Origin of the sequence: Streptomyces sp. NPDC002773 (genome assembly GCF_040295605.1) — a bacterium.
GTDB lineage: Bacteria > Actinomycetota > Actinomycetes > Streptomycetales > Streptomycetaceae > Streptomyces.
Window position 1 is genome coordinate 1 of record NZ_JBEOVO010000008.1, and the last position, 55,063, is coordinate 55,063.

General features: G+C 73.0%; 55 protein-coding genes (1 of these 55 cut by a window edge). 29 read left to right on the top strand and 26 right to left on the bottom strand.

Annotated elements, in window-relative coordinates; translation table 11 throughout:
- Positions 1–97: 97 nt before the first annotated feature.
- Entirely contained in the window at positions 98–1,012 is a 915-nt protein-coding gene (locus ABT034_RS12815) for a phosphatase domain-containing protein (protein ID WP_351214273.1), read from the bottom strand.
- A 2-nt stretch (positions 1,013–1,014) separates the two neighbouring features.
- Positions 1,015–2,223, bottom strand: a complete 1,209-nt coding sequence (locus ABT034_RS12820) for an RNA ligase (protein ID WP_351214275.1) — start codon at positions 2,221–2,223, stop codon at positions 1,015–1,017.
- Between the two features lie 189 nt (positions 2,224–2,412).
- On the opposite strand from ABT034_RS12820, the gene ABT034_RS12825 reads away from it, so the two are divergent.
- From ABT034_RS12825 to ABT034_RS12840, 4 genes are all read left to right on the top strand, one after another.
- Complete coding sequence (locus tag ABT034_RS12825; protein ID WP_351214277.1) at positions 2,413–2,814, top strand: hypothetical protein; 402 nt, start codon at positions 2,413–2,415, stop codon at positions 2,812–2,814.
- Positions 2,815–2,952: 138 nt separating this feature from the next.
- Positions 2,953–3,534: a dienelactone hydrolase family protein gene (locus ABT034_RS12830; RefSeq protein ID WP_351214279.1), complete on the top strand. Its 582-nt coding sequence runs from the start codon at positions 2,953–2,955 to the stop codon at positions 3,532–3,534.
- A 182-nt stretch (positions 3,535–3,716) separates the two neighbouring features.
- The gene (locus tag ABT034_RS12835) at positions 3,717–4,895 is read left to right on the top strand and encodes a YncE family protein (RefSeq protein WP_351214281.1); all 1,179 of its coding nucleotides are present in this window, start codon (positions 3,717–3,719) and stop codon (positions 4,893–4,895) included.
- A 204-nt stretch (positions 4,896–5,099) separates the two neighbouring features.
- Entirely contained in the window at positions 5,100–6,479 is a 1,380-nt protein-coding gene (locus ABT034_RS12840) for an NAD(P)/FAD-dependent oxidoreductase (RefSeq protein ID WP_351214283.1), read from the top strand.
- Positions 6,480–6,711: 232 nt separating this feature from the next.
- Here the strand turns inward: ABT034_RS12840 and ABT034_RS12845 are convergent, their stop codons facing one another.
- Positions 6,712–7,521, bottom strand: coding sequence for a L,D-transpeptidase family protein (locus ABT034_RS12845; RefSeq protein WP_351214285.1), 810 nt, complete (start codon positions 7,519–7,521; stop codon positions 6,712–6,714).
- Positions 7,522–7,749: 228 nt separating this feature from the next.
- Here ABT034_RS12845 and ABT034_RS12850 point away from each other — a divergent pair, with 228 nt between their 5' ends.
- Entirely contained in the window at positions 7,750–8,829 is a 1,080-nt protein-coding gene (locus tag ABT034_RS12850) for an NAD(P)H-dependent amine dehydrogenase family protein (protein WP_351214287.1), read from the top strand.
- Positions 8,826–9,314, top strand: a complete 489-nt coding sequence (locus ABT034_RS12855) for a carboxymuconolactone decarboxylase family protein (protein ID WP_351214289.1) — start codon at positions 8,826–8,828, stop codon at positions 9,312–9,314. The genes ABT034_RS12850 and ABT034_RS12855 overlap by 4 nt, the downstream gene beginning before the upstream one ends.
- Before the next feature lie 79 nt (positions 9,315–9,393).
- Here the strand turns inward: ABT034_RS12855 and ABT034_RS12860 are convergent, their stop codons facing one another.
- A complete protein-coding gene (locus ABT034_RS12860) occupies positions 9,394–11,046 on the bottom strand; it encodes a GMC oxidoreductase (RefSeq protein WP_351214291.1) in 1,653 nt (550 codons plus the stop codon).
- A 267-nt stretch (positions 11,047–11,313) separates the two neighbouring features.
- Entirely contained in the window at positions 11,314–12,423 is a 1,110-nt protein-coding gene (locus ABT034_RS12865) for an asparaginase (protein WP_351214292.1), read from the bottom strand.
- 117 nt (positions 12,424–12,540) lie between these two features.
- Between ABT034_RS12865 and ABT034_RS12870 the strand changes: the two genes are divergently transcribed.
- The 6 genes from ABT034_RS12870 (at position 12,541) to thpD (ending at position 17,688) form a co-directional block, all read left to right on the top strand.
- On the top strand, positions 12,541–13,005 hold the full coding sequence (locus tag ABT034_RS12870; protein ID WP_351214294.1) for an Lrp/AsnC family transcriptional regulator: 465 nt from the start codon (positions 12,541–12,543) through the stop codon (positions 13,003–13,005).
- Positions 13,006–13,216: 211 nt separating this feature from the next.
- The gene (locus tag ABT034_RS12875) at positions 13,217–14,020 is read left to right on the top strand and encodes an endonuclease I family protein (protein WP_351214296.1); all 804 of its coding nucleotides are present in this window, start codon (positions 13,217–13,219) and stop codon (positions 14,018–14,020) included.
- A gap of 358 nt (positions 14,021–14,378) precedes the next feature.
- Positions 14,379–14,909 carry a diaminobutyrate acetyltransferase gene (ectA, locus tag ABT034_RS12880; RefSeq protein ID WP_351214298.1) on the top strand — a complete coding sequence of 177 codons (531 nt, stop codon included), beginning with the start codon at positions 14,379–14,381 and terminating at the stop codon, positions 14,907–14,909.
- 79 nt (positions 14,910–14,988) lie between these two features.
- On the top strand, positions 14,989–16,254 hold the full coding sequence (gene ectB / locus ABT034_RS12885; protein WP_351214654.1) for a diaminobutyrate--2-oxoglutarate transaminase: 1,266 nt from the start codon (positions 14,989–14,991) through the stop codon (positions 16,252–16,254).
- Positions 16,255–16,323: 69 nt separating this feature from the next.
- Positions 16,324–16,743 carry an ectoine synthase gene (locus tag ABT034_RS12890; RefSeq protein ID WP_351214300.1) on the top strand — a complete coding sequence of 140 codons (420 nt, stop codon included), beginning with the start codon at positions 16,324–16,326 and terminating at the stop codon, positions 16,741–16,743.
- A 60-nt stretch (positions 16,744–16,803) separates the two neighbouring features.
- Entirely contained in the window at positions 16,804–17,688 is an 885-nt protein-coding gene (thpD, locus tag ABT034_RS12895; RefSeq protein WP_351214302.1) for an ectoine hydroxylase, read from the top strand.
- A gap of 65 nt (positions 17,689–17,753) precedes the next feature.
- Here thpD and ABT034_RS12900 read toward each other — a convergent pair whose 3' ends face one another.
- Entirely contained in the window at positions 17,754–18,626 is an 873-nt protein-coding gene (locus ABT034_RS12900; protein ID WP_502972899.1) for an RNA polymerase sigma factor SigF, read from the bottom strand.
- 181 nt (positions 18,627–18,807) lie between these two features.
- Here ABT034_RS12900 and ABT034_RS12905 point away from each other — a divergent pair, with 181 nt between their 5' ends.
- On the top strand, positions 18,808–19,227 hold the full coding sequence (locus ABT034_RS12905) for an ATP-binding protein (RefSeq protein WP_351214304.1): 420 nt from the start codon (positions 18,808–18,810) through the stop codon (positions 19,225–19,227).
- Between the two features lie 129 nt (positions 19,228–19,356).
- On the opposite strand, the gene ABT034_RS12910 is transcribed toward ABT034_RS12905, so the two are convergent.
- A complete protein-coding gene (locus ABT034_RS12910; RefSeq protein ID WP_351214306.1) occupies positions 19,357–19,578 on the bottom strand; it encodes a DUF6458 family protein in 222 nt (73 codons plus the stop codon).
- Positions 19,579–19,683: 105 nt separating this feature from the next.
- Here ABT034_RS12910 and ABT034_RS12915 point away from each other — a divergent pair, with 105 nt between their 5' ends.
- Both ABT034_RS12915 and ABT034_RS12920 read left to right on the top strand, forming a co-directional pair.
- Positions 19,684–20,958, top strand: a complete 1,275-nt coding sequence (locus tag ABT034_RS12915) for a VWA domain-containing protein (protein WP_351214307.1) — start codon at positions 19,684–19,686, stop codon at positions 20,956–20,958.
- The gene (locus ABT034_RS12920) at positions 20,958–21,797 is read left to right on the top strand and encodes a hypothetical protein (RefSeq protein ID WP_351214309.1); all 840 of its coding nucleotides are present in this window, start codon (positions 20,958–20,960) and stop codon (positions 21,795–21,797) included. The genes ABT034_RS12915 and ABT034_RS12920 overlap by 1 nt, the downstream gene beginning before the upstream one ends.
- A 58-nt stretch (positions 21,798–21,855) precedes the next feature.
- Here the strand turns inward: ABT034_RS12920 and ABT034_RS12925 are convergent, their stop codons facing one another.
- On the bottom strand, positions 21,856–23,097 hold the full coding sequence (locus ABT034_RS12925; protein WP_351214311.1) for an MFS transporter: 1,242 nt from the start codon (positions 23,095–23,097) through the stop codon (positions 21,856–21,858).
- Positions 23,098–23,159: 62 nt separating this feature from the next.
- Between ABT034_RS12925 and ABT034_RS12930 the strand changes: the two genes are divergently transcribed.
- Positions 23,160–23,537: a MerR family transcriptional regulator gene (locus tag ABT034_RS12930; protein ID WP_351214313.1), complete on the top strand. Its 378-nt coding sequence runs from the start codon at positions 23,160–23,162 to the stop codon at positions 23,535–23,537.
- Between the two features lie 43 nt (positions 23,538–23,580).
- Here ABT034_RS12930 and ABT034_RS12935 read toward each other — a convergent pair whose 3' ends face one another.
- The 3 genes from ABT034_RS12935 to ABT034_RS12945 form a co-directional block, all read right to left on the bottom strand.
- Positions 23,581–24,060 (bottom strand): (2Fe-2S)-binding protein, encoded by a 480-nt coding sequence (locus ABT034_RS12935; RefSeq protein ID WP_351214315.1) that lies wholly within the window; start codon positions 24,058–24,060, stop codon positions 23,581–23,583.
- A 15-nt stretch (positions 24,061–24,075) separates the two neighbouring features.
- Positions 24,076–26,457, bottom strand: coding sequence for a molybdopterin cofactor-binding domain-containing protein (locus ABT034_RS12940; protein WP_351214317.1), 2,382 nt, complete (start codon positions 26,455–26,457; stop codon positions 24,076–24,078).
- Positions 26,458–26,521: 64 nt separating this feature from the next.
- Positions 26,522–26,809, bottom strand: a complete 288-nt coding sequence (locus ABT034_RS12945; protein ID WP_351214319.1) for a hypothetical protein — start codon at positions 26,807–26,809, stop codon at positions 26,522–26,524.
- A 182-nt stretch (positions 26,810–26,991) separates the two neighbouring features.
- Between ABT034_RS12945 and ABT034_RS12950 the strand changes: the two genes are divergently transcribed.
- Positions 26,992–27,429 (top strand): OsmC family protein, encoded by a 438-nt coding sequence (locus tag ABT034_RS12950; protein ID WP_351214321.1) that lies wholly within the window; start codon positions 26,992–26,994, stop codon positions 27,427–27,429.
- A gap of 50 nt (positions 27,430–27,479) precedes the next feature.
- Here the strand turns inward: ABT034_RS12950 and ABT034_RS12955 are convergent, their stop codons facing one another.
- Positions 27,480–28,172 (bottom strand): RraA family protein, encoded by a 693-nt coding sequence (locus tag ABT034_RS12955; protein WP_351214323.1) that lies wholly within the window; start codon positions 28,170–28,172, stop codon positions 27,480–27,482.
- Between the two features lie 167 nt (positions 28,173–28,339).
- Here ABT034_RS12955 and ABT034_RS12960 point away from each other — a divergent pair, with 167 nt between their 5' ends.
- Entirely contained in the window at positions 28,340–29,839 is a 1,500-nt protein-coding gene (locus ABT034_RS12960) for an APC family permease (RefSeq protein ID WP_351214325.1), read from the top strand.
- Position 29,840: 1 nt separating this feature from the next.
- Entirely contained in the window at positions 29,841–30,257 is a 417-nt protein-coding gene (locus tag ABT034_RS12965; protein WP_351214327.1) for a universal stress protein, read from the top strand.
- Between the two features lie 12 nt (positions 30,258–30,269).
- On the opposite strand, the gene ABT034_RS12970 is transcribed toward ABT034_RS12965, so the two are convergent.
- Positions 30,270–31,730, bottom strand: a complete 1,461-nt coding sequence (locus ABT034_RS12970; RefSeq protein WP_351214329.1) for a carboxylesterase/lipase family protein — start codon at positions 31,728–31,730, stop codon at positions 30,270–30,272.
- Between the two features lie 179 nt (positions 31,731–31,909).
- Here ABT034_RS12970 and ABT034_RS12975 point away from each other — a divergent pair, with 179 nt between their 5' ends.
- Positions 31,910–32,275 carry a hypothetical protein gene (locus ABT034_RS12975; RefSeq protein WP_351214331.1) on the top strand — a complete coding sequence of 122 codons (366 nt, stop codon included), beginning with the start codon at positions 31,910–31,912 and terminating at the stop codon, positions 32,273–32,275.
- Positions 32,276–32,441: 166 nt separating this feature from the next.
- On the opposite strand, the gene ABT034_RS12980 is transcribed toward ABT034_RS12975, so the two are convergent.
- Entirely contained in the window at positions 32,442–32,951 is a 510-nt protein-coding gene (locus tag ABT034_RS12980; protein WP_351214333.1) for a DinB family protein, read from the bottom strand.
- Between the two features lie 127 nt (positions 32,952–33,078).
- Positions 33,079–33,450 (bottom strand): cupin domain-containing protein, encoded by a 372-nt coding sequence (locus ABT034_RS12985; RefSeq protein WP_351214334.1) that lies wholly within the window; start codon positions 33,448–33,450, stop codon positions 33,079–33,081.
- Between the two features lie 335 nt (positions 33,451–33,785).
- Here ABT034_RS12985 and ABT034_RS12990 point away from each other — a divergent pair, with 335 nt between their 5' ends.
- Together ABT034_RS12990 and ABT034_RS12995 are read left to right on the top strand one after the other, a co-directional pair.
- Complete coding sequence (locus ABT034_RS12990) at positions 33,786–34,145, top strand: SPW repeat protein (RefSeq protein ID WP_351214336.1); 360 nt, start codon at positions 33,786–33,788, stop codon at positions 34,143–34,145.
- 208 nt (positions 34,146–34,353) lie between these two features.
- Positions 34,354–35,643, top strand: a complete 1,290-nt coding sequence (locus ABT034_RS12995; protein WP_351214338.1) for an ATP-binding protein — start codon at positions 34,354–34,356, stop codon at positions 35,641–35,643.
- On the opposite strand, the gene ABT034_RS13000 is transcribed toward ABT034_RS12995, so the two are convergent.
- Positions 35,621–36,559: a carbohydrate kinase family protein gene (locus ABT034_RS13000; RefSeq protein WP_351214339.1), complete on the bottom strand. Its 939-nt coding sequence runs from the start codon at positions 36,557–36,559 to the stop codon at positions 35,621–35,623. The two genes, ABT034_RS12995 and ABT034_RS13000, sit on opposite strands and share 23 nt — an antisense overlap.
- Before the next feature lie 240 nt (positions 36,560–36,799).
- Between ABT034_RS13000 and ABT034_RS13005 the strand changes: the two genes are divergently transcribed.
- Entirely contained in the window at positions 36,800–37,351 is a 552-nt protein-coding gene (locus ABT034_RS13005) for a YdeI/OmpD-associated family protein (protein ID WP_351214658.1), read from the top strand.
- Positions 37,352–37,384: 33 nt separating this feature from the next.
- Here ABT034_RS13005 and ABT034_RS13010 read toward each other — a convergent pair whose 3' ends face one another.
- The 3 genes from ABT034_RS13010 to ABT034_RS13020 all read right to left on the bottom strand — a co-directional run bounded on the left by ABT034_RS13010 (position 37,385) and on the right by ABT034_RS13020 (position 39,365).
- Complete coding sequence (locus ABT034_RS13010; RefSeq protein ID WP_351214341.1) at positions 37,385–38,041, bottom strand: GNAT family N-acetyltransferase; 657 nt, start codon at positions 38,039–38,041, stop codon at positions 37,385–37,387.
- 53 nt (positions 38,042–38,094) lie between these two features.
- Positions 38,095–38,625 (bottom strand): hypothetical protein, encoded by a 531-nt coding sequence (locus tag ABT034_RS13015; protein ID WP_351214343.1) that lies wholly within the window; start codon positions 38,623–38,625, stop codon positions 38,095–38,097.
- A gap of 158 nt (positions 38,626–38,783) precedes the next feature.
- On the bottom strand, positions 38,784–39,365 hold the full coding sequence (locus tag ABT034_RS13020) for a TetR/AcrR family transcriptional regulator (RefSeq protein WP_351214345.1): 582 nt from the start codon (positions 39,363–39,365) through the stop codon (positions 38,784–38,786).
- A 98-nt stretch (positions 39,366–39,463) separates the two neighbouring features.
- Between ABT034_RS13020 and ABT034_RS13025 the strand changes: the two genes are divergently transcribed.
- Together ABT034_RS13025 and ABT034_RS13030 are read left to right on the top strand one after the other, a co-directional pair.
- Positions 39,464–39,901, top strand: coding sequence for a VOC family protein (locus ABT034_RS13025; RefSeq protein ID WP_351214347.1), 438 nt, complete (start codon positions 39,464–39,466; stop codon positions 39,899–39,901).
- An 80-nt stretch (positions 39,902–39,981) separates the two neighbouring features.
- Positions 39,982–40,650, top strand: a complete 669-nt coding sequence (locus ABT034_RS13030; RefSeq protein WP_502972900.1) for an NADPH-dependent F420 reductase — start codon at positions 39,982–39,984, stop codon at positions 40,648–40,650.
- A gap of 84 nt (positions 40,651–40,734) precedes the next feature.
- Here ABT034_RS13030 and ABT034_RS13035 read toward each other — a convergent pair whose 3' ends face one another.
- A complete protein-coding gene (locus tag ABT034_RS13035; RefSeq protein WP_351214351.1) occupies positions 40,735–41,937 on the bottom strand; it encodes a threonine synthase in 1,203 nt (400 codons plus the stop codon).
- Between the two features lie 133 nt (positions 41,938–42,070).
- Positions 42,071–43,165: a hypothetical protein gene (locus tag ABT034_RS13040; RefSeq protein ID WP_351214660.1), complete on the bottom strand. Its 1,095-nt coding sequence runs from the start codon at positions 43,163–43,165 to the stop codon at positions 42,071–42,073.
- A 231-nt stretch (positions 43,166–43,396) separates the two neighbouring features.
- On the opposite strand from ABT034_RS13040, the gene ABT034_RS13045 reads away from it, so the two are divergent.
- Positions 43,397–44,902: a PP2C family protein-serine/threonine phosphatase gene (locus tag ABT034_RS13045; protein WP_351214353.1), complete on the top strand. Its 1,506-nt coding sequence runs from the start codon at positions 43,397–43,399 to the stop codon at positions 44,900–44,902.
- A 107-nt stretch (positions 44,903–45,009) separates the two neighbouring features.
- Here the strand turns inward: ABT034_RS13045 and ABT034_RS13050 are convergent, their stop codons facing one another.
- Positions 45,010–46,503, bottom strand: coding sequence for a DNA-binding protein NsdB (locus ABT034_RS13050; protein ID WP_351214355.1), 1,494 nt, complete (start codon positions 46,501–46,503; stop codon positions 45,010–45,012).
- Positions 46,504–46,737: 234 nt separating this feature from the next.
- Here ABT034_RS13050 and ABT034_RS13055 point away from each other — a divergent pair, with 234 nt between their 5' ends.
- From ABT034_RS13055 to ABT034_RS13065, 3 genes are all read left to right on the top strand, one after another.
- Positions 46,738–47,865: an aminoglycoside phosphotransferase family protein gene (locus ABT034_RS13055; RefSeq protein ID WP_351214357.1), complete on the top strand. Its 1,128-nt coding sequence runs from the start codon at positions 46,738–46,740 to the stop codon at positions 47,863–47,865.
- Positions 47,866–48,200: 335 nt separating this feature from the next.
- A complete protein-coding gene (locus ABT034_RS13060) occupies positions 48,201–50,147 on the top strand; it encodes an N-acetylmuramoyl-L-alanine amidase (RefSeq protein ID WP_351214359.1) in 1,947 nt (648 codons plus the stop codon).
- A 159-nt stretch (positions 50,148–50,306) separates the two neighbouring features.
- A complete protein-coding gene (locus tag ABT034_RS13065) occupies positions 50,307–52,505 on the top strand; it encodes a terpene synthase family protein (protein ID WP_351214361.1) in 2,199 nt (732 codons plus the stop codon).
- Between the two features lie 61 nt (positions 52,506–52,566).
- On the opposite strand, the gene ABT034_RS13070 is transcribed toward ABT034_RS13065, so the two are convergent.
- The 4 genes from ABT034_RS13070 to ABT034_RS13085 form a co-directional block, all read right to left on the bottom strand.
- A complete protein-coding gene (locus ABT034_RS13070) occupies positions 52,567–52,932 on the bottom strand; it encodes an RNA-binding S4 domain-containing protein (RefSeq protein WP_351214363.1) in 366 nt (121 codons plus the stop codon).
- A 17-nt stretch (positions 52,933–52,949) separates the two neighbouring features.
- Positions 52,950–53,450: a hypothetical protein gene (locus ABT034_RS13075; RefSeq protein ID WP_351214365.1), complete on the bottom strand. Its 501-nt coding sequence runs from the start codon at positions 53,448–53,450 to the stop codon at positions 52,950–52,952.
- Positions 53,451–53,603: 153 nt separating this feature from the next.
- Positions 53,604–54,770, bottom strand: a complete 1,167-nt coding sequence (locus tag ABT034_RS13080) for a thiolase family protein (protein ID WP_351214366.1) — start codon at positions 54,768–54,770, stop codon at positions 53,604–53,606.
- Positions 54,763–55,063, bottom strand: the 3' portion of a protein-coding gene (locus ABT034_RS13085) for a thiolase family protein (RefSeq protein ID WP_351214368.1). 767 nt of this gene lie beyond the right edge of the window; only the last 301 of its 1,068 coding nucleotides appear in the window; its start codon lies beyond the right edge, outside the window; it ends in the stop codon at positions 54,763–54,765. Before ABT034_RS13085 ends, ABT034_RS13080 begins: the two co-directional genes overlap by 8 nt.

Below are 55,063 nucleotides of genomic sequence, written 5' to 3' on the forward strand. Positions count from 1 at the left end.
CGGCGGTTTGCGTACCCCGGGGCCCCCCCCCCCCCCCGGGGGGGGGGGGGGGGGGGGGGCGGCCCCCCCCCCCCCCCCCCCGGCCGGAGGGGGCCGGTCAGAAGGCGCCGTAGTTGACCTGCCAGGTGGGCAGGCCCATGCGGCGCCAGAGGGCGACGACGCGGTCGCGGTCGTCGAGGGAGACGCGGACGGCGTAGCGGTGGCGTACGTGGGCGTCGAAGAGCTCCGCCTTCACGAGGTCGTCGCCGCGGCCGTCGCCGGAGGCCCGCATCCACAGTTCGTCGTAGGGCACCTCGTGACGGGCGAGCCAGCTCTCGGTGAGCGCGCGGTGGTCCTCGCTCCGGCCGGACAGGAGGACGATCCGGTCGCTCTCGCTGTGCCGGAAGGCGCGCAGGGCGTCCCGTACGGAGACGTTGAGCAGGTCGCGGTCGCAGCGCGTGAAGTCGTACGGGCCGCGGTCGACGCGCAGGGCGAGGGTGCCGTCGATGTCGCACATGACGGCGGTGGGGAGGCTCGGGTCGGCGACGTAGGGCTCGACGGCCGCCTGGTCGTTGAGCCAGTCCGCGGTGAGCCGCCAGCCGCCCCGGGTGGCCTTGGCGTGCTTGTCGGCGAGGATGCGGATGACCTCCTCGCCGACGGGCCGCTCGCGGCCCGCGTCGCGGCGGACGCACTCGTCGACGGGCACGGAGGTGAAGTCGTGCACGGCGAAGGTGGCCAGGCCCGCGACGGCGGCCTTCAGCCGCTTCGGGACGTGCGGGGTCAGATGGGTGTTGTCGACGACGACGTCGAAGCCGTCGTCGACGGCCGCGCGGACGGCGGCGTCCTGGATGCCGAGGACGGTCTGCTCATGGGTGCGGGAGCGGCCGCGGTCCGTGGCCGGGAGGTCGAGCATGGCGCGGAGGTCGTCGAGGTTCACCCGGCGTACGCGTCCCTCTGCGGCGGCCTGGAGGGCGCGGGCGGCCGTCGTCTTCCCGGAGGCCGGGAGGCCGGTCATGACGTGAACGACAGGCACGGTCAGTTCTCCTGGTCGGTGGCGAAGGGGTCGGTGGCCTCGGGGCGGAGCTGTCGCCACACGAGGAGGTCGGTGGGGCGTCCGTCGAGGCGCAGGAACAGCGCGGCGCGCAGGCCCCGGTCGGACACGCCCGCGGCGGCGCGGGCGAAGGCGCCGCGGTCGCCGGCGAGGTGGGCCAGGCGGGCGTACGCCTCGTCGACGGCCCGCTCGCGGTCGGTGGCGGCCTCTTCGAGACGGGCGATCACCTGGCGCACCCAGGCGTCGAACTCGTCCGGCACCTGCTCGAGAAGGGCGTCGAGGGGCTTGCCGCCGGAGGCCTCGACGTCGGTGACGGCGCAGCCGAGGCCCTTGGCGAGCTCGCCTGCCGGCAGGGCGGCGAACCGCTGGATGCCGTGGCCGCGCCAGATGTCGCGTTCGGTGACTCCGGTGAGCACCTTGTGGAGGCGTACGTACTCGGCGAGCTTCGCCTTGGCGCGCACACCGGACGCGAAGCGCAGGACGAAGCCCTCGGCGTCGGTGCCGGTGGCCCGCCCGCCGCCCGGGAGGGTGTTGGACTCGGTGAGGGCGACGAGCTCGTCGACGCTCATGGCGGGCCAGGTACGGACGATCGACCCGACGGCGTCCCATCCGACGGCGGCCTCGGCGAGCGGGATCTCGGTGCCGTCACGGCCGAAGGCGGCGAGCAGGACGAGGTCGCGGCGCTCGCCGTAGTTCACGACGATGCGGTTGCCCGGGTAGAGGATCTCCGCGAGGTACGTGACACCCGGCGTCAGGCCGGTGGAGTCGGCGGCGTCGAGCCGGCGCTGCGCCCAGGTCGCCTGGGCGCTGGTGAAGGAGCCCTTGGAGGCGACGCGCCAGCGGCCGTCGTAGTGGAAGACGACGGCGAGGCTGCCGTCGACCTTGTCGTACACCTCGAACGGCTCGTCGGGGAGCGGCGGCGCGTAGGGGCGGCCGGTGGTGTGCTCGGACACGTTGAAGAACTTGGGGAGGGGGAGCGCGACGATCCGCCCGGTGGCGTCGTCGGCGACGAGTCCGCGGCAGCGCGTGGTCGCCCGGTTCCAGTGCTGGCCGTACTGGCACGCGCGCGTGTACGTGTAGATCGACAGCGGCAGCTCGGGGTGCCGCTTGCGCGTGACGTGCCCGTCCGCGAGTGCGGAGGCGAGCTCGTCGGACGGCATCAGGTCGTGCAGAGTCAGGGTCGCCTGGCTCATGGGGTCCCTCCCGGGTGTTCGGTGATCCATTCTCGGCCGGTGGGGCCCCGAGGGACAGCGAATATCCGGCCGGGGGGCCCGGAGGGGGCGGTGCGCGGGCTCCCGAACCCGGGCGTGTCGGTGGTGCCCCGTAGACTCGCCGTCTCCCCGTCGGTGACGTAACCGGCGCAGACGAAGGAAGCGAGCCCCATGAACCACGCGGACGGCACGGCACCGATCTACGCCGAGCTCATACGGGAGCGGGGGGATGTTCCGGGTGACGTCCGCCAGGTCGCGGAGGAGGTTCTGCGGGACCTGAGCCGGGTCATCCAGGTGCCGCCGCAGGGCGTCGCCGGGCCGCAGGGCCCGGGCCAGCACCCCGGTGCCGGTGGTCAGATGGGCGCTGGTGGGCAGATGGGGGCCGGGGGGCAGATGGGTGCTGGTGGGCACATGGGTGCCGGGGGGCAGATGGGTTCCGGCGGGCCGATGGGGAACGGCGGACCGATGGGTTCCGGCGGTCCGATGGGTTCCGGTGGCCAGATGGGGGTCACCGGTCCGATGGGCGTCGTGGGCCAGGCGGGCGCCGTCCTGCCGCACCGGCCGCTGCGCTAGCCGTCGCATCCGCTCGCTCTCCGCTCCGGGCCCGTTTCCGCGGGATCCGGGCGTTGTCAGTGCCTCCGGCCATGCTGGGTACCGGACGGCCTGTGCCGCGGTGGGGCGGGCTGCAAACGGTGATCAGGGGATGACGACATGGCCGAGGTTCTGCTGTTCCACCACGCGCTCGGGCTGACGGAGGGCGTCGGCGCGTTCGCCGGCGAGCTGCGGCGGGCCGGCCACACGGTGCACGTACCCGACCTGTACGAGGGGCGTACGTTCACCGACCTGGAGGCCGGCGCCGCGCACGCCCAGGAGATCGGTTTCGAGGCGCTCGTGGCGCGCGGCGAGCGGGCCGCCGAGGGGCTGCCGGCCGGGATCGTGCTCGCCGGGTTCTCGCTCGGTGTGCTGCCCGCGCAGAAGCTGGCGCAGACGAGGGCGGGGGCGCTCGGCGCCCTGCTGTTCAGCGCCTGTGTGCCGGTGACGGAGTTCGGCGGGGCCTGGCCGGAGGGCGTACCCGTGCAGGTGCACGGGATGGACTCCGATCCGTTCTTCGTCGACGAGGGGGATCTGGCGGCGGCCCGCGCGCTGGTCGCGGACGCGGCGGACCGGAGGCTGTTCCTCTACCCGGGGAGCGCGCACCTGTTCGCGGAGCGCGGCGCGCCGTCCCATGTGCCGGAGGCGGCGGCGCTCTGTCTGGAGCGGGTGCTGTGTTTCCTGGGCGGCCTGAAGCGCTGAGGGCCGGTGTCCGAGGGCCGGGCGGGTCAACCGTTCGGTCGACCCCGGTGTCGTCCGTCCCGCTGCCGGTGGGGGGCCGGCTGTCGGACCGTACGGGGTCGGATGCGGGCGGAGTATCGGAGCAGGGTGCGGGGCTGTCTCCCGACGGCGCCGCCCGTGTCCGCCGCACCGAGGAGTCCGCCATGCCGAAGATCCGCCGCGCGTCCCGTGCCACCCGCGTGCTCGTGCCCGCCGTGCTGAGCGTCGCCGTGCTCGCCGGGTGTGCCCAGGGATCCGGAGGGGCGGCCTCCGCGTCGGGGACGAAGCCGTCGGCCGGGGTGTCACCCGGCTCGGCGTCGCCCACGGCCGGTTCCTCCGCCACCGTGACGCCCGCCCCGGCCGGCGGGCCGGCACCGGGCACGCTCCTGGTCTCCGACTTCGGCTCCGACACGGTCACGTTCGTCGACCCCGAGCGGGGTGCCACGGGTTCCGTGAAGGTCGGCACCGCGCCGTACGGTCTGGCCGTCGGGGAGGACGGGCGGGCCTGGGTGGCGACCGCGGAGGGCGTGGCGGTGGTGGACACGGCGACCCGGCAGCGGCTCGCCCTGATCCCGTACGAGACGGACGCCGGGCCCGTGACCACGGGCGAGTACCGGGGCGGCGGCATGGGCATCGCGCTCGCCCCTGACGGACGCCGGGCCTACGTGGGGGTCCACGTGCCCGACGGGAACGGCGCCCTGGAGGTGATCGACACGGCGGCGCTGCGCGTCACGGACACCGTGCCGGTGGGCCGGCGCCCGTTCGACGTGGACGTGTCGCGGGACGGCGCGGAGGTGTACGCGACGAACCACGACTCCTTCGACGTCACGGTCGTCACGGCGGGGACGCTGGAGCCGCGCCGGGTGGAGGTCGCCCCGTACGGCACGGAGGGCGGGCTCGGTTCCTGGCTCAAGCCGCACTACACGGCCGTGCGGCCCTCGGACGGAAAGCTGCTGCTGCCCTTCGAGGGCGAGCGGCTCGCGGTCGTCGACCCCCGGACGGGGCGGACGACGATCGAGCCGATGACGGCGGACACCCATCAGCACGGCGCCACGGTGACCGCCGACGGGACGCTCCTGACGGTGGGCACGGGGCCGATCGACCCGGACGTGGACCGCGGGCCCTCCCTGACGGTCCGGTCGCCCGGCGGGGCCGAGCGGGTCTACCCCCTGGAGGGGCCGCACGAGAGCGTGGCCGTGTCGGAGGACGGGCGGACCGCGTATGTGACCGGCGGGTTCACCCGGGACGGGTACTGGGACGGCCTCAGCGTCGTCGACCTGGACTCGGGCGAGACGCGTCGCCTCGCCGCGGGCTCGCGGCCGCTGGGGATCGTTGTCCTCTGACCGCCCCGTCCCGGGCCGGGGCGGTGGAACGGCCGCGAGGGGGTAGCCGAACGGCGTGCCGGTGCCCGCGCGGCCGCCGCCGAGCCGGGGCGGACCACGCCGAAGGGCGATCCGGACGTAATAAGGATAAAAAGGGTGAACCACGGATAGTCAGCCGCAGATTGCCCCCTGGGGCTGGCACGCTCCAACGGAAGGGCGGACAGCGTGACGCGACCGAGGATTCTCGTGGTGGGCGCCGGATTCGCCGGCGTGGCCTGCGTACGGCGGCTCGAACGGCGGCTCGCGGAGCGGGAGGCGCAGATCGCGCTGCTCTCGCCGTTCTCGTACCAGCTGTACCTGCCACTGCTCCCCCAGGTGGCGGCGGGGGTGCTGACCCCGCAGTCGGTCGCGCTGTCGTTGCGGCGCAGCGAGCGGCACCGGACCCGGATCGTGCCCGGTGGTGTGGTCGGGGTGGACACGGCGGCGAAGGTCTGCGTGGTGCGGACGATCTCCGGTGAGTACGTGACCGAGCCGTACGACCATCTTGTGCTCGCGCCCGGGAGTGTGACCCGCAGCTTCGACATCCCGGGGCTCGCCGAGCACGCGCGCGGGATGAAGACGCTCGCGGAGGCCGTGTACATCCGCGACCACGTCATCGCCCAGCTGGACCTGGCGGACGCGAGCACCGACGAGGAGGAACGGGCCGCGCGGCTGCAGTTCGTGGTGGTCGGCGGCGGTTACGCGGGCACCGAGACGGCGGCCTGCCTCCAGCAGCTCACCTGCAACGCGGTCAAGCGGTACCCCCGGATCGACCCGAAGCTGATCAAGTGGCATCTGGTGGACATCGCGCCGAAGCTGATGCCCGAGCTGGGCGACAAGCTGGGCGCCGCCGCGATGGACATCCTGACCAAGCGCGGCATCGAGGTGTCGCTCGGGGTGTCGGTGGGCTCGGTGGACGAGAAGACGGTGACGCTCACGGACGGGCGGGTGCTGCCGAGCCGGACGCTGATCTGGACGGCCGGGGTGGCGGCGAGTCCGCTGATCGGCACGCTCGGCACGGAGACCTTGCGGGGCCGGGCCGTCGTCTCGGCGGAGATGGCGGTGCCGGGGCTCGACGGGGTGTGGGCGCTGGGTGACGCGGCGGCCGTGCCGGACCTCGCCAAGGGCGAGGAGGGCGCGATCTGTCCGCCGACCGCGCAGCACGCGATGCGGCAGGGGAAGGCCGTCGCGGACAATCTGGTCGCGACGCTGCGCGGGGAGGCGACGCACCCGTACCGGCACAAGGATCTGGGGCTCGTGGTGGACCTCGGCGGGATGGACGGGGTCTCGAAGCCGCTGGGTGTGGAGCTGCACGGGATGCCGGCGCAGGCCGTGGCCCGGGCCTACCACTGGGGGGCACTGCGGACCAATGTGGCCAAGACCCGGGTGATGACGAACTGGCTGCTGAACGCGGTGGCCGGGGACGACTTCGTACGGACGGGGTTCCTGGCGTCGAAGTCGGGCACCCTGCGGGACTTCGAGTACACCGACGCGTATCTGACCCCGGAACAGGTCCGCGAACACACGGCCTCGTTCCGCGGGGCGGTCGGAACGGGCGGACGCTGAGGCCCGGCGCGGGGCGCGACGCCGCCGGGTCCGGGCGCGGAGGCGCACGTCAGGCCCGACGGCCGCGGGCCCGGGGGGGCGAGTCGGCGTCAGACCCGACGCCCCCGGGCCGGGGGGGGCGAGCCGGCGTCAGGCCCTGACGCCCCCGCACCGGTGCGTCGGCCCCGCACTGGGGCCCGACGCACCGGAGCCCGAGGCCCCGGATCGGGGCCCCGCCCCCGCCCCCGGGCGCTCAGCGCCCGAGCGTGGGGGCCGGGCCCATGACGACGACGGGGTCCCTGGACGGGTCGAGGGCGCGCAGCAGTTCGCGAAGGTCCTCGCGTTCCAGGGCCACGCAGGCCTGGGTGGGTCCGCCGTGGTCGACGTGGATCCAGACCCCGCCGCCCTTCCCCGGGCCGAGCGGGCGTTCCTTGTCGAGCGGGGTCCGGCCGGGTACGCGGTTGTAGTCGATGGCGATGACATGGTCGAAGGAGCCTTCGAGGGATTCGCCGGAGAAGCCGGTGCCGCTGATGGCGAACTCCCTGTCCTGGTCGTACGGGATACGGGCGCCGGGATCGGGCAGTCGGCCGCCGGCGTCGCCGAGCCGGAAGACCCCGATCGGGGTGCGCAGGTCGCCGGCGACGTGGTCCTCGGTCCAGCCCCGGAGCGCGTTGTGGGCGGGCCACGGTCCGGCGGCCGCGGTCCAGCGGCCGCCGGGGGCCCGTTCGTACAGCGTCGCGGTGGCCGTGTTGTCGCCTGTGGTGGCGCCGGTGACGACGAGGGCCTGGGTGGTGCCGTCGGGGACGAGGGCGTGGGTGGCGGGGCCGATACCGGGGATCCGGGGTGCGGGGGCCGGGGCGGAGGGGCTGCTCGCCGACTGCCCTGGACCGCCCACCACGCCGGCCGCGCCCGCGGGGCGGGAGTCACCGGCGGGCGGGGCCGAGGTGGGCGGCCCGGCGGGCGCGGGAGCGGATGGCGCGGTACTCGCGCAGCCGGTGAGCAACAGGGCCGCGCACAGTGTGCCGGCGCTCAGCAGGGCGGGTGCGCCCTTGCGGACGGACATGGACGGATCCTCCTGGCCGGGGGCAGTGCTGCGATCCGTACCCGTTCGGCGGGCGCCACTACGGCCCCACCGACGCCCTCACCCGTACGGCCGCGTCCGCTTGTCCGACCGGGCGACACGGTGCCGTTCGTGACGTTGCGGCTCGCCTGACCCGCAGAACCTGACGAACCGTCAGATGGGTGCGTCGCGGGTCTGGGAACCTTCGGGGTCCGGCGCTACCCTCCGCGCATGATTCGGACGGTGGTGTGGGGTACCGGGAATGTCGGGCGCGCGGCGATCCGTGCCGTGGACGCTCATCCAGGGCTTGAGCTCGTGGCCGTGCTGGTCTCCGATCCGGCGAAGGTCGGGCGGGACGCGGGGTGGCTCGCGGGGCTCGGGCGCGAGCTCGGGGTGGTGGCCGTCGACGACGTCGGCGCGGTGCTCGGCGGGCGGCCCGGGGCGGTGGTGTACGCGGCGTCCGGCGACACCCGGCCCGACGGGGCGCTCGACGACGTGGCGCGTGCGGTACGGGCCGGCGCGGTGGTCGTGACGCCCGCGCTCTATCCGCTGTACGACCAGCGCAACGCACCGCCCGAGTTCCGGGATCCGGTGCTCGCGGCCGTCGCCGAGGGGGGCGGTTCGCTGTTCGTGTCGGGCGTCGATCCCGGCTGGGGCAACGACGTGCTGCCGCTGCTCGTGAGCGGGCTCGGCAGCACCGTGGACGTGATCCGCTGTCAGGAGATCTTCGACTACTCGACGTACGAGCAGGAGGAGTCGGTCCGGGACCTGATCGGGATGGGCCGGCCGATGGCGTACGAGCCGCCGATGCTGCTGCCGTCGGTGCCGACGATGGTGTGGGGCGGGCAGATACGCCTGATGGCCCGCGCGCTCGGCGCCGAGCTCGACGACATCCGCGAGACGGTGGACCGGCGTCCGCTGGAGTCGACCGTGAAGACCCGGACGATGGGCGTCTTCGAGGCGGGCACGCAGGGCGCGATCCGCTTCGAGGTGCAGGGGATCGTCGACGGGGAGCCCCGGATCGTGATCGAGCACGTGACCCGTATCCACCCCTCCTGCGCTCCGGACTGGCCGGTCCCGCCGGACGGGGCGGGGGCGCACCGCGTGATCGTCGAGGGCAGCCCCCGGATCGAGGTGACGGTGGCCGCGACCGCCGAGGGCGACAACCGGTCGGCGGGCGGGAACGCCACGGCGGTGGGCCGACTCGTCGGGGCGATCGACTGGCTGGTGGCGGCGGAGCCGGGACTGTACGACGCGCTGGACGTGCCGTTGCGGCCGGCGGTCGGGAAGCTGGGAAGGAGATCACAATGATCATCGACATTCCCGAGGGCCAGGAGCCGATCGGGTACGTGTGGGGCGACATGGTCCCGGAGATCGGCACGGCGGCGGCGAACTTCTCGCTGTCGGTGTACGCCCATACGACCCTCGGACTGCGCGAGTTCGAGGCGGCCCGGCTGCGGATCGCGCAGATCAACGGCTGCGGCTTCTGCCTGGACTGGCGTACCGACCGGGACGGCGAGAAGGTCGAGGAGGGCTTCGACGAGGTCGTCGCGGCGTGGCGCGAGACGGAGGTCTCGGAGTCCTTCGACGAGCGGACGCGGCTCGCGGCCGAGTACGCGGAGCGGTACGCGCTCGACCACCACGGTCTGGACGAGGAGTTCTGGGGCCGGATGACGGCGCGGTACAGCCAGGCGGAGATCGTGGAGCTGACCATGAGCCTGGGCTCGTGGCTGGCGTTCGGGCGGCTCAACCGGGTGCTGGGGCTCGACACGGTGTGCGTGCTGCCGACGCATTGAGGGCGTGGGTGCGGGCGTGGGCGTGGGTGTGCGGATCGGGCCGGCCGGGGGGACCCGGTCGGCCCGCCCGCGTCAGCCGTCAGAAGTCCTCGGCGACGATGCGTTCGATGTTGCGTTCGGCGAGGGCCGTGATGGTGACGAACGGGTTGACGCTGGCGTTGCCGGGGATCAGGGCGCCGTCGATGACGTACAGGCCGTGATAGCCGTGGAGCCGGCCGTGGTTGTCGGTCGCGCGGCCCAGGACCGCGCCGCCGAGCGGGTGGTACGTGAGGTGGTCACCCCAGATCTTGTACGTGCCGAAGAGGTCGGTGCGGTAGATCGTGCCCTCCTTGGCGTTGATCTTGTCGAAGATGGTCTTCGCCGCGTCGATGGAGGTCTGCTTCCAGGCCCGGTCCCAGCTTAGGTCGACCTTGCCGGTGGCCGCGTTCCAGGTGAACTCGGCCCGGTGGGGGGTCTTGGTGATGGAGAGGTAGAAGGAGGCGTAGGTCTCGATGCCGGTGGGCAGCGGGGCGACCTCGGCGAAGGCGCCGCCGGCGTCCCAGTTGTCGATGCCCGCGGTGGGCATGGCCGACTGGAGCTTGCCGGTCGCGTCCCACATGTGGTTGGCGCGGCCGCACATGACGTTGCCGTTGTCGCCCCAGCCCTTGCCGATCTGGTCGTTGAGGGCGGGCAGGGCGCCGGTGGCCTTCAGGCGGGTGAGGAGTTTGCTCGTCCCGACGCTTCCGGCGGCGAAGAAGACCTTGTCGGCGGTGACGGTCTTGCTCGCGAGGGTGGCGCCTGTGGTGTCGATCTGGTCGACGGCGACGGTGTAGCCGCCGCCGGGCCGGGGGGTGACGGAGGTGACCTTGTGCAGCGCGGAGACGGTGACGCGGCCGGTGGCGGCGGCCTGGGCGAGGTAGGTCTTCTGGAGCGTCTTCTTGCCGGCGTTGTTGCCGTAGATGACCTCGCCGTCCAGGGCCGACTTCGGTACGGCTCCGGCGGCTTCCTTCTTCATGTACTCCCAGTCGTAGACGTTCGGGACGAAGACGAAGGGGAACCCGGAGCGCTGGGCGTGCTTGCGGCCGACGCGGGCGTACTGGTAGCAGGCGGTGCTCTCCCACCAGGCCTCGTCCACGGCGGTGACGCCGAGGCCGGCGTTGGCACGCGGGTAGTAGGTGGAGTACATCTCCCCCGCGTCGACGGTGGGGAGGATGGCGGCGAAGTTCTCGCGGCGGGGAGTGACGGCCATGCCGCCGTTCACGAGGGAGCCGCCGCCGACGCCACGGCCCTGGTAGACGGTGATGCCGGCGAAGTCCTCGGCGTCGAGGATGCCGGTGTGGCGGGGGACGTCCTTGTCGAGGGGGAAGCCGAGGAAGTTGCTGAGGGGCTGCTTGGTGCGGGTCCGCAACCAGAAGGAGCGGTAGTCGGGCCGGGTGGTGTTGGCGAAGATCTTGCCGTCTGATCCGGGGGCGTCCCAGGCCATCCCCATCTCGACCATGTGGACGGGGACCCCCGCACGGGCCAGCCGGAGGGCGGCGACGGAGCCGCCGTACCCGGTGCCGATGACGAGGGCGCGGACGTGGGTGCCGGTGGGGAGGGGAGTGCTGGGGATGGCGGTGAGGCCGGTGTCGGCGTGGGCGGGGGCGGCGTGGGCGGCGAGGGCCGCGGCGCCGAGAAGAGAACCTGTTCCTGCGAGGAACCGGCGGCGGTTGACACGGCCGGTTCCCAGGGCAGGCAGGGAGCGTTCACTCATGTGATGTTCCTCACTCGTGAGCGAATGGGAACATGTTCTACTGTCGGCGACCGGGGAAGTCACGAGAAACCGACGGGTAACTTCGTCGGGTCGTCAAGGCCCTCGGGCCGCCGGCGAGGCGCGCGGTGAGCAGCTCGGCGGTGGCGAGGGCTACGTGCGCGAGGGCGTTGGCTCCGGCTCGCGGGCGGGCGGGGGGGTGCTCCGCCCGCGAGTCGGGGTTCTGGGGTGCTGGTCGGGGCCGGTCAGGCCCTGACCGGCGGATGCTCCCTACGCGCGGGCGGCGACGGCCGAGGCCGAGCGGGAGGCGCCGGTGGCGAGAGCGGGTTCCACGCGGACCGGTCCTTCGAGGAGGCGGCGCAGGAGGGCGGTGCCGCGGGCCGGGTCGCCCGCGGCGCCGTCGGCCAGGAGCGTGGCGAGGACGGCGATCCGGGCCTGGGCGGCGCGGAGCGTACCGGTGAGCAGCGCTCCGGCGGCGACCAGGTCGACGGCGCCGCCGCCGGTGTAGATCTCGGCGAGCGGGCCCGCCGGGACCCGGGTGGTCACGGCGACGAGGACACCGTCGGCGACCGCGTCGGCCACGGCGGCGACGATCTCGGGGGTGGCGTTGCCCGCGCCGGTCGCTTCGAGGACGATGCCCCGGGCGCCGGCGGCGACGGCCGCGTTCAGCAGGAACGGGTCGCCGTCGGAGTGGTGGGAGATGATGTCGACGCGGGGCAGCGGGGCGGGCCCGGGGGCGCCGGGGGTCGCCGTGTGCGCGGCGGCGGGGAGCGGCAGCGGCGTCGGGCGCTCCGGCCGGCGCTCGATGTCGACGCGGGAGAACCCGACCCGGCCCAGGCGCTCGGCCGAGGGGTCGGAGAAGGCGTCGGCGGCGAGCGTCTGGCTCTTGACGGTGCCTCGGGCGGCATGGACCCGGCCGTCGAAGACGACGAGGACGCCGAGGTCGCTGACGGTGCAGGCGACCTGGAGCGCGTCGTACAAGTTGCCGGGGCCGTCCCCGTCGCCGGTGCCGAAGGGGCGCTGGGCGCCGGTGAGGACGACCGGGCGGACGTCGGTGTGGTGGAGGTCCAGGAGGAAGGCGGTCTCCTCCAGGGTGTCGGTGCCGTGGGTGACCACGATGCCGTCGACGCCGGGGTCGGCGAGGGTCTCGTGCACGGTGCGCAGGAGGGCCAGCTGGTGGGCCGCGGTCATACGGGAGCTGTTGACGTTGAACAGGTCGACGATCTCGACGGTGACGCCCTCCGGGAGGGGGGCGGTGGCCATGACGTCACTGCCGGAGGCGTCGGCGGCGTAGCCGGTGCCCTGCCAGCGGCTCGCGATCGTGCCGCCGGTGCTGATGACGACGATCCGGCGCGCTCCCCCGTCGTTCGTCCGCTTCATGCCTGCCGTCCTTACTCGTACCGAAATCGCCGTGCGCCGCAACGGTAGGGCAGAAGGCGCGCAAGACGATTGCGAAATCAGCCGAAGGAAGGTTTCGGCGTGGTAGATAATTGCGCCATGGACCGAATCGATCTCCATATCTTGCGCGAGCTTCAGAACGACGGCCGGCTGAGCAACCAGGAGCTGGCCCAGCGGGTGGGCCTCAGCCCCTCGCCCTGTCTGCGCCGGGTGCGCCAGCTGGAGCAGGACGGGGTGATCCAGGGCTACCGGGCGATCATCGACCCGGGCGCGGTGGGGCGCGGGTTCGAGGTCCTCGTCTCGGTGGAGGTGCGGCGGGACCGGGAGACGGTCGAGGCCTTCGAGGCGGCGCTGCAGGACGTGCCGGACGTCATCGAGGCGTACCGGCTGTTCGGGAGCCCGGGGTGCCTCCTCCGGATCGCGGTGGCCGACCTCGCGGCGTACGAGCGGCTGTGGATCGAGCGTCTGACGACGCTCGCCGGGGTCACCGAGGTCAACTCGCAGATCATCATGAAGCGCATCAAGGAGCCGAAGGGGATGCCGGTGGACGTTCGGGGCGCCTGACCCGCCCGGACGGAGACGGCGCGCGTCCCGCTGCCGGGCGCGGCTCCGTCGTATGCGAGAACGTCACAGAAAATCCTCCTCCCGGTTACACGGCCGGTCCCCCCGCCGTGTCACGCTCCCGGCTGACAAGAAGTCAACACGCGTAGAACGCGGAGCCGTTGAGCGGGCTCCGCGTTCCCTCGCGTGACGTCCCCGGGAAAGGGCACCCCCCATGTCCGTTGCACAGACCGGCCGCTGGAAGGCGTGGACGGCATCCATAGCCGCCGCCCTCGTCACCCTCACCCTTCCGACGGTCACCGCGACTCCCGCGAGCGCCACGACCACCGCGTACGACAGCACGTACTACAAGAACGCGATCGGCAAGACCGGCACGAGCCTCAAGTCCTCGCTGCACACGATCATCAGCAGCCAGACCAAGATCTCGTACGACGCGGTCTGGAACGCCCTGAAGGTCACCGACCAGGACCCCGCCAACGCCAACAACGTGACCCTGCTCTACAGCGGCGTCTCGCGCAGCAAGTCCCTCAACGGCGGTGACGTGGGCGACTGGAATCGCGAGCACGTGTGGGCGCAGTCCCACGGGAGCTTCGGCACCTCGGCCGGCCCCGGCACCGACCTGCACCATCTGCGCGCCTGCGACGTCCAGGTCAACAGCATCCGCGGCAACAAGGACTGGGACACCGGCGGCAGCCCGGTCAGCGGCGCCTCCGGCAGCTACACGGACAGCAACTCGTTCGAGCCGCGCAACGCCGACAAGGGCGACGTGGCCCGGATGATCCTCTACATGGCCGTCCGCTACGAGGGCGACGACGCCTGGGCGGACCTGGAGCCCAACGAGTCGACCAGCAACGGCAGCGTCCCCTGGCACGGCCGCCTCTCGGTCCTGAAGCAGTGGAACGAGCAGGACCCGCCGAGCGCCTTCGAGGAGCGTCGCAACGACCTGATCTTCGGCACCTACCAGGGCAACCGGAACCCGTTCATCGACCACCCGGAGTGGGTCGAGGCGATCTGGTAGCCCGACCGCGTCGGAACCGCACGGAGCCGGGCCGGGCTCGCCGTACCCGGCCCGGCTCCGTGCGTGTCGGCCGTGCATGCCGGCCGTGCATGTCGACCCGTACGTCTGACCGCTCCCGGCCCCTTCAAACGCCAAATGGCGGATGTTCTCACGCTCTTCGAGTAGACGTAGGACACACCTCAGAGGCGTTACGCATCCGTTATAAACGGTGACTTTGACCCGTTTTGCTCGCCTTTGCCGTGTGGCGAAGTAGTCATTCCAGCCACCTGAATCGCCAGAGCATCTATCACGTCCGGCCGTCCGGAACAAGCCCTCAGCCCCAGGAAGTTCCGAGGCCCACTCGGTAGCTTCGGCGCCCATGACCACAGCTCACATGACAGCCCAGGTCGACGGCATCCGCATCGGCCCCGCCGGCATCGACGACGGCGCCGCACTCTGGCGGATCGCACGCGGCACGGGGGAACTGGACCTCAACTCGCCCTACAGCTATCTGCTGTGGTGCCGCGACTTCGCCGACACGACCGCCGTCGCCCGTGCCGCCTCCGGACGCCCGATCGGCTTCGTCACCGGCTACCTGCGGCCGGACGCACCCGACACGCTCTTCGTCTGGCAGGTCGCCGTGGAGGGTTCGCACCGCGGAAGCGGGGTAGCCGGGACCCTGCTCGACGCCCTGACCACTCGGGTCGCGGCCGAGCACGGAGTCAGCCGAGTCGAGGCCACCGTCACCCCGGGGAACCTCGCCTCCGACCGGCTGTTCCGGTCCTACGCGCGTCGGCACGGCGCGGACCTGACGCAGGAGGTGCTGTTCCCTTCGGCCGCCTTCCCCGCGGCAGGACACGAGTCCGAGGTGCTGTACCGCATCGGCCCCCTCGGTCCCTCGGCGTCCTGAGCCGGTCCCCCGGCGCCCCCAGCCGTCGTCCGCACGCACCACGCACCCGAACCACACCTGGAGAAGAGACTCCGTGACCCTGATCGACATCGCCGCCCCCTCCGTCTTCGAGGCCCTCGAGTCCGAGGTCCGCAGCTACTGCCGTGCCTGGCCCGTCGTCTTCGAACGCGCCAGTGGCAGCCGGCTGTACGACGAGCACGGGCGTCCGTACCTCGACTTCTTCGCCGGCGCGGGCTCACTCAACTACGGCCACAACAACCCCGTCCTCAAGCGGGCACTCCTGGACTACCTCGCCGACGACGGGATCACCCACGGTCTCGACATGTCGACGACCGCCAAACGCGACTTCCTGGAGACCTTCCACGAGACGGTCCTCGAACCCCGCGCCCTGCCCTACAAGGTGATGTTCCCCGGCCCCACCGGCACCAACGCCGTGGAAGCCGCCCTGAAACTCGCCCGCAAGGTCACCGGGCGCCAGACAGTGGTCTCGTTCACCAACGCCTTCCACGGAATGTCGCTCGGCTCGCTGGCCGTCACCGGCAACGCCGCCAAGCGCGCCGGCGCGGGCGTCCCGCTGCACCACGCCATCCGGATGCCCTTCGACGACTACCTCGACGGACAGGTCCCCGACTTCCTCTGGTTCGAGCGGCTCCTGGGCGACGCCGGCTCCGGCCTCGACCACCCGGCGGCCGTGATCGTCGAGACCGTCCAGGGCGAGGGCGGCATCAACGTCGCACGGGCCGAGTGGCTGCGCGGGCTCGCGGAGCTCTGCCGCCGGCACGACATGCTCCTCATCGTCGACGACATCCAGATGGGCTGCGGGCGCACCGGCGACTTCTTCTCCTTCGAGGAAGCCGGCATCACGCCCGACATCGTCACCCTGTCCAAGTCCATCAGCGGCTACGGACTCCCGATGGCCCTCTGCCTGTTCCGGCAGGAGCTCGACGTGTGGGAGCCCGGCGAGCACAACGGGACCTTCCGCGGCAACAACCCCGCCTTCGTCACCGCCACAGCCGCCCTCGACGCCCACTGGCGCGACGGCGCCCTGCGCGAGCGCACCCTGAGCCGGGCCGGCCGGGTGGAGAGCGCCCTCCTCGACCTGTGCGGGGACGGCGGGCGCATGGGCGTCTCGGTCCGCGGCCGCGGACTGGTGTGGGGTCTGGAGTTCGCCGACGGGGACCGCGCCGCGGCGGTGTGCCGCCGCGCCTTCGAGACCGGGCTGCTCGTGGAGACCTCGGGTCCGAGCGGCGAGGTGGTCAAGCTGCTGCCGCCGCTGACCGCCACGGACGAGGACCTCGACGAGGGTCTCGGCATCCTGGCCCGTTCGGTCCGCCACACCGCCTGACCCCACCGGACCCGCCCCGCACACGCGACACGCAGCACGTACCGAGCACGCACGGAAAGGCAACACCCCATGATCGTCCGTTCCTTCGACGAGCTGGAGAACACCGAGCGGCATGTGAGGGCCGCCTCGGGCACGTGGGAGAGCAAGCGCATCCTCCTCGCCCGCGAGCGCGTCGGCTTCTCCCTCCACGAGACGGTGCTGTACGCGGGCACCGAGACGTCCATGTGGTACGCGCACCACGTCGAGGCCGTCGTCTGCACAGAGGGCGAGGCCGAGCTCACCGACCACGAGACGGGCCGCACGTACACGATCGTGCCCGGAACGATGTACCTGCTCGACGGGCACGAGCGCCACACCCTCAAGGTCAAGCGGGACTTCCGCTGCCTCTGCGTCTTCAACCCGCCCGTCACCGGGCGCGAGGACCACGACGAGAACGGCGTCTACCCCCTGCTCACCGAGCCGGACGAGTCCGTCCGCGAAGAGAGCTGAGCCACGGCGCGGCACCCGGCGACCGAACGAACCCGTACAGGAAGGAAGGCACGCTCCCTCATGACCTCCGCACCCACCCGCCCCGTCGACCTCTACCCCACCCGTGGCCCCAAGGAGGAGCTGATCGGCCGCAAGGACCCGGTCGTGTGGTCCGAGCCCGGCACGGCGGGGCCGTTCTGGGCCCGTGAACTGGAGGAGTACGACCGCGACGGCTTCATCACGGTGGACGAACTCGTCGCCCCACACGAGGTCGACGAGCTGCGGGCGGAGCTGAACCGGCTCGTCACCGATCCCGCCGTACGGACGGACGAACGGGCGATCGTCGAACCCCGCTCCCAGGAGATACGTTCCGTCTTCGAGGTCCACCGCATCAGCGAGGTCTTCGCCAAGCTGGCCGAGGACCCGCGGATCGTGGGGCGCGCCCGGCAGATCCTCGGCTCGGACGTCTACGTCCACCAGTCGCGGGTCAACGTCAAGCCAGGCTTCGGCGCCAGCGGCTTCTACTGGCACTCCGACTTCGAGACCTGGCACGCCGAGGACGGCCTGCCGAGGATGCGGACCGTGTCGGTGTCGATCGCGCTCACCCCGAACCACACCACCAACGGCAGTCTGATGATCATGCCGGGTTCGCACCGGACCTTCCTCGGCTGCGAGGGTGCCACGCCCCAGGACAACTACAAGAAGTCGCTGCGGATGCAGGACGCCGGCATCCCGTCCGACGAGGCGCTGACCACCTTCGCCGACGCCTGCGGCATCCGCCACTTCACCGGCCCCGCGGGGTCCGCCACCTGGTTCGACTGCAACGCGCTGCACGGGTCGGGCGACAACATCACCCCGTACCCCCGGAGCAATGTGTTCCTCGTCTTCAACAGCGTCGAGAACCAGCCCGAGGCGCCCTTCGCCGCCCCGGTCCGGCGGCCCTCCTTCATCGCCGCGCGCCCGTGATCCGATGACAGCCGAGAGGGGTGTACGGCTCAGCCGTACACCCCTCGGTCGTTCCTCCGTGGCCTTCAGTCGTCCGTGCCCGACTCGACCAGACCTTCCCTGAGCCGGTTCAGGCTCCGAGCAAGCAGTCGCGAGACATGCATCTGCGAGACGCCGAGCCGCTCGCCGATCTGGGTCTGGGTCAGCTCCTCGACGAAGCGGAGGTGCAGCAGCACCCGGTCGCGTTCCTCGAGGGCCTCCACGAGCGGGGCGAGAGTGTGGAAGTCCTCGAACAGCTCGATCGCCGGGTCCTCCTGGCCGATGAGGTCGGCCAGGGCGGCGTCGTCGTCCTCGCTGTCGGGGCCGCCGATCGTGGCGTCGAGGGACGTGGAGTTGTAGCCGTTGGCGGCCACCTGGGCCTCGACGACCTCGTCCTCGGACAGCTCCATCAGCGGCGCGAGCTCCGCGACGCGGGGGGCCCGGCCGAGCCGCGAGCTCAACTCGTCGGTCGCCTTCGCCAGCTCCACCCGCGCCTCCTGGAGCCGGCGGGGCACGTGCACCGCCCAGGTGGTGTCACGGAAGAAACGCTTGATCTCCCCCACGATGTACGGCACGGCGAAGGTGGCGAACTCCACCTCGCGCGACAGGTCGAAGCGGTCGATCGCCTTGATCAGACCGACCATGCCGACCTGGACGATGTCCTCCATCTCGTCGCCCCGCGCACGGAACCGCCCGGCCGCGTACCGCACCAGCGACATGTTCATCTCGATCAGCGTGTTCCGTACGTACTGATGGCCCTCCGTGCCCTCCTCCCGTACGGCCAGTTCACGGAAGAACATCTTCGACAGGGCACGCGCGTCCTGGGGCGCGAGCCGGTGGGGTGCGTCGAGAACCGGCAGGTCCTCACGCGTACCGTTCGTCACGTACGTCGTCGTCGCCTGGGCCGGCTGGGTCCGCACGGGATCAACCTCCTCCTGCTCGCGGTCAGTTCAGCGATCCTGGTTCTCGTACCCCGGCTTGCCGTGGGCACTCCACTCCATTCGGACCCTTTCCTCCCGTGGGGTCGGAGGCATCAGGGCGTGAGGAACGGGCAGGCGAACCCTGTCACCTGATGACGAACCAGGAAGAAAGGGACTTGTGATGAAGATCCGGAGCGACATCCTGTCCCGGGCGGCCGGCCCCCATGGCGCGGGGTACGGCGGATCGTCCCCGGTCCGTACCCCGGCCCAGGCGCGGCAGCTCGTCCGCCACGCGCTCGCGGCTCTCGGCCCTCTGCATCCCTCCCAGGTCGAGGATCTGCTCCTCGTCACCTCGGAGCTGGTCACGAACTCGCTCCGCCACGGAGGCGGGGTCACCGGCTTCGGGATCAGGGTCGGGCCGGACCGGGTGACCGTGTCCGTGGCCGACGCCAGCGGGGTCGCCCCGCTCTACCAGCCCCGCGAGGAACTGCGTCCCGGCGGCTACGGCTGGCCGATCGTGCTGCGGCTGTGCCGTGACGTCTCCGTGGACACCCGCCCGGACGGCAAGACCATCCACGCGACGGTGACGATCGACCGATGAGCAGGCCCACCGCGGGAGAGTCGCGCGAGAGCCGCGGAGGAGCCGCGGAAAGAGAGGGGTGGCCACGCCGTTCGCGTGGCCACCCCTCTCGTGTGGCGCGGAAACCGTCCGGTGCGGACGGACACGGACTCAGAGAAGGTCCCGTCGGTCGTTGTCGGTCACGGTGGTGGTCGGCGGGACCACGAGCCGACGCCGCCTCAGGATGCTGGTATAGACCGCCGTTCCGATGATGCCGACGGCCATGAGGATCAGACCGACCAGATCGAGGTTGACCCCCTCGACCTCCCAGTCGGACGCGAACGTGAGAATGGCTCCGACCGCGATCAGGATGATGCAGACACCCAGACCCATGATTCCTCCCTAGTGGGTGAGATGGGCATCGGCTACCCCGGTCCTTCCGGCTCATCCCGTGCCCCCGGTTTTGGATTGTCGGAGGATCATCAATACGATCCGGCGATGATCACGAGAAGACGGCTGGCGACCGGGGCCTGCGCGCTGCTCGCCGCCCTGGGCGTCGCGCTCCTGCCGACGAGCGCGACCGCCGACGAGCCGGTGGCGAAGGAATCCCCCAAGGTCGAGCTGGTCCTCGACGTCAGCGGCTCCATGCGGGCCGAGGACATCGACGGCAAGTCCCGGATGGCCGCGGCCAAGCAGGCCTTCAACGAGGTCCTGGACGCGGTGCCCGAGGAGGTCCGGCTGGGCATCCGCACACTGGGCGCCGACTACCCGGGGCCGGACCGCAAGCGGGGCTGCAAGGACACCCGGCAGCTCTACCCGGTGGGCCCGCTCGACCGGACCGAGGCGAAGACCGCCGTGGCCACCCTGGCCCCGACGGGCTGGACCCCGATCGGCCCTGCGCTGCTCGGCGCGGCCGAGGACCTGGAGGGCGGCGACGCCACCCGCAGGATCGTGCTCATCACGGACGGCGAGGACACCTGCGCCCCGCTCGACCCCTGCCAGGTGGCGCGGGAGATCGCGGCGAAGGGCATCCACCTCGTCATCGACACCCTGGGTCTGGTGCCGAACGCCAAGACCCGGCAGCAGCTCACCTGCATCGCGGAGGCGACCGGAGGCACGTACACCTCGGTCCACCGCACCGAGGACCTCTCCCGCCGGGTCCGCCAACTGGTCGACCGCGCCGCCGACCCGGTCGTCACGCCCGTGGCCACCGAGGGCGCCGGGCGCTGCGCCGACGCGCCGCAGCTCAAGCCCGGCCTGTACACCGACCGCGAGACCTTCGGCCAGCACCGCTGGTACCGGGTGGACCTGCTGCCCGGTCAGGAGCTGCGCGCCTCCGTCAGCGTGTCGGCCGACCGGGCCGTCGACAACGACTACGGGGTGCTGCTCCGCGCCGTCACCCGGCACGGCCGGGAGATCGTGCGCGGCTCCGAGGCGGGCGACGGGCGTACCGACGTCATCTCGACGGGCCTGCGCTATCCGAAGCCGGAGCTGGACGACGGGCCTGGGGACGCCAAGCCGGCCGCCGAGACGGTCTGCCTCCAGGTCAGCAACTCGTTCTCCGCTCCCCCGTCGGTCAAGAGGACGCCTGGCATGCCGATCGAGCTGACGGTGGACGTCGTCGACGGCCCGTCGACCGCCTCGGACGTGGCCTCGTTCGGTCTCGGCCGCGGCTGGTGGCTGCTGGGCGCGCTCGTGCTCGTCGGCTTCCTGGCCGGTCTGCTCTGGGGCTGGGTGTCCCGCTGGCGCGTCGCTGTCTGGAGGACCCACTGATGCGTACCGTACGCATGCTCGCCGCGGCCGCGCTCACGGGCGCCGCTCTCCTCGGTCTCGCGGCGCCGGGCGCCCTGGCCGACTCCCCCTCCGCGTCGGCGGACCCGAGCGGGGACACCGGCTCCACGGCGGGCCCGACGGAGGCGGGCACCACGTTCCGGACCGCCGCGCGGTTCCTTCCCGGGCAGCAGGCCACCGCGCGGGCCGCCACGGGTGACTACCTGTACTGGGTGTTCCCGGCGGACACCGGTCAGCGGCCGACGGTGAAGGCCACCGTGACGCTGCCCGACACGGCTCTGCGGCACGGGCCGACGACCTGGCGGGTCGACGTGTACGACGGGCTGCGGCGCCGTCAGCCGTGCATGTACGGGACGCAGTCCCGTACGGCGGCGAAGGAGACCGCGGCCGTGGAACTCGCCTGTGTGCTGCGGCCGGTCCGCGCCGCGGCCGACGCCTGGGCGAACGACCCGCTGCCCGGCAGCTATTACATACGGCTGACCGTCACGGGCCTGCCGGACGAGGACCTCGGCCAGCCGTTCTCGGCCCGGATCGGGGTGACGACCGTCGACGAGGGCGGCGCCTACGCCTCGGACGGCGCGCTCGCCGCGCCGCTCGTGCCGGGGGCGACGACCGCGGACCAGGCGGAGGCCGACGCCGAGGCGGGCCGGCCCTCGGCCGTCGAGGCGGCGGCCCCCGAGGACGGCTGGGCCTCCGGATGGTGGTCCGACCGCTGGCTCTGGACCGCGGCGGGCGGCGTGCTCGCGGCGCTCGCGGGCGTCGGCGGCTATGTGTTGACGCGCGGCGCGGGACGCCCGTCCCGGGTCCCTCCGGCCGCCTGACGGTCACGCGCACGTAGGCCCCCGCCGGGACGGCGGGGGCCTACGTGGTTCCGTGGGCTCACCGGCGGGCGGGGAAACCGTGGACGCGGGCTCCGGCCACGAGAGCCACCACCGGGACGAGCAGGACGAGCACGGTCCAGGGCAGGGCGCCCGCGCCGAGGACGTCGAGCAGGACACCGCCCGCGAGGCCGCCGGCCGCCATGGCCGCGTTCCAGAGGCTGACCAGCATGGTCTGCGCGGTGTCGGCGGCGTCCCCACCCGCGTCCGCGACGGCGGTCTGGAGCAGGGTGGGCGCGCCGCCCCAGCCGAACCCCCAGAGCGCGGCGGCCGTCAGGGCGAGCGCGGTGCTGCCGGCCGGGTCGGCGAACGCGGCGGCAGGGACGGCGAGTACGGCGGCCGCCACGGCGAACAGGATCGTCCCCGCGAGGGTCAGGATCCGCAGCCTGCGGTCGATGTGCCGGCCGGTGAACCAGATCCCGGCCAGCGAGGCGGCGCCGAAGACGAGCAGGACGAGCCCGGTGGAGCCGGCCAGGCCGAGGTGCCCGAGGTAGGCGGCGACGTAGGTGTAGAGGACGGTGTGGGCCAGGACGAGCGTGAAGGTGGCGGCCAGGACCGGAAGGACACCGGGCACCTTCAGGGTGCGGGCGACCGGCGCCCGCCCGCCGGGGGCCTCGCCGGGCAGGTCGGGGACGGCGAGCGCGATCCAGCCGAGGAGCACGACGGCGATGACGGTCATGGCGGTGAACGCCGTGCGCCAGCCCACGGCCTCGCCGAGGAAGGTGCCGGCCGGCACGCCGAGGGAGAGCGCGAGCGGGATGCCGGTCATCGCGACGGCTACGGCCCGGCCCTGGAGGTGCGGCGGGGCGATCCGGCGGGCGTACCCCGCGAGCAGGGCCCAGGCGACGCCCGCGGCGACCCCGGCGAGGAACCGGGCGCCCATGGTGAGGGCGTACGAGGAGGAGAAGGCCGTGACGGTGTTGGCGGCGGCGAATCCGGCGACCGAGGTGAGCAGCAGGCGCTTGCGGCGCCATCCGGCGGTGCGCGCGGCCAGGGGTACGGCGGTGAGGGCCGTCCCGAGGGCGTAGACGGTGACGGACTGGCCCATGGCGGCCTCACCGACGCCGAGGTCGGCGCTCATGGCGGGCAGGACGCCGGCGGGGAGGGTCTCGGTGAGGCTGGTGACGAAGACGGCGGTGGCGAGGGCGAGCAGGGCGAGGAGCGGGAGCCGCCCGGAGGGGGCGGGTGCGTCCGTGGCGGGGAGCGCGGCGGAACGGGCCGCCGCTGTCGTGTGGTTGGCCATGGACCTATGCTGAAACCCTCACATTGATGTGAAGGTCAAGCGGGTCCTGGGAAGGGAGTTCCATGCGGATCGGGGAGCTGTCGGAGCGCACCGGAACACCGCGCAGACTGCTGCGCTACTACGAGGAGCAGGGTCTCATCGTCGCGGACCGGCAGCCCAACGGCTACCGGGAGTACGACGGGTCGAACGTGGACCGGGTCCTGCAGATCCGGGGCCTCCTGGACGCCGGTCTGCCGACCCGGATCATCAAGCAGATCCTGCCGTGCCTGAACAAGCCGCGCGTCATCCACTTCCCGGACGCCACCCCGGAGATGCTGGCCACCCTGGAGGAGGAGCGGGACCGGATGACCGAGCGGATCTGCTGCCTCACCCGGAACCGGGACGCGGTGGCGGAGTACCTGGACGCGGTACGCGCGAAGCCCGCGGCGGCGTCGGCGTAGCCGGTCACGGAGGCGTCGGCGTAGCCGCTCACGGGACGACCGCTCACTCCATCCGGCGGGCCCCCTCCAGGACGGCCTGGCGGATGCGGTGGTAGGTGCCGCAGCGGCAGATGTTGCGGATCGTGTCGAGGTCGGCCTCGGTGATCTCCCGGCCGGCCTCCCTGGCCCGACGGACCTCCGCCACCGCGGTCATGATCTGGCCCGGCTGGCAGTAGCCGCACTGGGCGACGTCGAGGTCGAGCCAGGCCTCCTGCATCGGGTGGAGTTCGCTCCCCACGGTGTCCGGGAGGCCCTCGATGGTGGTGACCTCGTCGTCCGGTCCGAGTTCCTCGACGGGCACGGCGCAGGGCGTGAACGCCTTGCCGTTGAGGTGGCTCGTACAGGCCCGGCAGACGCCGACCCCGCAGCCGTACTTGGGTCCGGTGGCGCCGAGGACGTCGCGGAGGACCCACAGGAGCCGGACGTCGCCCTCGACCTCGGCGGTGACGGCCTTGCCGTTCAGGATGAAGGTGTGCTGCGGCACGGGGACTCCAGGTCTCTACAGGGCGCGGTCGCGGCCGTCGGTGGGCGAGGCGGGGACGGGCGGGACGGTCGGCAGGGGGATGAAGGCGAGCGGCTCGGCGTGGTTGACGGGGAAGACCGTCGGCATCGTGCCGGTGGCCCGACCGTAGGCACAGGCGACGGCGGCCATGGCGCCGGCGACCGCGAGTTCGCCGGCGCCGCCCGGCTTGTCGCCGGTCGGGGGCATCACGATGATCTCGAGTTCGGGCGGGGTGTTCCACTGCCGGGTGTAGAAGTACTGGTCCCAGCTGCCTTCGAGGAAGTGCCCGTCGCGCAGGTGGAGGCCGGACGTCAGGGTGATGGCGATGCCGTCGGAGATGCCGCCCATCATCTGGGCCTCCAGGCCGCGCGGGTTGACGGCGAGGCCGACGTCGACGGCGCAGACCACCTTGGTCACGCGGGGACCGGTGTACGCGCCGGGGATCTTCCGGCCGGTGGTCTCGGGACGGCAGTCGATCTCGGCGAGGATCGCGACGGCGGAGTGGTACTCGGTGTGGACGGCGATGCCCTGGGCCGTACCGGCGGACATGGTCCGGCCCCACTTCCCCACCTCGGCGACCTTGTCGAGCACGGCGCGGGCCCGGGGGTCCTTCGTGAGCCGGCGCCGCAGCGCGTACCTGTCCTGGCCCATGCGCTTCGCCAGTTCGTCCATGACGAGCTCCTGCGCGCAGCGCACGTTGGGCGAGTAGATGTTGCGCATGGACCCGGTGTTGAAGCCCTTGTCGGTCTCGGCGAGCAGCTGGGTGGTGACGCCGAGGTGGTACGGGCTGATCTGGGTGAGCTGGAACATCGTCTGGGAGAAGGCGGCGTCGGCGACGGGCAGCCGGGCCGCCTCCGCGGTGAGGACCTCCCCGATGCCGTGGCCGAAGTCGGTGGCCACGGAGGTGTGGCGCTGCTCGTACGTGAGGACCTCACCGAGCGCGTAGGTGGCGCGGACCCGTGAGGTGGACATGGGGTGCGTACGGCCCTGGCGGAAGTCGTCGGTGCGGTGCCACATCAGCTTGACGGGCTTGCCGAGGGCCTTGGAGATCTCGACGGCCTCGTGGGCGGCGTCGGAGAACAGCTTGCGGCCGAAGGAGCCGCCGCCCTCGGTGACATGGACGCGGACAGCGGGGACCGGAAGTCCGAGCTTGAGGGCGATCTGCTCCTGGGCGACGATCGGGGCCTTGAGCGAGGCCCAGATCTCGGCGGAGTCCTCCCGGACGTCGGCGATCGCGCAGTTGGTCTCCAGGGCGCCGTTGCTGGCGAAGTGGAAGGTGAAGCGGGCGTCGACCGCCTTGGTGAGCAGGGGCAGCGGCGGTACGACAAGGGGGAGTTCGGCCCGGCGGAGCTTCGCGAGGACGGTGGCGTCGGAGGCGCCCTCCGCGGTGCCGGGCTCCCAGTCGACCCGGAGGGCGCGGACGGCGTCGACGCACTGGCCGAAGGTCCGGCCGCGGACGGCGACGCCGGTGGAGACGGTCACGACGTCGGTGATGCCGGGCATGGCCCGCACCTCGGCGAGGTTGGCGACGGAGCGGACCGTGCCGTTGATGGTGGGCGGGCGGCAGACCATGGTGGGCAGGGCGTCCGGGACCTGGAGGTCCATCGCGAACTTCTTGCGGCCGGTGACGGCTTCGAGCGCGTCGACGCGGCGCTGCCCGGTGCCGATGACCCGGAAGCGGGCGGGGTCCTTCAGGGTCACCTCGACCGCCGTGTCGGTGACGGCTGCGGCCCGTTCGGCCAGTTCGCCGTAGCCGAGCAGCGTGCCCGTCGGGGAGACGACGGCTCCGGCCTTGGTGGTGAGGGTGGAGACGGCGTCTCCGAGGACGAGGGAGGCGGCGCGCAGGAGGCGGCCCCGGGCGACGGCGGCGGCGACACGGAGCGGGGTGTAGGTGGAGTAGGTGGTGTTGGAACCGCCGGTCAGCTGGTTGAAGAGCAGCTCGGGCCGGGCGTCGGCCAGCGTCACCCTCACCTTGTCCAGGGGCAGGTCCAGCTCCTCGGCGACGATCATGGCGCTTGAGGTGGTGACGCCCTGGCCGACCTCGGCGCGGGGCAGGGCGAAGTGGGCGGTGCCGTCGACGTCCAAGCGGATGGTGATGAGGTGGCTGGTGGGCAGGGCCGCGAGGGTCAGCAGCTCGTTCAGGTCGAGGAGTTCGGCCGGGCCCGGCAGCGAGGGGATGAGCTCGGGGGCCGCGGCGGCGGCCTCCCTGGGGGCGAGGGCCTCGGCGCCGAGCTGGGCGGCGACGGTGAGGGTCGGCGCGGCGAGTACGTACCCGAGGAAGCGGCGACGGGCGATGCCGGGGCCGCTCCCGCCCGACGGGTTCTCGTCCCCGGTGCCGCTCGTGCGGTGTTCGTCCCGTGCGGGGTGCCGCCTCGCCATTCGGGTGCCCTTTCGCCATGACCCCGGCCTGCTACCGCCGGGTATCGTCGGCGACGATCATCGCTCATCCGGCGTACCTCCGGAAGCCGTTCACCGGACGGCGTCGCGCCGCTCCTGTCCGGCGCCGGCGCGCACCGGGGCGGAGGCGTGCTCCCGAACGGAGCTGAGCGCGGGAGAGCCGGGCACGCTGGCCGCCGCCCGCGATCAGGGCGTTGACCGAGACCATCGGGTCCCCGCCCACCGACCGGGCGATCAGTGCGCCGACCACCAGCGGACCGAGGGCGACGGCGAGGGCCGTGCCGGTGGCGGTGACGTGCTGGAGGGGGCGGGTGCGCCGGACGTCGGAGGTCATGGTCACAGTTCATCAGCGGGCGGCGCGCGGCGTATCGGTCGACGTACTCAGACCGTGCGCACCGGCTACTCAGACGTGCCCGCCCGAAGGCCCGGCCCCGAAGAAGCGTGCCGGGCGAGTGGCGGCGGGTGGGCGACCGTACCGTACGGGGAACGTTGACGACGACGAAGGAGACCGCCGCCATGGCCGATTACCGGATCGAGACCGTCCGCACCGGGTACCGGAACTGGACCGCCCGTAACGACCGGGGCGCGGAGGTCCGGATGGCCGCCGCGGACGATGCCGACGCCCAGCCGTCGTTCACCCCGGTCGAGTTGCTGCTCGCGGCGATGGGCGGTTGCGGTGGCCTCGTCGTGGACCGCACCGCGCGGGCCGTCGACCACGACGACCTGCGGATCGTGGTGGAGTCGGTCTCCGGTCCCGAGGACGACGGCCGGGTGGGCCGGATCCGGGTCAGCTACGAGTTCGAGCTGCCCGACAACAACCCGCGGGCGGCCGAGGTGTTCGCCCGCGGGGTGCGTCTGACGCACGAGAAGTTCTGCACGGTGAGCCGGACCGTGGAGCACGGCGCACGCGTGGAGGCGATCCTGCCGGACGGCACGGTCGGCTTCGAGGGCTGAAAGCCCGGCCGGCAGCCCGTACGTCAGCCCGACTGACGGCCTCCCCCCGCTCACTCCTCGATCGCGCCGCCGATCCGGCGCAGATGCTGCCGGAAGGTGTACGAGGGGTCCTCGGCCCGGTCGGCCAGATAGGCGTCGAACCGGGTCTGCGCGCGCAGGGTCTCCCCCGCCCTGATGCGACGGGCCTGTTCGCGCTCGGTGTGGAAGAGGGCGCGGGCGGCCTCCAGGACGGCGGCCGCACGGGCGGCCGGCACGAACACCACGCCGTCGTCGTCGCCGAACACCACATCGGCCGCGGTCACCTCGTGGTCGCCGAAGCGGGCGGTGCGGAGCGCGTCCGGGTCCCGGGGGTCGAGGCGTACGGGGCCGGGGGCGTGGCGTCCGTACGAGAAGACGGGAAGGCCGATTCCGACGAGGTCGGGGGTGTCCCGGTGCAGGCCCCAGACGACGACCCCGGCGACCCCCGCCGCTTCGGCCTCCAGCACGGCGAGGTCGCCGACGCAGGCCTCGTCGTCGCGGCCGGCGTTGTCGATGACGAGGACGTCCCCGGGCTCGGCGTGCGCGAAGGCCTCCAGGAAGACGTCGACGCTTCCGTAGTGGCGGGCGGGCAGCGCCCGGCCGGCGACGCGCATGCCGGGGGCGACGGGCAGGATCCCGGCGGGGGCCGCACGCAGCGGTTCCCCGAGGCGGACGCAGGCGTCGGCGATGAGCGGCGTGGAGAGGTCGGCGAAGTCCTTCAGCATCGGGCGTTCGTTCCGTTCTGTGACGGGTGCGGCGGGCTGCGCGATGCTACCGGGCGGTCGGGACGGGGCTGCCGCCCGTCGTCCGGAGTGCGGCCCGGGCGGGCCGTTCCTACCATGAGGAGGTACGTCTCCCTGTCCGAGCGGGGTGGAACCGGAGCGAGGGACCCATGGCCACAGAGGACGCCGCGCCGCCCCCGGAACGGACCCCGCGGCTGAAGGCGAACGCGATCGGGTTCGTCGACGCCCTCGTCATCGGCCTCAACTCCACCTCCCCCGCGTACTCCCTCGCCGCCGTCATCGGCCCGATCGTCGCCCTCGCCGGGATCTACGCGCCCGGCGTGATGTTCGCGTCCTTCGTGCCGATGCTGCTCATCGCGTCGGCGTTCTACTACCTCAACAAGGTCGACCAGGACTGCGGCACGACGTTCTCCTGGGTGACGCGGGCGATGGGTCCCTGGGCCGGCTGGCTCGGCGGCTGGGCCATCGCGATGACCGGCGTCCTGGTCGTCGGCTCGCTCGCGGACGTGGCCGTGAGCTTCGGGCTGCTCGCTGCCGGCCTGGACGGCTGGGTGGACAACAGCTTCGTACGGCAGCTGCTCACCGTGCTCCTGATCCTGGTGATGACGGCCGTCTGCGTCATCGGCACGGAGCTTTCGGCCAAGGTGCAGAACGTCCTGATCCTGGCGCAGGTCGCCTGTCTGCTGGTCTTCGTGGGGGTGGCGCTGTACCGGGTGTACGCCGGCACCAGCGCGTACGACTCCGTCGAACCGGCCCTCGGCTGGCTCAACCCCTTCGGCGCGGGCGGCGCCGCGCTGACCGGCGGCCTGCTGCTCGGGGTGTTCATCTACTGGGGCTGGGAGTCGGCCGTCAACCTCACCGAGGAGGTGGAGGACTCCGCGACCGCCCCCGGCAGGGCGGGGCTGTGGTCGACCGTCATCCTCCTCGTCACGTACGTGTCCGTCGGGTTCGCGGTCGTCGGCTACGCCGGTCCGGCGTTCCTGGCGGAGAACGCGGGCGAGGAGGAGTTCCTCTTCGCCCAGCTCGCCACCGACGTCCTGGGCGGCTGGGACTGGGTCCTGCTCCTCGCCGTCGCCACGTCCGCCGTCGCCTCCACGCAGACGACGATCATCCCGGCCTCGCGCACCGCCCTGTCCATGGCCCGCCGCCGCGCCCTGCCCACGCACTACGGCCACGTCAGCCCCCGCTTCCGTACCCCCGACGTGAGTACGTGGTGGGTCGCCGGCATCGCCATCGCCTGGTACCTCGTGGTGAACCAGATCAGCGCCAACGCCCTTCTGGACTCCCTGACCGCGCTCTCCCTGCTCATCGCCTTCTACTACGCGCTCACGGGCGTCGCCTGCGCGGTCTACCACCGGCGCCATCTCACCGAGAGCGTCCACAACTTCCTGCTGATCGGCCTCGGCCCGCTCGTCGGCGCCGGACTGCTGACGTGGCTCCTGGTGCGGTCGGTCGCCGACATGTCCGACCCGGCGAACTCGTACAGCGGAACGTCGTGGTTCGGTCTGGGGCCGCCGCTCGTCATCGGGATCGGGATCGCTCTCACCGGGGTGATCGTCATGATCGTGTGGCGGCTGCGGTCACCCGCGTTCTGGCGGGAACGGCCGGGAGTGGCCGACCCCGACCTCGTCCGCCGCAAGGAGCGCTGAGATGCCGGTCGTCCTCGGATACGACGAGTCCCCCGGCGCCCACCGCGCGCTGCGCATCGCGATCGAGGTGGCCGCCGCCTTCGACGAGCGGCTCGTCCTCGTCTACGGGGCGGCGGCGCCCGGCCCCACCGGCGAGGAGTACCGGTCCCACCACGAGGCCGTCCGCCAGGCCGGCCGGGCCGGTTTGGAGCAGGCGGTCGCGGCGGCCGACCGGGCGGGTGTGCCGACCGTCGTCGAGGTGCTCGACGAGAAGCCGGCGCAGGCCCTGATCGACGCGGCGACCCGGCACGCGGCCCGGGTCATCGTGGTGGGCAGCTGGGGCGAGAGCCCGATGCGCGGCGCGCTGCTCGGCTCCACGCCCCACAAACTCCTGCACATGTCGACGGTGCCGGTGCTCTGCGTCCCGCCGGAGACGTGACGGTCCGCGACGTCAGTCGTGCCAGAGCGCGCGGACCGGGCCCAGCGGGTCCGCCTCGACGCGGGGCTCCGCGTCCCAGATCATCGTGGCGCGCTTCTCGGAGGTGTAGCGCGGCCAGTCGGCGCCCGGGTCCTGGTGGGTCACGAAGGCGACCCAGGCCCGGTGCAGGGCGTCGGCGAGCGCGCGGGGCGGCGCCTCACCCGCGACGGCCGGGACGCCTTCGGCGTCGAGGAGGTCGAAGGCGAACGGCAGGTCGATGCAGTGGACGGCGAACCCCACGACCGGGGAGCGCCAGGCGAACTCGTACAGCCAGGTCGGACTCTCGCGCGCGGCGCGGGCTTCCGCGACGGCGAGGCTCGGGGCACGGAAGGTCGCGTCGGTGAGCGCCTGGCCGAAGAGCTGCTCGGTGCCGCCCTTCGCGTACGTCTCGGCGAAGGCGTCGGCCCTGGCGGGGTCGAGGCCGAGGCTGCCGAGGAGCGCGGGCAGCGGCGGGCCCTCCGGCCCCGGCCCGGGGAACATCGTGAACTCGTGCTCGGTGAAGCCGAGCATCATCGGGACGTCTGATCCCGCCCCGCCCGTCGTGAGCGCGTCGAGGGCGGGCCGGGGGATCAGCTCGCCGTCGGCGAAGGGGGCGAGGGCCAGCATCGGCGGCAGGCCCTCGCGGTCCGGGCCCGGCTCCGCCAGGCGGTCCTGGAGAGCGAGGAGTTCGTCGTCGCCGAGGTCACGGAGGGCGGCGGCCGTGGCCGGCACGCCGGTGCGGGCGGTGAGGAGCCGGGAGGCCGCGCGGGCCACCTCGGGGCCGTCGGGGCGCGGAACCGCGCCGGAGACCGAAAGGGCGCCCCGGAACAGGCCCCGGGCGGCGGGGACGGCGAGCAGGGTCTGGACGGCGCCGCCGCCCGCCGACTGTCCGGCGACGGTGACCTTGGCCGGGTCGCCGCCGAAGGCCGCGATGTTGTCCCGCACCCACTTCAGGGCGGCGATCCAGTCCCGTACGCCCCGGTTGTCGGGGGCGTCCTCCAGGTGCAGGAAGCCCTCGATGCCGAGCCGGTAGCCGAGCGAGACGAGCACCACGCCGTCCCGGTTGAACGCGGCTCCGTCGTACCAGGGGCTGGCGGCCGAGCCCGCGACGTAGCCGCCGCCGTGGATCCACACGAGGACGGGCAGCGCGGCGGCCGGGTCGGCGTCGGGGGTGAAGACGTTGAGGTTGAGGACTCCGGCGCCCGGAACGGAGGGCTCGGGAATGGTGGTCACCTCGGCGAAGGGACGGCGCTGGGCGGTCGGCCCGTACGCGGTGGCGTCCAGCGGCTCCGACCACGGCTCCGGCGGTACGGGCGCGGCGAACCGGAGGTCGCCCACGGGCGGCTGCGCGTACGGGATCCCCAGGAAGCGGAGGCTGCCGTCGGCGCGGCGCTCGCCCCGGACGGGCCCTCGGGCGGTGGTGACGGTGGGGCCTGGGGTGTCAGAGGTGCTCATGGGTTGCTGCTCCTTCTGCCGGCGGTGGGCGCGGTACATGCGCGCGGGGCCGGGAAGAAGCCTGTCATCGATTGATTACACGTGTCAACGAAGGCGTTCGCGCTCGGGGGGCGTTCCTGGGAGCTCTAGAATCGGAGGGCTCGTGCGGAGCCTCGCGTCCAGGGGGAGGGCGGCCGGTGATGAGGTGGAACCTCAATGTCGCGGTGGGGGTGCTCGTCGCCGTGGTCGGTTTGGGACTCATGGTCGCCGGCGCGGTCTGGAAGGGGCGCGCGGTACGGCCGTTCGCCGCCTCGCGGGCGCGGTCCATGGCCCAGCGGGAGTACGCCCGCGATCTTCAGCGCGCCGCCGACGTCGTGATCGCGGCGGCCCGCCGGTCCGCCGGCGAGGGCGAACCGGCGATCGTCACCGTCGAGGCGGTGGTCCGGACGACCAGGGAGCGCTACGGGTACGCCGTGGTGGAGAGGCGGCACGCGGCGGCGGCGCTGCGCCGCCGGTTCGAGCACTGGCGGTGCGCGGCGGACTGCGTCACGGACGCCTACGGCTGACGTTCCGCCTCGGGCGCGGGCGGTGCGTCACGAGCGACTGGGTCACCGACGCCTACGGCTGACGGTCCGCGGCGGGCACGGGCGGTGCGTCGCGGACGACTGCGTCACCGACGCCTACGGCTGAGCAGGGCGCGGGCGCCGGAGGTCCGTGGGGCGTCCGCGGCGGTCACTCCCCCGTCATGCCGTCGAGACGTTCGCGCAGCAGGTCGGCGTGGCCGTTGTGTCGCGCGTACTCCTCGATCATGTGGGCGAGGACGTAGCGCAGGGAGTACGTCTCCTCCTCATGGGTCCCGGTGAGGTCGAGGGAGTCGGCCGTGTCCACGAACGCGCGGGAGCGGGCGCACTCGGCCCGCCAGATCGTGAACGCCTCGTCGGCGTCGGCGCCGTCCACGTCGAAGTCGGCCCAGTCGGTGGAGCCGGGCGGGGTCCACGGGCTGCGGCTCCGCTCGCCGCCCAGAGTGTTGCGGAACCAGCCGCGTTCGACCTCGGCGGCGTGGCGGACGAGGCCGAGGAGGGAGAGACCCGAGGGGGAGATCGCCCGTTCCCTGAGCTGGTCCGGCGTGAGCCCCGCGCACTTCAGGGCGAGGGTGTCGCGCTGGAACTCCAGCATGGCCGTGAGGGTGGCGCGTTCGTCGGCGGCGTACGGCACGGGCGTACGGTGATCTTGAAGGGTCATGCGGGCATTGTGCCCGGGGAGCCCGCCGGTCGGCCCTGGGTTTTCCCGTGGCCGACCGGCGTCCGGCGCCAGCAGGCGGCACCGGGTGGGATCAGGTGGAGCAGAGCTGGTGGGATCAGGCGGGGCGTCAGCCGCCGGAGGGCTTGGCGTAGTCGCCGAAGCCGGACCAGTCGATGGCCACGCAGGGCTCGTCGCCGAGCACCCAGGCGTCGTGGCCGGGCGTGACCTCCATGAGGTCGCCCGCGCCGTACTCCGCCGACTCGCCGCCGTCCATGACGACCTTCATCCGGCCGCTGACCACGTAACCGACGTGGGACGCCATGCAACTGTCGGTGCCGGCGATAGGTTTGACGTGCTTGGACCACTGCCAGCCCGGCTCGAACACGGCCCGGCCGACCGGGCCGCCGCCGGTGGTGAGCAGGTCGAGCCTGCCCTTGCCGTCCTCGAAGGGACGGGTCTCGTCCGCTGCGTCGAAGCTTTTTCGTACGATGCCGGCCATCATTCGCTCCCGGCGGTGGAGAGATCGGGCCCCGAGTCCACTTCCAGGCTACGCCGGGACGCGGTCGGCCACCGTGCGACTTCTGCGGGACGAGGAGCTCCACTTGGCGGTTCTCTGCAGAGTGACGGCCGGTATTTTGTGCGCATTCGCAAGGGGCAGATCTACACATAAAGGTCAGATAAGCGCACAATGAAGCAGCGGCCTCATTCGCCGCACATGCGGTCAGACGTGTAGGACGCCAGAAGGAGGCGAGTCGTATGGCCGACGTTTCCCACCGTCCTGGTGATATCGCGGGACACCCCGATGCGCCGGAAATGCGGGACCGATATGCCCGTATGCTCCAAACCCGAGGTGTCGCGGCTGTCGAGGAACTCGTGATCCTCGCCGGTATCTACGCCGCGATCTCCGCGTGGACGGTCCACTTCTCCGCAACCCAGCCCGCCCTCGCCATCACCAACCTGGTCGTCGGCATCGCCCTCGCGGTGCTCGGCCTGTGTATGTCGATGGTTCCGGAGCGGTCGCAGGACCTGAACGTCGTCGTCCTGCTGATGGGCGCGTGGCTGATCATCGCCCCGTGGGTGGTCGGACAGAGCCCCGACACCGGCACCATCCTCAGCAACGTGATCACCGGCGCGTGCGTCTGCCTGTTCTCCCTCACGGCCGGCGGGCTGCTCATGACCAAGTCAAGGACGTGACGTTCTGATCCTCTCCCCCGACGGCGGCACCTCCCCTCCCGGAGGCGCCGCCGTTCCCCGCGTCCCGCGCATGCCGGGCCGACCCCGGTCCGTACAGAGCCGGTACGGCGCGTTCGCCCGCACCGGCTTGTGCAGGATGGCGCACGACCGGGGTCCTGGGCCGCGCCTAGCCTCGCCGCAACGGCATCGACGAGGGGCGGCACCACCGGTGAACTGGCACATCCACGACTACCGCGAGAGCGATCTCGCCGCCGTCGTCCATCTGATCGACACCACCGCGGAGCTCGGACAGGAGTCGGTGTTCTCCCTGGCCGAGTGCATCGGGGCCCTCACCACCCGCCAGCCGGCCGTGGTCGCCGTCCACCAGGGCGTGCCGATCGGGGCGGCGCTCGCCTGTGTGTCCGGCGAGCGGGCGTGGGTCATGCGGATCGCGATCTCCTCGGCGTGGCGCGGCCGCGGAGTCGCCAGTGCCCTCCTCGTGGAGCTGGAGCGGCGGCTCGTCGCCGCCCGCGTCGGGCGGATCGCGTACGTGCTGCCCGAGGAGGAGCTCCTCGGCGAGGGGCTCCTGAACGCCGGGTACACGCGCCAGCCGGCCGTCGCGTACTTCGAGAAGGTGGAGCCGCTGCACGGGCCGGCCGCCGGGCTCCTCGACGACCTGGGGGGCCGGCTGCTCCCCGGCGACCTGTGGGCCAAGGTGGCCGGGATGGAGCGGGAGAAGGACCTGATCGAGCGCCGGGTGGTGCTGCCGCTCGCGGAGCCGGAGCGGGCCGGCCGGCACGGGGTGCGGCCGCCGCGCGCGGTCTGCCTGTTCGGCCCGCCGGGCACCGGCAAGACCACGTTCGCGCGCGGCATCGCCTCGCGCCTCGGCTGGCCGTTCGTGGAGATCCTGCCGTCCCGTCTGGCGGACGAGGGGAACCTCGCGGCGGCCCTGCGGTCCGCGTTCGCGCGGATCGCAGAGCTGGAGCGGGTCCTCGTCTTCATCGACGAGGTCGAGGAGATCGCGCCGGTGCGTTCGGAGCCCGCGCAGCCCGGGGGCATGCACGGGGTGACGAACGAACTCCTCAAGCTGATACCGGGCTTCCGCGAGCGGGACGAGCGGCTGCTCGTCTGCGCGACGAACTCGATCCGCTCGCTCGACCCCGCCTTCCTGCGTCCCGGGCGCTTCGACTACCTCATCCCCATCGGTACGCCCGACAAGGCGGCGCGGGCCGCGATCTGGGCCCGGTACACGGACGGCCGCGCGGACGTCGACATCGACGAACTGGTCCTCGCGAGCGAGCTGTTCACGCCCGCCGACATCGAGCATGCGGCCCGGATCGCCGCCCAGTCCTCCTTCGAGCGCGATCTGCTCGCGGCCGGCGGGCGGGGCGGCGACGGTGCGGCGTTCGGGGCGAGCACCGCGGACTATCTGGAGGCCATCGGGGAGTGCCGTCCGACGGTCACTCCTGAGATGGTCGAGCAGTTCGCGTCGGACATCACGACACACGCCCGGACCTGAGGGCGAACTCCTCCTCGGCCGCGTCCAGTTCGGCGCGGTCGGGCGGGTGGGCTCCGGCCCGGGAGACGGTCACGGCAGCCGCCGCGCCGGCCCTCCGCAGCAGCCCCGCGAGGTACTCGGCACCGAGCGCGCCGAGGGCCTCCCGTCCCTGCCCGGCGAGGGTGTCGAGGACGGCGGACATGAAGGAGTCGCCCGCGCCGACGGTGTCGACGACGGCGACCGGGGGCGCGTCCGCGGTGACCGTCTCCCGCCGGGTGACGGCGAGCGAGCCGGCCGCGCCCCGGGTGACCAGGACGACGGCCGGGCCGAGGCTGAGCCAGCGGGCGGCGACCGTGTGCGGGTCCTCCCCCGGGTACAGCCAGGCGAGGTCCTCGTCGCTGGCCTTGACGAGGTCGCTGAGGGCGACGCAGCGCTCGACGCGGGCGACGGCCGCGCCGTGTTCCCCCATCAGTCCGGGCCGTACGTTGGGGTCGTAGCTGACGGTGGCCCGGCCCCGGAGCCGCCCGGTCTCGGCGAGGACGGCGGCCGCGCCGGGCGCCGTGACGGCGGCGATCGACCCGATGTGCACATGGGCGGGCGCGAGACCGGCCGGTGCGCCGCCCGTGAGCGTCCAGGCGATGTCGAAGGTGTACGTGGCCGCGCCCTGTGCGTCGAGCCCGACGACCGCCGAAGGGGTGCGCTCGGGGGCGCCGCCGGCCTCCACCCGTACGCCCGCCGTCCTGAGGTGCTCGCCGATGAGGCGGCCGGTGGGATCGTCGGCGAGCTGGGTGAGCAGGGTGACGTCCCGGCCGAGGCGGCCGAGGCCGTAGGCGACGTTGGCGGGGCTGCCGCCCGGGTGGACTCGGTCGGCGGCGCCGGAGCCGGCCGGGGCGCGGACGATGTCGGCGACGCACTCGCCGATCACCAGGAAGGACATGGGTCAGAGCTCCTCGGCATGGGTTGCCCCGGTGGACGATCCGCAGATGCTACGCGGCCCGGCGTCGTACAGCGGCCCCGCGTCCTCCCAGGGCGGAGACCCGGACGCGCGCGCGTGGACGACCGCTCTCCGGCCGGTGTCACTATCTTGTTCCTGTCAGGGCGCCCCCGGAATCGCCGGCGGTGCCGGTCGGCAGGGGTGAGGGGCGTTCCGGTGGAGACGGTCGAGGGGCTCGCGGTCATGGCGTTCGCCGACGGGAAGGAGCTGGAGGCCTGGCTCGAGCGGCACCACGGCGACACCCCGGGCATCTGGCTGCTGCTCGCCCGCAAGGGCTCGGACCTCGCCTCGCCGAACGCGGACGAGATCCTCGACGGCACGCTGATCTACGGCTGGATCACCGGCAAGCGCAAGGCGCTCGACGAGCGGTCCTACCTCCAGAAGATCACCCCGCGCCGGCCGCGCAGCCTCTGGTCCCAGGTCAACGTGCGGCAGATCGAGGCGCTCACCGCCGCGGGCCGGATGCGTGAGCCGGGCCTGGCCGAGGTGCGGGCGGCGCAGGCGGACGGGCGGTGGGAGGCCGCGTACCCCTCGCAGAAGGACGCGACCGTGCCGGACGACCTCGCGACGGCCCTGGCGGCGGAACCGCGGGCCGCCGCGGCCTTCGAGGCGCTGGGAAAGACCGACCGCTACCTGGTCATCCTCAGCCTGCTCCAGGCCCGCACCGCGAAGACCAGGACGGCCCGGCTCGAACGGGCGGTGGCGGCGCTCGCGGCGGGAGAGCCGCCGCGCTGACGGCGGATGCCGTACGGGCGCGGCGGCGACGGGTCAGGCCCGGCGGCGGTACAGCACCTGGTGGGCGTCCCACTCCACGAAGGACTCGGCGTACTCCAGACCGACGGCCTCCAGGAGCCGGCGTGAGCGCCGGTTCCCCTCCTGGGTGACCGCGACGACGCTCGGCGTGCCCTCCAGGATCCACGCGACGACGGCGCCGACCGCCTCCCGCGCGTAGCCCCTCCCCCAGTGCTCGGGCAGGAACTGGTACGACAGTTCCGTCTCCCCGCCTCGCGCACCCGGCTCCACCGTGACCAGGCCGAGGACGACCTCGTCCTCGGCCCGGACGACGGCGTGGAAGCCGGGCGCCCCGACGATCCGGCCGCGCCGGATCCGGATGACGGACTCGATGACGGGGCCGCCGAGATGGCGCCGCACGTCGGGGTCGGTCCACAGCCGGGTCACGGCGTCCAGGTCGGTGTCCCGGACGGGCCGCAGGAGTAGACGGCCGGTGCTGAGCGGGCCGGTGCTCGGCGGCCCGGCGTTGACCGGCTCGGTGCTCGGCGGCCCGGCGTTGACCGGCTCTATGCTCGGCGGCCCGGTGCTCGGCAGCTCGGTGCTCGGCAGCTCGGTGCTCGGCAGCTCGGTGCTCCGCGGCTCGGCGGGGGCGGCCGGTACGAGAGCGGGTACGGAGTCCGGGGGGATAGCCACGCCTCCGATCATCTCAGGGTCCGCAGGCGGACATCCTGGCGCCTCGGATCCGGTCAGCGGCCGTACATGCTGCGGCACAGTTCGGCGGCGCCCATGGGGGCCCGGATGTCCTGGGCCTGACGGCAGAGCCCGCGCATGTCCGGCGCCTGCCCGGCCGCCGGCTGCTGCCGACGCGGGGCCTGCTTCTTGGGGGCCTGGGCCTTCGGCGTCGGCCTCGTCGCGGTCGGCCGTACCTGCTTGCGGGGCTTCTTCCTCACCGGGGTGGTGGCGGGGCGCTCCTGCGGCTGCGTACGGCGGTCGGGCCGGGCGGGGTCCGGCCGTGCGGTGGCAGGTGCGACGGGCGCAGGGGCCGCGGTCTTCACGGGGGCCGGGCCCGGACGGGGGTCGGTGGTGGCGAGGTCTTCGCGGGGTGCGGCCTGGGTGGGTTCCGGCCATGTCGGGAGAGGGGCCGGCGGCCGGTCCGCGGCGGGTACGAGCTCGGCGGGGCGGTCTCGTGACGGCGGCGCCGCGGAGTGAGGGACGGCCACGCAGCCACTGGTCAGGAGCGCAGCGAGGAGGAGGACAGTCGTACGACGGGGGTGCATGGCGCCCACGCTGCCGGACCGGGTCGGCGCCCGCGGGTGACACGCGCCGTGGCCATCATGACGAGTGACCGGCACCGCATGGTGCTGACCCGGCCACGGGGACGCCATAGAACCGGCCCCCGGGGGCGCGGAACGACGCCGCGTGGCCGCGCGCGAGGTCAGGCCGGGGTGCGCAGCCCCGCCAGGAGCCGGTCGAGTGCCTGCTCCGCGACCTGAGGGTCCCCGCCCCGCGCGATCCAGAGCGCGGCCTCGTTCATCGCCCCCGAGAGCAACCGGGCCAGGGGTTCCACCGGCTGGTCGGCGATCGTCCCGGCTGCGGCGAGCGCCGTCAGGGCCTCCGTGAGGTGCCGGGCGGAGGACTCCTCGTCCAGGGCCCGCCATTCGTCCCAGCCCAGTACGGCCGGGGCGTCGACCAGCAGGATCTGCCGTACCGCCGGGTCGGTCCCCGCCGCCAGAAAGGCACGGGAGCCGGCCCGGAGCTGCTCCCAGAGGTCCTCGTGCCGCTCGGCCGCGGTCGCGACCCGCTCGCCCAGTTCCTGCTGGACCCCGGCGACGACGGCCCGGAAGAGCCCCGCCTTGCTGTCGAAGTGGTGGTAGGCGGCCCCCTTGGTGACCCCGGCGGCCTGCGCCACCTCCGCTAGCACCACGTGGTGGTACCCGTCGGCGGCGAACCGGCGCCGCCCCTCGACCAGCAACGCCCGCCGCGTGGCCGCCCGCTGCTCCGCCCGGTTGATCGCCATCGCCCGCGCACCGCCCTTCCCATTTCGCGTACCCAAGGTATGTTAACCGTACGACTCACATACCCTGGGTATGCGAAAACGAGAGCGAAGGACCCTCCATGACGAACGAACGTACGACCGGGCTCAGCGGCTTCTACCCGGTGCTCGCCACCCGGGACGTGGCGGCCTCCCGCGACTTCTACACCCGCCACTTCGGGTTCGAAGTGACCTTCGAGGCGGACTGGTACGTCAGCCTGCGCCGCCCCGACGCCCCCCAGTACGAGCTGGCCCTCCTCGACCACGACCACCCGACCGTCCCCGAAGGCCACCGGGCCGCGCTCCGGGGCGGCTTGCTGCTGAACTTCGAGGTGGACGACGTGGACGCCGAACACCAGCGGCTCGTGGCGAAGGCCGGCCTGCCCGAGGTACTGCCGCTGCGCACGGAGGACTTCGGCCAGCGCCACTTCATCGTCGCCGCCCCCGACGGCGTGCTGATCGACGTCGTCACCGTCGTCCCGCCCAGCGAGGAGTACGCCGCCCAGTACGCGGGCGCCTGAAGTCCTAGACCCATCGGCCGAGGGGCGTTCGGTACCGGGGCCGAGGCGGGGGTGAGTGCCGGACGGCCACGATGAGCGGCATGCGAATCGGGATTCTCGGAACAGGAAACGTAGGACGGGCGCTCGCGGCGGCGTGGGCGCGGACCGGCCATGAGGTGGTCCTCGGGTCACGGCGGCCGGACGACCAGGAACTGCGGGCGGAGCTCGGGGAACTCACCGCGGCGGGAGTACGGATCGACAGCTCGGCGGGCGCCGCCGCACACGCCGAGGTGCTGGTGAACGCCACCCCGGGCACGGACTCCGTGGCCCTGCTGACGGCGATCGGGGCCCCCACGCTCGCCGGGAAGGTCGTCCTCGACGTCGGCGTCGGCTTCCTGGCGGACGGGTCGCTGTCCCACCCGGTCGTCAGCCTCGGCGAGGAGATCCAGCAGGCCTTCCCGGAGACCCGGGTGGTGAAGACGCTCTGCACGGTCGACCGGAAGGTGATGGTCGCGCCGGACTCCCTGGAGGGTCCCGGCACCGTGTTCCTCTCGGGTGAGGACACGGCGGCGAAGAAGACCGTACGCGGACTGGTCACCGATCTCGGCTGGTCCGACGACGCGGTGCTCGACCTGGGCGGCATCGCCACGGCGCGGGGCCAGGAGCACTTCGCCCTGCTCTTCATCGGCATCGCACAGGCGACCGGCACCTACGAGTTCGGCATCCGGGTGGTCCTGCCCACGGGGGGCGGAAGCGGCCTCGGCCACTAGGGCGACCGGGCCGTGGGGCGGCGGGCGGGCGGGGGCGGGCGCTCGCCCGCCCGTTCGTCGCGACCGGGCGCCCCGTGGTGTGCCCTACTCGCTGCCGGCGCCCCTCAGGACGGCCTCGATCGACGGCCAGTCCGGGGCCTTCGGCGCGTACGTCTGCCTGGCCGTGGCGATGTCCTTGTAGCCGCTGGAGGTGACCACGCACACCACGGGGCCTTCGTCCTCGTGCGGCCCGTGGGCACGCAGGGCGGCGAGACCGGCGGCGGAGGAGGTCTCGCACCAGATGCCCTGCGCCGCCAACTCGTCCTGAGCGGCGTGCATCTGAGCGTCCGTCACCGTACGGGCCGATCCGCCGGTCTCACTGACGGCGAGCACGCCTCGGTAGCCGCTGATCTCACAGTCGATGGCGTACGCGGCGGTCGGGCCCACCGGCACCCGGGCGACGGGCCGGCCGGTGCGGAGCGCCTCGGTGAGGGCGCCGGCGGCGGCGGGCTCGGCGGCGTACACCTGGGGGACGGAGTCGGTGACCCCGAGCCGTACGAGCTCCTGGAAGCCCTTGGCCACCCCGAAGAGCAACTCGCCGTAGCCGGTGGGGAGATGGACCGCCGCCGGGGCACGCCCCAGGTCGAGGGCGAGCTCGTACGCGAGCGTCTTGTAGCCCTCGGGCCCGAAGGGGTGGCCGGTGTGGGCGGTGTCTGTCACGCTGCTGACGCTCTGGAAGCCGAGTTCGTCGACGATCCGCCGCATCAGCGGACGCACCGACGCGTACGGGACGGTCAGCACCGTCGCCCCGTAGGCACGGAGGTGCGAGGCGACGGCGGGCGGCGCGTCCGGTGAGGCGAAGACGGCGCAGGGGAGCCCGGCGCGGGCGGCGTACGCGGCGGCGGAGGCACCGTGGTTGCCGGACGAGGAGACGACGATGCCGCGCGCGCCCGAGGCGACGGCGGCGCTGACGGCGACCCGGTTGAGGCGGTCCTTGTGGCTCCAGGTCGGGTTCCGGGACTCGTCCTTGACCCAGACGCCGTCGGGGAGCCGGACCAGCGGGGTGTTGCCTTCGCCGAGGCCGGGGGCGGCGAGCGGCGGGAGCAGCGGGGCCCAGCGTTCGAGACCGTGGGCGGCGGGACGGGTGAACAGGTCGGCGGGGACGTCGTCGTAGGCGTAGTCGATGTCCAGCGGGTACGCGACCTCGTCGGTGGAGGTCACCGGGCAGCCCCGGGTGAGCGGCGGCCAGAGCGGATGGCGTACGGACGGGTCGGCGAGCGAGCGTTGGGCGAGGGCGAGCGAGGTCACGCGGGGCCTTTCGGGCTCGTGGGGCGGAGGGCTCGTGGGGCGGAGGGCTCGTAGGCGGAGGGCTCGTGGGGCGGGAGGCTCGTAAGTCGGCCGGCCAGGACTTCGTACGTCTCCGGCGGCCCGCCGCCGGAACTCAGTCGGCCATGCGGCGGGTCAGCGCGGCCAGGGCGCCCGGCTGGCGGCCCGGGACGCGTCGCCGCAGGGCGACGAGGGTGGGGCCGAGGGCGCGGGCCCGTGCCGGGTCGCCGATCTGCTCCCACTGGTGGTGGGCCCGGTCCACGGCCCCTTCGACGTCCGGGTCGTCCGTCGGCTGCCGCAGACCGAGCCGGGCCTCGGCGGCGGCGAGCCACAGTTCGCAGCTGCGGGCGGGGTCCCCGGCGAGACGGGCGAGGTCGGCCCGTACCTCCGTCCAGTGGACGGCCTCGGCGGACCGGGGCCCGTGGCCGCGGAGGGCCTCGCGCTCCCAGGCCGCGGCCACCGCCGCCGCCTCCCCGTGCCGACCGGCCATGGCGGCGGCGAGGATCGCGGGGTGCGGGTCCTGCTCCTGCGGGGAGACCGGCGCGGGGGCGGGGGCCAGGAGACGCGACTCCGTTACGGCCGAGGCGGCGTGGGCTGCGGACTCCGCGTGGAGCGTGGCGTACGGGAGCCGCGCGCCGGAGCGCCAGAGTTCCGCCCAGGACCGCAGATAGTCGGGGGTCATGGGCACTCCCCGGCGGGGGGCGGGGGTCACCCGCCCGTAGAGGAGCGGTCCGGGCCCCAGGGACAGCAGGTCGGGGGCGGTGGTGAGGCGGGCCCACAGGTCGGGGTCCGCCGCGAGGTCCACGACGACGGTCGTGGTGCCGGGGGGCCGCACCGCGAGTTCGCCGGCGACCCAGTGCCAGGGCAGCGCCGTGTAGCGGAGCGTCGCCGGGGTGGTGCGGGCGAGCGCCAGGTGCGGCCGTTGCTGGCGGCGGTCGAGGTGGAGCTGCCCCGCGAGGCAGACGAGCAGCGGACCGGGGCTCGCGGCGGCGGCACGCAGGCGTGTGAGCACGGTCTGCGGGTCGAGCGGGTCGGCGAGTTCGACGACCGTGGCGGTGGTGGTGCCGGTGAGGACCCCGGGCGGCACGGCGGCGAGGGCCGGGAGCACGGAGGTGGCGTCCATGGCACGCCCCCGCCCGGCGGGCGCCGCCGCGAGCAGGAACGCGGTTCCCACCGTGCCCGTCCCCGCCCCCGTGCCCGCCCCGCCCATGGCCGCCGTACGCGTGCCCACCGTGCCGATTCCGTTGTCGTTCACCACCCCCGCACCGTAACGCGTCGTGCACTGGCCGGTAATCGCCGGGCCTTTGACATATGCCAGAAGCACCACCGGATCGAGTGTTGCCAAATCCCTTACGGGCTCTCCCGCGCTGTGCCACAGTCGTATCCGGGCCTCTCCCCTCACACTTGGCCTGGCCGTGCCGCGTCTGTATCGGAGTACGACATGCCGTCCCCCCTGTTCGCGGACCGCCCCGCCCAGCAGCCGGAGCCGGGCGCGGTGGACGCACTGATCTCGCAGACCCGCCGCCTGCGCGGCGAGCTCGTGGCCGTGCGCCAGGACGCCGTGGTGGACGACGACGACCCCCAGCAGCGCTGGCAGCGCGCTCTCTGCGACCTCGCGGTCAGTCAACTCGACGATCTGGGTGCCCACTTGGGGCAGTTGCGGGCAGGCGTCCCGGAGCAGACCGCCCCCGCGACGAGCCCGGGGACGGGCCCTGGGACGAGCGCCGAAGCGACCCCCGAGGCCGTCCTCGACACCGGCCTCGCGACCGACCCCGGCACCGCGTACGGCGAGATCCCCCCGGCGCGTACGGGCTCGCTGCTCTCCCGCGTCGGCAGCGCCGAGTGGGACCTGCTCACCGACGAGGTCAGCTGGTCCGAAGAACTGTTCCAGATCTTCGGACGTACGCGCGAGAGCGGCCCGATGTCTCTCGACGAGATGCCCACGATGGTCTTCGCCGAGGACCAGCCCGTCCTCCAGAGCCTGGTGACGGACTGTCTGATCGACGGGAAGCCGATCGACGGCGAGTTCCGGATCGTGCGGACCGACGGACGGGTGCGCACGGTGCACATGACAGGTGAGCCCGTCCTCGACGCCGACGGATGCACCGCCTCGATGTGGGCCGTCCTCCGTGACGTCAGCGAGCTGCGGCGCAGCCAGCGGGCGGTCAGGGAGAGCCGGGACAGTCTGGAGCGCAGCCGCCACATCGAGCGGACCGAGCGCCGGGTCGCCGTCGAGCTCCAGGAGGCGGTGCTCCCGCCGTGGCGCGGCTCGCTCCGCTTCGCCCACGACGGACCCGCCCCGCTCGACGTGGCGGCCCACTACCTGCCGGCCGCGAGCACCGGCCTCATCGGTGGCGACTGGTACGACGCCCTCGCCCTGCCCGACGGGGACGCGCTGCTGACCGTCGGTGACCTGACGGGCCACGGGGTCGCCGCGACCTCGTCGATGGCCATGCTCCTCGGCGCGCTGCGCGGGATGGCGGTCGCGGGCATCCGCCCCGCCGCCCTGATGGGCCACCTCAACCAGCTCCTGGAGACCTCCGTACAGCCCGCGCTCGGCAGTGCGATGTGCTGCCGCTACGACCCGGTCGCCCAGACACTGACCTGGGCGCAGGCCGGCCACCCCGCCCCGCTGCTGTTCCGCGACGGGACGGGGCACCTCCTCCGCCGGCCCGAGGGGGTGCTCCTCGGGGCGACGACCGGGGCCGTGTACGGCGAGACCGAGACCCGGCTGCTCCCCGGTGACCTGCTCGTGCTGCACACCGACGGGCTGACCCGTGGCAGCGGTACGGGGGACGACACGGGCGCGCGACGGCTGCTCGCCCTCGGTCACCGGCTCGCCGGGGCGCGGGACGCCCAGGACGGTGTGCGTGCGGTGGTCGAGGAGTTCGGCGAGGAGCAGCGCGAGGACGACGCCTGCGTGATGGTGGTACGGGTCGGCCGCTGAGGCACCCGGCGACGTGCGCCTTCCGGCGTCCCCGTATCGGACGCCGACCGCCGAACGTCGTATGACAAAGGCCGACCGCCGACCGGTGGTCGCGGCCGTGTCCCCACTCAGGCCTGGCCGGTCCTCGGCCGGTTGACCGGCGACTGCGGCAGGGCCTCCGCGATCTCCTCGCGCAGGTGCTCGATCCTCGTGTAGCCGGCGTACTGCCCGGTGAGCCGGTACATCTCCCGCAGCCGGTCCCAGGTGCGGTGGGACGAGGTCTCGCCCATCGACATCAGCGCGAGCCGGGCGTACCGGTCGGCCTGCTCCGGATCGTCGGCGATGAAGCAGGCCGAGGCCAGCGAGATGTGGTCGAAGAGCTTCGAGCGGTCGTGGCCGCCGCGCCGCAGTTCGATCGCCAGCTTGGCATGGCGCTGCGCGGGGACCGCGGCGGCCGGCTCGTGATCGGCGAGGGTGCGGTAGGCGAGGGCCTGCATGCCGTGCATGTCGGCCTCGTCGAAGTTCTGCATCCAGCTCGGCGTCTTCTCGTCGCGCCGGTCGGACACGAACAGCTCCTCGGCCTCGCCGAGGGTGCGGCGCATGGCCTGGCCGCGGCCCATCGAGGCCTGCGCCCAGGCCTCGATCGTGTGGAACATGGCCCGGGTCCTCGGCAGCAACTGCTCCCCCGAACCGTCCTTGGCCAGCTTCATCAGATCGAGGGCGTCGTCGGGCCTGCCCAGGTGCACCATCTGGCGCGCGGCGCGGGACAGCGCCTCGCCGGCCCGGGGCCGGTCGCCTCCCTCGCGGGCCGCGTGGGCGGCGATCACGAAGTACTTCTGGGCCGTGGGTTCGAGGCCCACGTCGTGCGACATCCAGCCGGCGAGGACGGCCAGGTTGGCGGCGACGCCCCACAGGCGTTGCTGGAGGTGGTCGGCGTGGCGGTAGGCGAGCATGCCGCCCACCTCGTTGAGCTGGCCCACCACGGCCTTGCGCTGGAGACCGCCACCCCGGGAGGCGTCCCAGGCGCGGAACACCTCCACCGAGTGCTCCAGGGCCTCGATCTCCTGCGACCCGATGGGGGCGGCCTCGTAGCGGTCGAACCCGGCGGGGTCGGCGTGCAGGGGATCGGTGGCCCGCTGGGGGGCGGACCGGCGTGAGGGGTCGGTCTGCAGCCAGTTGTGCATGGCGTTGGTGAGTACGGAGCCGGCGGCAAGCGCGGCACCCGCGCCCACCAGGCCGCGTCGGTTGAGCATGAGGTCCATTCCCGTGAATTCGGTGAGGACCGCCGCCGTACGATCGGGTGCCCAGGGCAGCCCGTCAGGGTTGTCCGTCTTCCTGACGTCCTGCCGTCTTCCGGCGCGCCCGTGTCGTACGAACCCGAGGTCCTCGATGGTCACGACACGGCCGAGTCGCTCGGTGAACAGTGCTGCCAGCACCCGGGGGACGGGATCGCGCGGGGTCTCACCGCGGTCGATCCAGCGCCGGACCCGCGAGGTGTCGGTCGCCAGCTGGGGGTGGCCCATGGCCGCCGCCTGCCGGTTGACGAGTCTCGCGAGTTCGCCCTTGGACCAGCCGGCCAGGCCGAATAGGTCTGCCAGGCGGGTGTTGGTTTGTCCGGTCACGTCTAAGCCCCCAGGTTCTCGGCTGAGTTGACAGTAACCCCCTGTCATAGGGCTGGCGACTATTCGCCAGGGTTCGCCAGGGTGCGCCCGATGTTCCGCCACCCGCGCCCGGGTGTCAGGTAGGAATGCGCCACCCCGCCCCGCCGACCGGCCCTCATTCCCCAGGGTGCGGACCGGGGGGCGGGCGGGGCGACGCACGCAACTCGTCGGCACACGAAGGGATCTGTCACCTCCATGTACACAGCATCGTCCTCCGTGTCCGCCCCGCCCCGGCCGCAGCACCGCATCGTCCAGGCCGGCGCCGGACCTTACCTCGCTCCCGCGCCCCAGGCCGTCCGGCCGCGGCGCTGGACGGGCGGTACCGGCACCCAGCCGATCAGCGGACGAATCGACCTGTCCGGCCCTCAGGGGGCGCAGCTGAAGAGGGCGATCGCCTCGGTCCACCGCATCTGCCCGGAGTTCAACCCGGTGCAGGTGCTACGGCGCAGCGGACGTTCCGTACTGATCGTCGGGACGACCGGGCGGACCACGGCGGTCGCGAAGTGTTTACTGGACCACTCCCCCGCGTGGGTCGAGCGGTTCCAGCACGAGATAGCTTCCTACCGCTCCTTCGTCCGGCACCGTCCGCCGGTGCGGGCGCCGCGGCTGATCGCCGCGGATCCGGAGAACTGCACGCTGGTGATCGAGCGGATGCCCGGACGGGCCGCGGCGCTCTCGCGCCACCCCGTCGAGGCCCCGCCGCGGGCCGACGTGCGGGCCGCGCTCGGCGCGATCGCCCGGCTCAACGCCTGGCGGCCGCCGGCCGGGACCTTCGACGCCCCGTTGGACTACGGCACCCGGATCGCGCGCTACCACGAGCTCGGACTCTTCACCGACCGGGACCGGGACGACCTGCAGAAGTTGCTGCACGGTCTGGCGCAGGCGGGCGGCCGCCAGGGCATGGGCCAGTTCTGCCACGGTGACGCCCTGCTCTCCAACATCCTCCTCTCCCCCACCGGACCGGTCCTCGTCGACTGGGAGCACGCCGGCTGGTACCTCCCGGGGTACGACCTGGCGACGCTGTGGGCGGTGCTCGCCGACGCGCCGCTCGCCAGGCGCCAGATCAGCCAGCTCGCCCAGCAGGCGGGCATGGCCTCACGGGACGCCTTCCTGGTGAACCTGATGATCGTGCTGACGCGGGAGATCCGTACCTACGAGACGGCGGTGCAGCGCACCATGAAGGAGGCCCCGCCGGCCGGCTCCGTGCCGGTGCCCACGGGGGCGCTCGCCCCCGGCGAGGAACAGCGGCTGCTCCTGAGGCGGCTGCACGACGACTGCGCCATGGCACGGCGGGCCGTGCGCGCGGCGGTCGGGACGCGCTGAAGGGCGGGGCCGACCGACGCCACGGGGGAGGGTGCGCCGTGCGCCCGGTGCCGACACACCGGGACGCGGCGCACTGGGTTTCTCCGCCGCCGGACCGCTCGCGGCGGCGGGTCAATGGTCCACTCCACTGACGCGTCCCAGGCCCGGGGCCCGTCTGCGCGAAAGTCCGCCGTTCGGCCTCCATTCCCGCTCTGACGTGGGAACTTGCTTTTCAGCGGGCGTGATTGACGGATCGTTCGGGAGCCGATACCCCTGTACGGGTTCGGTCCCGCACGCCCCGGTGTCACCCCCCGCCCCTGGAGGCTGCCTTGCTCCGTTCCGTGTCCCCCGGACGCATGCCGTCCGCTCGTCTCACCGGAGCCGTGGGCGTGCTCGCGTCCGCGGCCCTGCTGTTCCCTCTACTCTCCGCCGCCCCTCCGGCCGGTGCCGACGTGCCCGATGCGGGATCCCTCCAGGGGCAGTTCGCGCGGGCGGCCGCGCGCCACGGCGTACCGGAGAGCGTGCTGCTCGCCGTCTCGTACCTCCAGTCGCGCTGGGACGGCCACGGTGGCGCGCCGAGCGTGACCGGCGGCTACGGGCCGATGCATCTGACGGACGCGGTGACGGCGCTCGCCGGCGCCGCCCCGCACCACTCGGAGGGTGAGGAGGACCCGCGCGGCGACTCCTCGCGCGCGGTGCGTTCCGGCGCGGAGGCAGCGGTCCCGACGGCGGAGGAGCTGCCTCCGCGGCTGCGGACGCTTGAGCGGGCGTCCGCGCTGTCCGGGATTCCGGCCGAGGAGCTGCGTACCGGCACGGCGGCGAACATCGAGGGCGGGGCGGCGCTGCTCGCCGCCGCGCAGCGGGAGGCCGGGCTTCCGGCGAGCGCGGACCCGGCCGACTGGTACGGGGCGGTGGCGCGGTACTCCGGCGCGGACGACTCGGCGACGGCGACGACGTACGCGAATGACGTGTTCGACGTGATCCGGAGCGGGGAGTCCCGGACGACGGACAGCGGGCAGAGGGTGACGCTGCCGGCCGCGCCCGCGGTCGCGCCGGAGACGGAGCAGGTGGCGGCCCTCGGTTTGCGGCGCCCGGCGGCCGGGCCGGTGGAGTGCCCGTCCACGGTGGCCTGCGAGTGGATCCCCGCGCCGTACGAGGAGTTCGGCGACGGCGACTACGGCAACCACGACAAGGCGGACCGGCCCACCTCCCAGTCGATCGACTACATCGTCATCCATGACACCGAGGCCGTCTGGGACGTCACCCTGAAGCTGGTGCAGGATCCGACGTACGTGTCCTGGCAGTACTCGCTGCGCTCCTCCGACGGGCACATCGCCCAGCACCTCCCGGTCAAGGACGTCGGCTGGCACGCGGGCAACTGGTTCGTGAACGCCAAGTCGGTGGGTCTCGAACACGAGGGCTTCCTCACCTCTCCGGACTCCTGGTACACGGAGGCGATGTACCGGACGTCGGCGCGGCTCGTGCGGTACCTCGCCGCGCGGTACGACATCCCGCTCGACCGGCAGCACGTCCTGGGCCACGACAACGTGCCGGGCACGGTCACGTCCACCATCAGGGGCATGCACACGGACCCGGGCCCGTACTGGGACTGGGCGCACTACTTCCGGCTCCTCGGCCGGCCGATCACGCCGAGCGCCGGTCCGGACGCCGGAGTGGTGACGATCCGGCCCGAGTACAGCGCCCATCAGCCGGTGTACACGGGGTGTGCGGTGGCAGGGGAGGCGTGCGCGCCGCACGGGAGCGGGGCGGTGCGCCTGCACACCGGGCCGAGCGCCGACGCGCCCCTGGTGAAGGACATCGGTCTGCGGCCGGGTGGGCAGGACTCGACGACCGGGGTCAACGACACCGGGGCGCGTGCCTCGACGGGGCAGAGCTACGCGGTGGCGGAGCGCAGGGGCGACTGGACGGCGGTCTGGTACCTCGGGCAGAAGGCGTGGTTCCGCAATCCGGGGAAGGAGCCGACCGCGGTGAACGCGCGGGGGCTCGTCCTGACTCCCCGGGAGGGCCTCGCCTCGGTGCCGGTGTACGGGCGGGCGTATCCGGAGGCCTCGGCGTATCCGGCGGGTGTGCCGGTGCAGGCGGTGTCGCCGCTGCCGTACAAGCTGCTCGCGGGTCAGCGGTACGTGGTGGGTGACCGGACCCCGGGCGAGTACTACTTCGCGCCGGTGTTCGACAGCAGCGGGCACACGGTCGTGCGCGGACAGGAGGAGTACTACCAGATTCAGTTCGGCCATCGCGTGGCCTTCGTGAAGGCCGCGGACGTGCGGGTTTCCCGGGCCTGACGGAGGAGTGGCCGAAAGGTGCGGGGTGGTGCCGGACACGGGGTCCGGCACCACCCCTTCGGCGTTCATAGGACTATTCGGGAGATCGCGTGCGCCGTACGGGCGACGGGTAAAGGTGGGCCGGACACAGCACTTGCTCACCGGAAGGCCCCTCCGCACATGCCTCAGCCCTTCGTTATGCCGGATTTCTATGTTCCGTATCCGGCGCGGCTCAATCCCCATGTGGAGACCGCCCGCACGCACACCCGGGACTGGGCGCGGGAGATGGGGATGCTGGAGGGTTCGGGGGTGTGGGAGCAGCACGACCTCGACTCCCACGACTACGCGCTGCTCTGCGCGTACACGCATCCCGACTGCGACGAGCAGGCCCTGAACCTCGTCACGGACTGGTACACGTGGGTCTTCTTCTTCGACGACCACTTCCTGGAGGTCTTCAAGCGGACCCAGGACCGGGCGGGCAGCAAGGCGTACCTCGACCGACTGCCGATGTTCATGCCGGCCGACCCGGCGACGGGCATGCCCGAGCCCACCAACCCCGTGGAGGCGGGCCTCGCCGACCTCTGGCGGCGGACCGTCCCCTCGATGTCCGAGGGCTGGCGGGTGCGGTTCGCGGAGGCGACCGAGCACCTCCTCAACGAGTCGCTCTGGGAGCTCGACAACATCAACGGCGGGCGGGTCGCCAACCCCGTCGAGTACATCGAGATGCGCCGCAAGGTGGGCGGCGCGCCTTGGTCGGCCGGGCTCGTGGAGTACGCGGCGGGGGCCGAGGTCCCGGACCGGGTGGCGTACTCCCGGCCGCTCCGCGTCCTCAGGGACGCCTTCTCCGACGCCGTGCACCTGCGCAACGACCTCTTCTCGTACCAGCGCGAGGTGGAGGACGAGGGCGAGAACAGCAACGGCGTGCTCGTCCTCGAGCGGTTCCTCGGCTGTACGACGCAGGAGGCGGCGAACGCCGTCAACGACCTGCTGACCTCGCGGCTCCAGCAGTTCGAGAACACGGCCCTGACCGAGGTGCCGCTGCTGGCCGCCGAGAAGGGCCTGGGCCCGGAGGAGTGCGCGGCCGTGGCGGCGTACGCCAAGGGCCTCCAGGACTGGCAGTCCGGCGGCCACGAGTGGCACATGCGCTCCAGCCGGTACATGAACGAGGGCATGGTCGCCGGGCCCTCGCGGCTCGACGGGGTGCTCGGCACCTCCGCCCTGGACATCCGGACCCTGTTCGGCCGCCCGGCCGCCTCCCGGCTGCGGACCCTCACGCATGTGCCGCACCAGCAGGTGGGGCCCTCGCTGCTGCCGGAGTTCGACCTGCCGTACCCGCTGACGCTCAGCCCGCACCACCAGGAGGCGAAGCGGCGCTCCGAGGACTGGGCGGAGCGGATGGGGCTCCTGGACGACATCTGGGACCGGCCGATGATGGACGGCTTCGACCTCGCGCTCTGCTCGGCGGGGCTCGACCCGGACGCCACCCTGGAGGAGCTGGAGCTCAGCGCCGAGTGGCTGACCTGGGGGACGTACGGGGACGACTACTACCCCCTCGTCTTCGGGCGGCCGCGCGACCTGGGCGGCGCGAAGCGGTTCACGGAGCGGCTCAAGTCGTGCATGCCGGTGGAGGACCCGGCGGCCGGGCGGACGTTCGCCTCCCATCCCCTGGAGGTGTCGCTCGCCGACCTGTGGGCGCGTACGTCCGGTCCGATGGGCCCGGAGGCACGGGCCCAGCTCAGGACCGCGCTCGACGCGATGCTCGACAGCTGGCTGTGGGAGCTGCACAACCAGTCGCAGCACCGGGTGCCCGATCCGGTGGACTACATCGAGATGCGCCGGACCACCTTCGGCTCCGAACTGACGATGCTCCTCTGCCGGCTGCGGCACACCGAGGCGCTGCCTCCCGAGATCTACCGGACGGGCACGGTCCGCGCCCTGGAGCATTCGGTCGCCGACTACGCGACGCTCCTCAACGACCTCTTCTCGTACCAGAAGGAGATCGAGGTCGAGGGCGAGGTGCACAACGGCGTCCTTGTCCTGCAGAAGTTCTTCGACTGCGACTACCCGACGGCGGTGGCGATGGTCGACGACCTGATGCGGGGGCGGCTGCGGCAGTACGAGCATCTCAAGGAGACCGAAGTACCGGTGCTCTACGAGGACTTCGGTCTCGCCCAGGAGGGCAGGACGGCCTTCGAGGCGTATCTGCGGGAGCTTGAGGACTGGCTGGCCGGCATCCTCAACTGGCACCAGAAGGTGCGGCGTTACCGTGCCGAGGACGTCCATGCGGGCAGCGGCACGCCACTGGTGGGCCGGGGTCCGACGGGGCTCGGCACCTCGGCCGCGCGGGTGGCCTCAATGATCGGCTCCGCGACCCGCTGACACGCGCGAGGGCCGTCCACGGGAAGCTCCGTGGACGGCCCTCGTCCGTATCGGTCGGGCGTCAGGGGCGTCGGCCGCGCAGCTCGTCGAGCTCGCGGCGGTCCCGCTTGGTGGGGCGTCCTGCGCCCCGGTCGCGTACGGCGGCGACGGCCACCTCCTCGCGCGGCGGCGGGGGCGGACTGTTGTCCACGTACGCCTCGACGGCGACCGGCGGGCCCACCCGCTTGGTGTGGAGCTCCTTGACCTCGACGATCCGCTCACGGCCGCCGTGGAAGAGCCTGACCTCGTCGCCGGGCTTCACCGGCTGGGCGGGCTTGGCCCGCTCGCCGTTGACCTTGACGTGGCCGGCCCGGCAGGCCGCGGCGGCCTGGGAACGGGTCTTGGTGAGCCGGACCGCCCAGATCCAGCTGTCGACGCGTGCGCTCATCGGCCCCCGCTCCCCCGTCAGCCCTGCTGGAACAGCTCGGCGGGCAGCGGCTTGAGCAGTGCGTACAGGTCGTCGGTGATCGGCCGGTCCCAACTGGCGATCGTCACGAGGACGTTGTCGCTGCGGTCGAACTGGACGCAGGAGATGCGGCTCTCGGAGAGCTTGAGGCGGCGGACGATCAGGAGGTTGTCGCCCTGCATCACGGGGACGTCCTCGGTGTCGAGGACCTCGATCGGCTCGTCGTTCTCGAGGGCGGCGAGGAGCTGGGCCACCTCGAAGGGGATCTGGCCCTCCGCGAGCTCGCGCGCCGGGGAGCCCTCCGGCAGATTACCGATGATCATCGCGGGGCCCCGGCCGCCGAACAGGTCGTACCGGAGGAAGACACCCTGGCAGGAACCGTCGGGTGCGGGCAGCAGGCCGGCGCCGAGGTTTCCGGGCCAGTCCCCCGGGTCCATGGCCAGGACATCGAAGTCCGGGCCCGCGGGAGTGGCGGCGCTGCGGCGGCGGAGGAAGGACATACGGCCATGGTACGTGCCCGGCCGCGCGACGCGACGCGCCGGGCGGCTCCGGGCGGCACGGACCACCGCGCTCACCTTACGTGAGCACGGCGCCGTCACCCTCACCCTCAGTGACCACGTTTCCGGAGGGTGGCGTCCCGCCCGGGTCCCGGCTCAGCTCGTGGGCGGGGTGTCCCCCACGAGCCACATGGAGAAGAACTGGGCGCCGCCTCCGTAGGCGTGCCCGAGCGCCCTGCGGGCGCCGTCGACCTGGTGCTCGCCCGCCTCCCCGCGTACCTGGAGGGCGGCCTCGGCGAAGCGGATCATGCCGGAGGCGCCGATGGGGTTGGTGGAGAGCACCCCGCCGGAGGGGTTCACGGGCAGGTCGCCGTCGAGTTCGGTGACTCCGGCCTCGGTGAGCTTCCAGCCCTCGCCCTCCTCGGCGAAGCCCAGGTTCTCCAGCCACATCGGCTCGTACCAGGAGAACGGTACGTACATCTCGACGGCGTCGATCTCCCGCCGGGGGTCGGTGATGCCGGCCTGCCGGTAGACGTCGGCGGCGCAGTCCCGTCCCGCCCGCGGCGAGACGAAGTCCTTGCCCGCGAAGAGGGTGGGTTCGCTGCGCATCGCGCCGCCGTGCACCCAGGCGGGCGGCCGGGGCGAACGGGCCGCGCCCGTACGGTCGGTGAGGACCATCGCGCAGGCCCCGTCCGACGAGGGACAGGTCTCCGAGTAGCGGATCGGGTCCCAGAGCATCGGGGAGGCCTGCACCTTCTCCAGGGTGAGGTCGTGCTCGTGGAGGTGGGCGTACGGGTTGAGGAGCGCGTTGCGCCGGTCCTTGTACGCCACGAGGGAGCCGATCGCGTCGGGGGCGCCGGTGCGGCGCATATAGGCCCGGACGTGCGGGGCGAAGAAGCCTCCGGCCCCGGCGAGCAGCGGCTGCTGGAAGGGGACGGGCAGGGAGAGGCCCCACATGGCGTTGGACTCGGACTGCTTCTCGAACGCGAGGGTGAGGACGGTGCGGTGGACGCGCGCCGCGACCAGGTTGGCGGCGACGAGCGCGGTGGAGCCGCCGACCGATCCGGCGGTGTGCACCCGGAGCATGGGTTTGCCGACCGCGCCGAGGGCGTCCGCGAGGTACAGCTCCGGCATCATCACGCCCTCGAAGAAGTCGGGGGCCTTGCCGATGACGACGGCGTCGATGTCCGTCCAGGTCAGCTCGGCGTCCGCCAGGGCGCGGGCGGCGGCCTCGCGGACGAGTCCGGCGATCGACACGTCCCCGCGGGCGGCGACGTGTTTGGTCTGGCCGATGCCGACGACGGCAACGGGCTCTTCAGACATCGGAGTCCCCTTCCAGGACGGCGACCAGGTTCTGCTGGAGGCAGGGCCCCGAGGTGGCGTGGGCGAGGGCGCGGTCGGAGTCGCCGCGGTGGATGCGGGCGGCGGCCTCGCCGAGCCGGATGAGGCCGGTGGCCATGACGGGGTTGGCGGCGAGGGCGCCGCCGGAGGGGTTGACCCTCACCCTGTCGTCGAGGTCCAGGGCCTTCCTCAGGACGACCTCCTGGGAGGTGAAGGGCGCGTGGAGTTCGGCGGTGTCGACGGGCCGCTCGAAGGCACCGGCGCGTTCGGCCGCG

Bases quoted from the DNA above. Each gene is read 5' to 3' on its own strand.
- ABT034_RS13005 (WP_351214658.1), top strand. From the start codon at position 36,800: ATGGCGTTCGCCGACGGGAAGGAGCTGGAGGCCTGGCTCGAGCGGCAC.
- ABT034_RS12945 (WP_351214319.1), bottom strand. From the start codon at position 26,809: ATGACCTCCGACGTCCGGCGCACCCGCCCCCTCCAGCACGTCACCGCC.
- ABT034_RS13000 (WP_351214339.1), bottom strand. From the start codon at position 36,559: ATGTCCTTCCTGGTGATCGGCGAGTGCGTCGCCGACATCGTCCGCGCC.
- ABT034_RS13025 (WP_351214347.1), top strand. From the start codon at position 39,464: ATGACGAACGAACGTACGACCGGGCTCAGCGGCTTCTACCCGGTGCTC.
- ABT034_RS12850 (WP_351214287.1), top strand. From the start codon at position 7,750: ATGATTCGGACGGTGGTGTGGGGTACCGGGAATGTCGGGCGCGCGGCG.
- ABT034_RS12820 (WP_351214275.1), bottom strand. From the start codon at position 2,223: ATGAGCCAGGCGACCCTGACTCTGCACGACCTGATGCCGTCCGACGAG.
- ectA (WP_351214298.1), top strand. From the start codon at position 14,379: ATGACCACAGCTCACATGACAGCCCAGGTCGACGGCATCCGCATCGGC.
- ABT034_RS12860 (WP_351214291.1), bottom strand. From the start codon at position 11,046: ATGAGTGAACGCTCCCTGCCTGCCCTGGGAACCGGCCGTGTCAACCGC.
- ABT034_RS12830 (WP_351214279.1), top strand. From the start codon at position 2,953: ATGGCCGAGGTTCTGCTGTTCCACCACGCGCTCGGGCTGACGGAGGGC.
- ABT034_RS12855 (WP_351214289.1), top strand. From the start codon at position 8,826: ATGATCATCGACATTCCCGAGGGCCAGGAGCCGATCGGGTACGTGTGG.
- ABT034_RS12950 (WP_351214321.1), top strand. From the start codon at position 26,992: ATGGCCGATTACCGGATCGAGACCGTCCGCACCGGGTACCGGAACTGG.
- ABT034_RS13075 (WP_351214365.1), bottom strand. From the start codon at position 53,450: ATGTCCTTCCTCCGCCGCCGCAGCGCCGCCACTCCCGCGGGCCCGGAC.
- ABT034_RS13020 (WP_351214345.1), bottom strand. From the start codon at position 39,365: ATGGCGATCAACCGGGCGGAGCAGCGGGCGGCCACGCGGCGGGCGTTG.
- ABT034_RS12875 (WP_351214296.1), top strand. From the start codon at position 13,217: ATGTCCGTTGCACAGACCGGCCGCTGGAAGGCGTGGACGGCATCCATA.
- ABT034_RS12965 (WP_351214327.1), top strand. From the start codon at position 29,841: ATGCCGGTCGTCCTCGGATACGACGAGTCCCCCGGCGCCCACCGCGCG.
- ABT034_RS12985 (WP_351214334.1), bottom strand. From the start codon at position 33,450: ATGGCCGGCATCGTACGAAAAAGCTTCGACGCAGCGGACGAGACCCGT.
- ABT034_RS12905 (WP_351214304.1), top strand. From the start codon at position 18,808: ATGAAGATCCGGAGCGACATCCTGTCCCGGGCGGCCGGCCCCCATGGC.
- ABT034_RS12835 (WP_351214281.1), top strand. From the start codon at position 3,717: ATGCCGAAGATCCGCCGCGCGTCCCGTGCCACCCGCGTGCTCGTGCCC.
- ABT034_RS12865 (WP_351214292.1), bottom strand. From the start codon at position 12,423: ATGAAGCGGACGAACGACGGGGGAGCGCGCCGGATCGTCGTCATCAGC.
- ABT034_RS13080 (WP_351214366.1), bottom strand. From the start codon at position 54,770: ATGTCTGAAGAGCCCGTTGCCGTCGTCGGCATCGGCCAGACCAAACAC.
- ABT034_RS13065 (WP_351214361.1), top strand. From the start codon at position 50,307: ATGCCTCAGCCCTTCGTTATGCCGGATTTCTATGTTCCGTATCCGGCG.
- ABT034_RS12940 (WP_351214317.1), bottom strand. From the start codon at position 26,457: ATGGCGAGGCGGCACCCCGCACGGGACGAACACCGCACGAGCGGCACC.
- ABT034_RS12955 (WP_351214323.1), bottom strand. From the start codon at position 28,172: ATGCTGAAGGACTTCGCCGACCTCTCCACGCCGCTCATCGCCGACGCC.
- ABT034_RS12910 (WP_351214306.1), bottom strand. From the start codon at position 19,578: ATGGGTCTGGGTGTCTGCATCATCCTGATCGCGGTCGGAGCCATTCTC.
- ABT034_RS13030 (WP_502972900.1), top strand. From the start codon at position 39,982: ATGCGAATCGGGATTCTCGGAACAGGAAACGTAGGACGGGCGCTCGCG.
- ABT034_RS12890 (WP_351214300.1), top strand. From the start codon at position 16,324: ATGATCGTCCGTTCCTTCGACGAGCTGGAGAACACCGAGCGGCATGTG.
- ABT034_RS12870 (WP_351214294.1), top strand. From the start codon at position 12,541: ATGGACCGAATCGATCTCCATATCTTGCGCGAGCTTCAGAACGACGGC.
- ABT034_RS13070 (WP_351214363.1), bottom strand. From the start codon at position 52,932: ATGAGCGCACGCGTCGACAGCTGGATCTGGGCGGTCCGGCTCACCAAG.
- ABT034_RS12920 (WP_351214309.1), top strand. From the start codon at position 20,958: ATGCGTACCGTACGCATGCTCGCCGCGGCCGCGCTCACGGGCGCCGCT.
- thpD (WP_351214302.1), top strand. From the start codon at position 16,804: ATGACCTCCGCACCCACCCGCCCCGTCGACCTCTACCCCACCCGTGGC.
- ABT034_RS12975 (WP_351214331.1), top strand. From the start codon at position 31,910: ATGAGGTGGAACCTCAATGTCGCGGTGGGGGTGCTCGTCGCCGTGGTC.
- ABT034_RS12825 (WP_351214277.1), top strand. From the start codon at position 2,413: ATGAACCACGCGGACGGCACGGCACCGATCTACGCCGAGCTCATACGG.
- ABT034_RS12925 (WP_351214311.1), bottom strand. From the start codon at position 23,097: ATGGCCAACCACACGACAGCGGCGGCCCGTTCCGCCGCGCTCCCCGCC.
- ABT034_RS12930 (WP_351214313.1), top strand. From the start codon at position 23,160: ATGCGGATCGGGGAGCTGTCGGAGCGCACCGGAACACCGCGCAGACTG.
- ABT034_RS12970 (WP_351214329.1), bottom strand. From the start codon at position 31,730: ATGAGCACCTCTGACACCCCAGGCCCCACCGTCACCACCGCCCGAGGG.
- ABT034_RS12980 (WP_351214333.1), bottom strand. From the start codon at position 32,951: ATGACCCTTCAAGATCACCGTACGCCCGTGCCGTACGCCGCCGACGAA.
- ABT034_RS13045 (WP_351214353.1), top strand. From the start codon at position 43,397: ATGCCGTCCCCCCTGTTCGCGGACCGCCCCGCCCAGCAGCCGGAGCCG.
- ABT034_RS12960 (WP_351214325.1), top strand. From the start codon at position 28,340: ATGGCCACAGAGGACGCCGCGCCGCCCCCGGAACGGACCCCGCGGCTG.
- ABT034_RS13015 (WP_351214343.1), bottom strand. From the start codon at position 38,625: ATGCACCCCCGTCGTACGACTGTCCTCCTCCTCGCTGCGCTCCTGACC.
- ABT034_RS13060 (WP_351214359.1), top strand. From the start codon at position 48,201: ATGCCGTCCGCTCGTCTCACCGGAGCCGTGGGCGTGCTCGCGTCCGCG.
- ABT034_RS13040 (WP_351214660.1), bottom strand. From the start codon at position 43,165: ATGGGCGGGGCGGGCACGGGGGCGGGGACGGGCACGGTGGGAACCGCG.
- ABT034_RS13055 (WP_351214357.1), top strand. From the start codon at position 46,738: ATGTACACAGCATCGTCCTCCGTGTCCGCCCCGCCCCGGCCGCAGCAC.
- ABT034_RS12845 (WP_351214285.1), bottom strand. From the start codon at position 7,521: ATGTCCGTCCGCAAGGGCGCACCCGCCCTGCTGAGCGCCGGCACACTG.
- ABT034_RS12915 (WP_351214307.1), top strand. From the start codon at position 19,684: ATGATCACGAGAAGACGGCTGGCGACCGGGGCCTGCGCGCTGCTCGCC.
- ABT034_RS12990 (WP_351214336.1), top strand. From the start codon at position 33,786: ATGCTCCAAACCCGAGGTGTCGCGGCTGTCGAGGAACTCGTGATCCTC.